This is a genomic window from Collinsella sp. AM10-26 (assembly GCF_003472525.1).
GTDB lineage: Bacteria > Actinomycetota > Coriobacteriia > Coriobacteriales > Coriobacteriaceae > Collinsella.
Genome location: NZ_QRMC01000002.1, coordinates 98,584 through 141,616, shown reverse-complemented (window position 1 = coordinate 141,616; position 43,033 = coordinate 98,584). Strand labels below are relative to the sequence as shown.

Below are 43,033 nucleotides of genomic sequence, written 5' to 3'. Positions count from 1 at the left end.
GACGCCGCTTCGGCGTCCACGCAACATCCCAACACGTACGAAAGGAGCCAACATGGCTTTTCCCGATGGATTTCTGTGGGGCGGTGCCACTGCCGCCAATCAGTGCGAAGGCGGATACAACGAGGACGGCAAGGGCCTCGGCGTTCCCGACATCATGACCGGCGGCACGGTCTCCGAGCCGCGCCACATTACCGACGGCATTCTGCCCCAGTACCACTATCCCAGCCACGAGGCCGTGGACATGTACCATCACTATCTCGACGACATCAAGCTTTTTGGCGAGATGGGCTTTAAGTGCTACCGCATGTCCATCAACTGGAGCCGTATCTTCCCCAACGGCGACGAGGCCGAGCCCAACCAGGCCGGCATCGAGTTCTACCGCCGTGTGTTCCAGGCCTGTCAGGAGCAGGGCATCGAGCCCATGGTCACCCTTAGCCACTATGAGCTGCCTTATGGTCTGTCCAAAAACTACGGAGGCTGGAAGAACCCCAAGCTCATCGATTTCTACCTCAACTACGCCCGCACCGTCATGACCGAGTACAAGGGCCTGGTGCGCTACTGGCTCACCTTTAACGAAATCAATTGCCTGCTCATGGGCGGCTTTGGCGGCGTGATGGGCGGCGGCATGGTGCCCGAGGCAACCGACACGCCCATGGCTTTTGGCGACTGCGACTGGGACGACCCGCAGGCGCGCTTCGATGCCCTGCACCATCAGTTCCTGGCGAGCGCCAAGTGCGTCACCATGGGCCATCAGATCGATCCCCAGAACAAGATCGGCTGCATGATCGCCGGCAACGCCTGCTACCCGCACACGTGCAATCCGGCAGACGTTCTGGCCGCACAAAAGCAGCAGCGCGAGATGAACTTCTACTGCGGCGACGTGCAGGTGCGCGGTGCGTATCCCTCGTGGGCGCCCAGCGTGTGGCGCCGCGAAGGCGTGCACGTGGAGGTTTCGCCCGAGGACGCCGCCACGCTGGCCGCCGGCAAGGTCGACTTCTACAGCTTTAGCTACTACATGAGCGCCACGGCCACGGCTGACCCGGTGCTGCTGGAGCAGGGCAACATCTTTGGTGGCGCCGGCAACGAGTACCTCAAGAAGAGCGATTGGGGTTGGGCGATCGACCCCGAGGGCCTGCGTTACTACCTGGAGGAGGTCTACGACCGCTACCAGGTGCCGCTGATGATCGTCGAGAACGGCCTGGGCGCGGTGGACGAGGTCGAGGCGGACGGTGCGATTCACGACGGCTACCGCATCGATTACCTGCGCGAGCATATCAAGCAGATGGAGATTGCCATCGAGGACGGCGTGGACCTGATGGGCTACACCATGTGGGGCTGCATCGATTTGGTGAGCGCCTCGACCGGCGAGATGAAGAAGCGCTACGGCTTCATCTACGTCGACAAGGACAACGACGGCAACGGCACGCTCGCCCGCAGCCGCAAGGACAGCTTCTTCTGGTACAAGAAGGTCATCGCCACCAACGGCGCCGACCTGGCCTAGCCAAGTCTCAACCAGCGTAAACGTCGCAACCACCACAAAGGGGCCAGGCACCTTTGTGGTGGTTTTTGCTTTGGTAGATGTGTGGGACATGCCTTACAATCTACCAAGTAGTTCATGACGGGCGAAAAACGGAGAGAAGGGTCCTGATGCGTCCTTAATGTTTCATGCGGATAGATTGATTTGACAGACGGTGGCGAATGCCCACCGCCCGTATTCGTATGAAACAAGGAGTCTCCATGCTCGCATCTCTTTTCTCAAAGCCTCAATCATCGCTGTCCGTGCAGGCCAAGCGGCTGGTGGCGATGCGCTTTCTCATCTACACCGGGTTTCAGACCAGTTATTTTATCGGCGTCATCGGAACGCTCACCTATGCAGACGATGCCTCAGTCGTGGCGACATCGCTGGCCGTTCTGTTTATGAACGTTTTCGTGATCCTGGGATCCTTTGCGGGTGGCGCTGCGCTCGACGCCTGGGGTCCGCGCCGCCATTTCTTGCTGAGCATCATCGGCGCTCTTGCAACTGGCACGGCAATCATCGCCTTTGGTAGCGCGACCGGCGTCGTCCTGCTCGGCGCGGTGTTTCTGGGCTTTGTGATGGGATTCGCCCAGCCCATCGCCACGTCCTATCCGGCCTACCTCACCGACGATCCTGTCGAGCTCAAAGACATCAACTCCGCCATCGCCATGTTTTCAAACGTGAGTATCATCGTTGGCCCCACGCTGGGTGGCTTTGTCGCGGCTGCTGCGTCGTCGCGCGCGGTGTTTGTTCTCATGATGCTCTTTACCGTGCTGGCGCTCATCGCCGGTTGGGGCTTTAGGCCGCAGACCAGCCATGTCGCCGGGGATGCGGATGCCGATTCGGCGGAGGAAGGGGAGCGTGCGGGACAAAGCTCCAACCCCAGCACATCCACCCGCGCCACCTTCGCAGCCAGCATCAAGACAGTCTTCACCAACAGTGTCCTCGCGCTACTTTTCTGCATCATTTTTCTTTCGAACTTTGGCTACGGAGCCTTCGATCCGCTCGAGTCGTTTTTCTATCGCGATGTCCTACGCGTCGGCGTTGAGTGGATGGGCTGGCTCTCGTCGGCCTCGGGCGTGGGCGCGGTACTGGGTGCCGTGCTCGCGCTCCGCTTGCCGCCGCACTTGGTCAACCTAAAAACGCTGCTCGTGGCACTTATGTCCGTGGGCCTGGGAAGCCTGCTCTATGTGGGGACGCCGTACGTGGGCGTGGCCCTCGTCGGCCAGATCGCCCTGGGCATAGCTTGGGGTGTCGTCAACCCGCTCCACAACACCATCGTGCAAACGACGGCACCGCTCGAGCAGCTCGGTCGCGTGAACTCGGTCATGGGCTTTGGCAATATGTTTGCCGGCGTGGCCCCGCTGGCGATTGCCCCGTGGCTGGCGGCGACATTTGGCGTGCAGCAGACACTCGTAGGGGCGGGCCTGGTCGTGACGGCTGTCCCTGCGGCGTTGCTGCTGTTTGGGCGCCGGCATTTTGATCGTGCCGCAAGGCAGTAAAGACCATCACAACATTCGATGAAAATCGCGATTTTGCCGAAAAACATCGAATGTTGTGATGGTTTGCGCCCCGGGCCAGGCCACCCTGCGGATCCTGCCACCACAAAGGGGCCAGACGCCTTTGTGGTGGTTTTTGCTTTGACGGGCCGCGCCTGCGCCTTGGTATACCATGTACGCCACTTACGAATACATCAAGCACCGCCGCGTTACCCAGAAAGGTCCCCATGGACGCCACCTTCAGCAACATCAAAGCCGTACTCTGCGATCTTGACGGCACGCTGCTTACGAGCGAGCACACGGTGTCCCCGCGCACCGTGGCGGCCATCCGCGCCCTGCGCGAGTGCGGCGTGCTGTTTGGCCTGTGCACCGGGCGCGACGCCCAGGCGACCGAGGCCATGTTTGAGCTCTGGGGCATCGACGGCCTAGTAGACGTGCTGGTGGGCTGTGGCGGCGCCGAGGTCATCGACCGTGCGCACGGCATCAACGAGCTGAGCTACCCGCTGCCGGGCGAGACCATCGCGCGCATCTGCGAGCACATGGCAGACCTGCCGGCAACGCCCGTTTGTCCTCGGAACGGCGTGCTCTATGTGCCCGAGAGCAATGCGTGCGTCGAGCACCTGTCGCGTGTCGACGGCGTGCCCTACAAGGTGGTCGACTTTGCCGAGTTCCTGCGCGATCCGCAGGCCAAGGTGATGTTCACCATGGCGCCCGAGGCGATGCCGCAGGTGATCGAGCGGGCGTCGACACTCGCCGACGACACCGTTAAGGCGGCTGCTCTGCAAACCACGCAGCGACTCTACGAGTTTATGGATCCCCGCGTGTCCAAGACGCGCGGCCTTGTGCGCGTGGCGGAGCTCAACGGCATGGAGCTGCAGAATATCTGCGTGTTTGGCGATGCCGATAACGATACCTGCATGGTGGCCGACGCCGGCGTGGGCGTGGCTATGGCAAACGGCAGCGACGCCACCCGTGCCGCCGCGGACTTTGTAACCGCGAGCAACGACGAGGACGGCATCGCAATTTTTGTCCAGGAACATCTGCTGTAGCACCGGGGAAGAGCCACCACAAAGGGGACAGGCGCCTTTGTGGTGGCGGGCTCCAACCGTCCCAACATCCGATGGAAATCGCGATTTTGCCGAAAAGCGTCGAATGTTGGGACGGTTTTTTGCAGCGGGCGCGACGGTTCCTGCCGTGGCCGATGCACTTTTGCTGCAGAGGCGCCGCCCTCGTTACGTTTTCGCTGCATTTGGGTAAAGCGCCTGCTCCAAGTCGGCGTTGCCCTGTATACTAGAGCGGTTTAACTGTTATGCGGAAGGGAGCGCCTATGGCACTCAGCGAGAAAGACGTGCGCGGCATTGCCGAGTACGCAAAGATCGCACTGGCCGATGACGAGCTCACCCAGATGACGTCCTACCTGAACGATGCCGTCCAGATGCTCGAGCCCGTCTTGCAATATGACTTGCCCGACGTGGAGCCCACGTTCCATCCCATCGGAAGCCTGTCCAACGTGATGGGCGACGACCTGCGCGAGCCCGAGCGCGACCTGCCGCTCGACGTCGCGCTCGAAAACGCCGGCAGCGTGCGCGACCGCTACTTCCGCGTGCCGTCCATTTTGGGAGAGGGGGAGAGCGAGTAATGAAGCTCAATCTCGATCGATTCACGGCCGCGCAGCTAGCCGAGCACGTTGCCGCCGGCGATTTCTCTGCCACCGAGATCGCGCAGGCCTCGCTCGAGGCCATCGAGGCGCGCGAGGGTGGGGTCCAGGCATTTCTGCAGGTGGCGCCCGAGCTCGCGCTCGAGGCTGCCGCCAAAATTGACGCCCGCCGCGCCGCCGGTGAGGCTCTGCCCCCGCTTGCGGGCGTGCCGCTGGCCATCAAGGACAACATGAATCTCGTGGGTACGCGCACCACCTGCGCTTCCCGTATGCTCGAGGACTACCAGAGCGTCTACACCGCCACCTGCGTTCAGCGCATGCTCGACGCCGGCTGCCTGCCCATGGGCAAGGTCAACATGGACGAGTTTGCTTTTGGCAGCTCTACCGAGAGCTCGGCGTTCCACCGCACCAACAACCCCTGGGATACCGAGCGCGTGCCCGGCGGCTCCTCGGGCGGCTCCGCTGCCGCCGTTGCTGCCGGCGAGGTTGCGCTCTCGCTGGGCTCGGACACTGGCGGCTCGATTCGCCAGCCGGCGAGCCTGTGCGGCGTGGTGGGCTTTAAGCCCACGTATGGCGCCGTGAGCCGATACGGCGTGGTTGCCTTTGGCTCGTCGCTCGACCAGGTGGGACCCTTTGGCCGCACGGTCGAGGATGTCGCGCTGGCCATGAATGCGCTTACCGGTGCGGGTCACGATCCGTACGACTGCACCAGCCAGGATTGTGCCGTCGACTTTACCGAGCATCTCAACGACAGCATCGAGGGCAAGCGCGTGGGTATCATCCCCGCGTTTATGGAGGCCGAGGGCCTGACGCCCGAGGTCAAGGCCGCTGTTGAGCGTGCCGCCCAGGAGCTGCAGAACCAGGGCGCCGAGCTCGTGGAGGTCGACCTGCCGCACCTGGACGCTGCCATCGCCGCCTACTACGTCATCGGCCCGGCCGAGGCGTTCTCAAACCTTGCCCGTTTTGACGGCATTCGCTATGGCTACCAGGAGGAAGGCTGCGCCAACCTGTCCGACCAGAGCTCGCTCAGCCGCGCCCACGGCTTTGGCGCCGAGGCCAAGCGCCGCCAGATGCTCGGCGCCTACCTGCTGAGCTCGGGCGTGTACGACAAGTACTATTACGCCGCGCAGAAGGCCCGCACGCTCATCACGCAGGACTACGACGCCGCGTATGCCAAGGTGGACACCATCCTTATGCCCGCCTCGCCGCGTACGGCCTTTAAGTTTGGCGAGATCAGCGACCCCACGCAGATGTACCTCTCCGACCTGTACACCATCTCGCTCAACATTTGCGGCAACGGCGGTATCTCGGTACCGCTGGGCCTGGGCGAGGATACTCAGCTGCCCGTTTCTGCCCAGCTGGTGGGTCCGGCGTTTAAGGACCGTCAGCTGCTCACGTTTGCCCGCGCCTTGGAGCGCGGCTTTGCCGATGCCGCCACGGGTGCGCCCGCGCTTTCCGTCGCGCCCGATTTTGCCGGGAAGGGAGGCGAGCTGTAATGAAGGAGCTTTCCGAGGTCCTGCAGGATTGGGAGGCCGTGATCGGCCTGGAGATCCATACCGAGCTCACCGCACTCGATACCAAGATGTTCTGCAACTGCAAGCTCAGCCACGATGACGAGCCCAACGCCAACGTGTGCCCGGTGTGCCTGGGCCTGCCCGGCGCCCTGCCGGTACCCAACAAGCGCGCCATCGAGAGCATCGTCAAGGCCGGTCTCGCGACCAACTGCGAGATCCAGCGCCACTCGATGTTCTACCGCAAGCACTATTTCTATCCCGATATGGCCAAGAACTTCCAGACCACGCAGGGTCCGGTCGCCTTTGCCATGTACGGTCATCTGGATCTGGACGTGACCGGTCGCGGTGCCGCCGAGCGCCCCGACTGCGCGTTTGGCGAGGCCGAGGCCCAGAGCCTGGCGAGCGCTTCGGCCAATGCCGAGGGCCTGTCCACGTCCATGTCCTCCACGATGCGCGAGGGCAATCAGCGCGCCGGCCACCTAGCCAGCTACGATGCCTCCAACATGCAGATGCCCGAGCGTCGCGAGGACGGTTCTTACACCGTGCCCATCCGCATCCTGCGCATCCACATGGAGGAGGACGCCGCCAAGATGGTGCACGTGGGCGGTGCCGAGGGCCGCATTACCGCCGCGGCCGAGTCGCTCGTCGACTACAACCGCTGCGGCACGCCTTTGATTGAGCTCGTGACCGAGCCCGATCTGCGCACGCCCGAGGAGGCGCGTCTGTTTATGGAAAAGCTCCGTCGCATCTTTGTGACGCTGGGTATTTCCGACTGCTCCATGGAGAAGGGCTCCATGCGCTGCGACGGCAACGTGAGCCTGCGTCGCCGCGGCGAGACCAAGCTGGGCACCAAGACCGAGCTCAAGAACCTCAACTCGTTTAAGAGCCTGCACGACGGCCTTGCCTACGAGATCTGCCGTCAGGCCGAGGTGCTCGAGGAGGGCGGCATCATCTACCAGGAGACCCGCCACTGGGAGCCCAGCCGCAAGCGCACCGTGGTCATGCGCGTCAAGGAGACGGCCGACGACTATCGTCTGTTCCCCGACCCCGACTTGGCGCCGTTCGATCTGGATGACGAGTTCATCGACCGCTGCCGCGGCGAGATTCCCGAGCTGCCCGATGCCAAGCGCGCCCGCTTTGAGGCCGATTTTGGCATTAAGGCCGCCGACGCCGAGCAGATCGCCGGCGACCCGGAGTTTGCCGAGTTCTTTGAGGCCGCTGCTGCCGGCATGGCTGGCAAGGAGGCCCAGACGGTCGCGAACCTGCTGGTCAACGAGATGATCGCCTACCTTAAGGACGCGGGTACCTCGCTGGCTGAGTCTGGCATCGCGCCGGCTCAGGTGGCGGCTCTTGCCAAGCTGCTGGCGACCGATGCCATCAGCTCCAACCAGGCGCACGAGGTCTTTGAGGCCATGGCCCAGACCGGCGACGACCCCAACAAGATCGTCGACGAGCGCGGTATGCGTCAGGTGAGCGATGCCGGCACGCTGCAGCCGATTGTGGACGAGGTGCTGGCAAACTGTGCCGAGCAGGCGCAGCAGTACCGCGACGGCAACCAGAAGGTCATTGGCTTTTTGGTGGGCCAGTGCATGAAAGCGAGCCGCGGCAAGGGCAACCCGAAGCTCTTCAACGAGTTGCTGAGAAAGGCGCTCTCGTAAGCGGGAACCGAGGGGCCGGGCGCCGCAGGGCCTTGCCTCTCAATTTCGGACAGTCCTGACTCACGACGGAGGCGCCACTGGCGCCTCCTGTTCGTGCGGAACTCATTGAGAGGCAAGGCCCTGCGCCCGGCCCCTCGGTTCCGTGACGACTCGGCCGTTCGGGTCAGGTGGGCTGAATGGAATTTGGACCCCAAGATTTCCAAAAGTTAACCTTTGTTTACCTTAATAGTTGGATAAACTAAACTATTTTCTAAAAGTGTGCTCAAGCAAACTTGTTTACTCGGGTGCTGAGGCACCGTGCCGCGTCCAATGCGGCAAAAGGGAGAAGCAACATGAAGAGGTCGACGTTCAATACCCTGCTTGTCGGTGGCGGTTTTCTGCTTGGCACGGCCGGCATCAAGCTGCTCACCAGCGCCCCGGTCAAGAACGCCTGCGTGCAGGGTATCGCGTGCGGCATGCGCATCAAGAACGCCTACCAGGACATGGTCGAGCAGGCCAAGGCTAATGTCGACGACATGGTTGCCGAGGCGGCCTAAATCACCCAGAGCGAGGCCGCTGCTGACGAGGCAGCCGAGTAACGCTCCCAGGCACAAACTATGAGATTCTCGATTATGAGCGAGATCCCCGGCAGGACCCGTCTTCAATTGGCGGGTCCTGTGCCAGAGAGTGATCTCGATGCACTTCTTAAGCTTAGCGGCGATATCGACGGCGTGCACAAGGTGCGCGTTTATGGCCGTATTGGCCAGATGGCGCTCGAATATGACGAGCGGTGTCGTGCGGGCGTGCTCGACGCCTTGGGTGCGCTCGATGCCCAGGCCATTGCCGACGCAAAGACGGGTTACGTGATGCAGCTTGAGCCACGCAAGCACAAGCTCGTCATGGATCTTGCCACACTTATCGGGGCCCACTACGCGCGCCGCTGGTTCTTGCCGACGCCTCTGCGTGCGGTGTTTGTCGTGGCCGGTTACATGACCTTTTTGCGCGCCGCCCTCCGTGAGCTCGCGCAGCCGCGCCTGGCTTGCGTGCTGACGACCGACGGCTGGAGCGAGGATGAGGTCCTGCGCCTTTCTGCCTGCCTGGAGGAGCATTTCCCCCACCTGGCAGCGCGCGCAGTCGTCAACGCTGCTCGCGAGCGTGGGCTCGAGCGCCGCGAGCGCCATGCCGCCGTTGAGTACATCGTGGCGCACGGCATCGCTTCGTCCATCGAAGGGCGTCGCGCCATCATCGGTTCCGCGCACTTTGTGTTTGAGGACGAGAGTGCGCAGCTCGATTCCGACATTAAGGGGCAAATCGAGTCCCAGATGCAGGGCCTGTCGCCGCTGTATCTGGCGGTCGACGGCAAGGTTGTCGGCGTGCTCGGCATCGAGGATCCGCTCAAGCCCGGGGCCCGTGAGGCCATCGCCGACCTGCATGCGCTGGGCGTCAAACATGTCGTTATGCTTACGGGCGACTCCGAGCGCACGGCCGAGCGCATTGCGCGCGAGGCGGGTGTCGGCGAGTTTAAGGCCGAGCTGCTGCCCGAGGACAAGTACGCCTATGTGGAGCGGATTAAGCGCGAGGGGCGCCACGTTGCCATGGTGGGCGACGGCGTCAACGACTCACCGGCGCTGGGCCTGGCCGATGTGGGTCTGGCCATGGGCGGTGGAAGCGACATTGCCAAGGAGGTCGCCGACATCATCCTGGCCGACACGGATCTCGCCGCACTCGTGCGCCTGCGCCGCATGAGCCAGGGCCTCATTGATCGTCTGACGAGTTCCTATTCTAAGGTGATGCTCACCAACTCGGCGCTGTTGGCATTGGGTATTATCGGCATGATCACTCCGCAGACGTCGTCACTGCTGCACAACGGCTCAACGATCGCCTACAGCGTGGGCAACGCAAAGGCGTACCTGCGTTAGCGTTTTCGATTGAGTATATGGCCTGCACCCTGGCGGCATCGCAGCCGCCAGGGTGCAGGCCTTCTTTTGTTTGACGAGATGTTAGCTCAAATATATGATCGTGCTAGCACTGCTAGTAAATGCTGAAGGTGAGGTTGAGATGGCTACCGTTGGCAGCATGGCGCAGGTGAATGTTCGCGTAGATCGCTCGGTTAAAGAGCGCGCCGAGGAAGCGCTGCAGCTTTCGGGCAGGTCACTGCCTGAGCTCATCAAAAAGGTGGTGGCCAAGGTCGCGCAGGGTGGCGGGCAGTGCGAGGAAGTGCTTGCGGCCGTCGACGACCGGCGGCAGACCGTCGCGCCCGATACTCCGTTCGCCGCATCATGGGCGGCGGCGGATCAGCTTTACGCGGACCTGGGCATCGCTACGTCGCACGTATCCGACGATCGCGATTGGGACACAATCTATTCGGAAGCCATGGACGAGCACTATCGCCAAAAGGGGATGATCCTGTGAGCGGGGCTTTCCTCAAAATAATGGTGGATGCCAACGTATGGGTTGATTCGTTTTGCGTCGACCATGCCGAGTCGCTTGCCGCGCGTGCGTTTATTGGGCGGGCGACGGAGACGGGGGCGTTGCTGTTCTTTCCGGTGCATATCGCTAAGGACGTGCTGTACGTTGTCCAACACGAGCTGAAGCGCAGGGTTATTGCTAAAAAAGGCTCGGTCGACGAAGCATCGGCACGAGCGATAGGCGATGCTACGTTGGCGTTTGTTCGGAATATGACCGAAAACGCCACGGCCGTGGGTGCAGATGCGTCGGACCTTTGGCTGGCCGACAAATATCTGACGCTCCATCGCGATTACGAGGACAACTTGGTGCTCGCCGCATGCAAGCGCGCGCAGGTCGATTACTTGGTGACAAACGATCGAAAGCTGCTCGAACATGCCGATCTTGCAGCAAAGACCCCGCGCCAAATGATGCCAATTCTGGCTTTGGCCGAACGTGGCGGGCGGTTGTCCCGTTAACGTAAATCTATATGTGCGACCCCTGGAGCTCCGACACCCAAGGGGTGCACGCTTTTTTTCTATGGACCGCCTTATTCTTTAAATGCGCCGTCCCCTCTAGATGCCTTCTCAGTCCTGTCGACTCAATTTTTTGGGTCAGATGGCCGGAATCTGTTTCGGAGATGTGCTTTGCTGGGAGAGCCTCCGATGGATTGATGGGGCCAAGTGCTTCTGACCAAAGCGTTTATCTCGGCAATTTCCAGGGACAGTTTACTTCTATCCTTTCGCCGGCTGGCTCCCAAATAACAAAGTTAAAGTGCTTGCGTACGGGTACATTAAGCGATACCTTAAAAGAAACATTTGGAGGTTCATGATGCTATCAAGATTCGGAACCATATTTGGCAATAAGCGTCTTAGAGATGCTTAGTTGCTGGAGCTGAATTTATTTTAGGAGCGAGCATTATGAACAAGCGCCTATCTTAACCTGTTGCATTACTACTGTTAGTGGCTGCCCTATCGCTGTTTACGCCCTCAATAGGGTTTGCGGATGATTTCCTGACTAATGACAATAGCGAATATCCAGTGAGTGTTTCATTTCAACTGAAAGATCGTGCGAGTCAGGAATATACCGTTATTTTGCCGGATGGAACTGAAGGCAAAATTGGAATTGAATATATTCCGACTATTGAGCCGTGTAACGCGTGGGATTCTTATTATCAAAACGCCTCTGGCACATGGAGGGTTTACTATAACTCGGTGATATTTCAGGAGTTCTACATTAAAATCGGCAATCATAAGATAACGAGTGCATGGGGTTCGAATTATTCTGTTCCCCTGGGAACGGCATCTGATTCCTTTACCTGGAATAGTACACGAGCGCTACAGCGCGTGAATGTGTCTATACCAGGCTTGTATTCTGGAAATGTGTTCTTGGGCGCAGAAATGCAGGGAACGACTCTGCACACCTATGCATACATAGGGCGGTGGTTTTGTGCGCGGTCCCGAAATCGTCTTACTTGCGATACTAATTGCGCTTATCGTGCTCGCATTTAGGCTGGTACGTTGGATAGTGCGAAAAGCAAAGCGTTAATTAGCCTGGACAGGTATCATTTTTATTCGAAGAGCAAGCTGGATACTCTCAAATCTCTCGTGTGATTATGTGCTGTGTCTGGCTTGCTCTTCAGTTATGGCTCGAAATGAGAACTAAGTCTTAAAGCCGCGTTTTTATGGCGGCAGCTTCGGCGAGTTTGTCTACTGCTATGGCATCGGATTTATTGAGGGCAGCGAGGCTGCGGTAGAGCCATTCGTTGACCTGGGTGTTCTTGACACCAGCGGTTTTGGTGAGGTTGGCTATAGCGCTGATTTCGGCAAAGAGTTCGGCCTTTACACCTGTGAGCTCACCAAGCTCGATGTCGTGATGTGCGGTGACGCCGCGGTTTTCGCTTACGTGGTCGATGAAGCCGCGGACGGTTTCAACGTGCTCGGCGAGTGTGGCCTCATCGGCGCCGTCGGTGAGCGCGTTGAGGGCGCCCGTGACCACGAGGGCGGGATGTCCGCAGGGGACAAAGCCCTCGATGACATCCATAGCTTCGGTAATGGTTGAGCCCAGGCCCACGAGGGCATTGACGAGTTGCTGCTTGGTATCCATAACGGTCCTTTCGACGGGTCAATTTTGTTTGGCGAAAATATACGTTACGCGATCGGTAGCAAAAGTGCGAAGTGCGGCACACATTGTGGTCTTCACAGCTCGTGCATAGAACAGCTGTCTGCCTTTAGAACGTGGTAAGATAGCATTCCACAAGCGGCGCATGTCCCGCGTGTTCTTTGAAAAGTCGACGGCTGTTGGGTGCTTGTGTGCCCGATGCCACCCAGACTTTCCCGACATTCGGGGGCGACTGGTTTCGACACGATAGCTCTGAGAGAGGAAGCAAGCCGAGGTCTCCTTGCCTCGTTAAACAGGGGTACCGTCAAATTGAATTGACAACAACTCTTCTTTTGAGCCTATGGCTCTCGCTGCCTAATTTATAGCGGCGCGTCAACCCGGTGATTTCCCCGACACCGGCGCGACGTCATTTTAGGGGAATGCTCCTGCGCACGTAATCGGTATGGCGCAGGTTAAGACCGAACCGGTTGGGACGGCGCGAGCGTGTCGCTGCGCGCAAGCCGTCCGAGACTAAACCAGCGACTGAGCTTGGAGATGCCAATCAGGGGGCTTTCGTGGACCGGAGTTCGATTCTCCGCGCCTCCACCACAAGTAATAGGCAGGTAGATATTCGTATCTACCTGCCTTTTTATTTCCAGCCCGTACCGCGGAGAATCGAACTCTATGCAGGGCGCGGGCGTAAAGAAAACGCGTGAGCGTTTTTAGCCCGCGGGCGAGGACGCCGGCAGGCGGCCGAAGCCGGTGCGGATTTGCGAAGCAAATACGCGGATTCTCCGCGCAAACTTCCGACTCAAAATGGATGCGATGTTTATCGAATCTCAGCTGGCCTCGCCCAGCATCAACGGATCCCCCCAAACCGCGGAGAATCGAACTCTATGCAGGGCGCGAGCGTTAAGCAAACGCGAAGCGTTTGTAGCGAGCGGGCGAGGACGCCGGCAGGCGGCCGAAGCCGGTGCGGATTTGCGAAGCAAATACGCGGATTCTCCGCGCAATGCCTCGACTAGATATAGACGCGATGCCGATCGCACTGCAGCCTGCCGTGCCCCGCAGCAACGCAGAGTGAGACGCGCTTTCCCAATGGAAGCCCAGGCGGAAAGCGCGTCCCGGAATCCGCGCTCAGACTGGGACGTAGTTTCCGGGTGGCGCTTCAAGCGGAAACTGCGACCCGGAATCGAGCCGTAGAGTGGGACACACTTTCCCAATGGCAGCTCAAGCGGAAAATACATCCCGGAATCCTCATTCGGAATGGGATGCAGTTTCCAAATGAATGGCTAGCGGAAAGTCCATCCCGGAATCGCCCCTCAGAACGGGACGTGCTTTCCGCCAGCCGCCCCGCCCTCCTCAACTCCAAAACCTACACGCCCTCCATCCCAAAACTGGGTAGAAGAAGGCCAAAACGAAACAGCAGGAGGTCAACATGACTGCAGAAGATAAAGCAAAGAACGCCGGCAGGGTCGCGCTCGTCCTGGAGGGCGGTAGTTTTCGCGGGCAGTTTACCGCGGGCGCGCTCGACGTTCTCATGGAGGCCGGCGTCGAGATTCCGGCGGTATATGGCGTATCGGCCGGCGCCCTCAACGGCGTGAACTACAAGTCGCACCAGATCGGCCGTGCTAACCGCATCAACCTGGCTTTCTGCAACGACAACCGCTTCATGGGCGCCGCATCGTTTGCGTCCACGGGCTCCATCGTCGGCTACGACTTTATCTTCAACGATGTCCAGGACCGCCTGGATCCCTTTGACAGCGAGACGTTCGACGCGAGCCCCATCGAGATGTACGCCGTCGCGACGGACATGCTCTTTGGAACCGCCGCGTACCTGTCGGTCAAAAGCGCCGTGCTCGACCTCGACGCCGTGCGCGCATCGACGTCGCTGCCGCTGGTGACGCCGCCGGTCGAGATTGACGGGCACAAATACGTCGACGGTGGCGTAGCCGATTCGGTCCCCATCGAGCACGTGCTGGAGGAGGCAGGCTTCGATCGCGCGGTCGTCATTGTCACGCAGGACCGCTCGTACGAGAAAAAGCCCTACGAGTTTATGCCCGCCGCACGAGCCCGCTATGCCGACTACCCCTATCTGCTGGAGGCTATCGAGACGCGCCACGACCGCTATAACATCCAGCGCATGCATCTGTGGAAGTATGAGCGTGAGGGCCGTGCGCTGGTCGTTGCTCCGCAAAAGCCGGTCGAGGTCGGCCATGTTGAGCACGATCCGGTAAAGCTCCTCGACCTGTATATTCAGGGCCGCCAGGAGGCAAAGCGCTTGCTGGGAGATATCGAGGCGTTTGTCGAGCGCTAGTGTCGCGACGTCATGACCCATGGACGACATGTGCAGAAACTCTGGTCGGAGCCAAAATACCTGTTGACTCGTACGGCGAGCGGGGTAATATGGACGGGTTACTTGCAGAGCCCCGTGAATCTCTGTAACAACACGTACTGTACATGGAGGAGTCTAAGTGATTTCGAAATCGACTCACTACGCCAAGCAGGGCGAGGTCCAGCGCAACTGGGTTCTCGTCGACGCCGATGGTGCTGTCCTGGGCCGTCTTGCCACCCAGATCGCAATGATCCTGCGCGGTAAGAACAAGCCTCAGTTCACGCCCAACAGCGACTGCGGCGACTTCGTTGTCGTCATCAACGCCGATAAGGTCCAGCTTACCGGTAACAAGGCCGACACGAAGACCTATTATCGCCACAGCGGCTACAACGGCGGCCTTAAGGCTGAGAGCTTCCGCCAGGCTATGGAGAAGCACCCGGAGAAGGTCATCGAGCGCGCTGTTCGCGGCATGCTGCCCAAGACCACCCTCGGCCGTGCCCAGATGACCAAGCTTAAGGTCTACGCTGGTGCCGAGCATCCGCACGCTGCCCAGAACCCCACGAAGATTGAGCTGGAGGCTTAAAGATGGCTGAGAACACCGTCGTCTACCAGGGTACCGGCCGTCGTAAGAACGCCGTCGCCCGCGTCCGTCTCGTCCCCGGCACCGGCAAGGTGACCATCAACAAGCGTGACGCCGAGCAGTATTTCGGCCGTCATCAGCTCGTTGAGAACGCTCTTGCTCCCTTCAAGGTGACCGACACTGCCGGTCAGTTCGACGTTATCGCTCTGTGCGATGGCGGCGGCATCTCCGGTCAGTCTGGCGCTCTGCGCCTGGGCATTGCTCGCGCTCTTCTGAACGCTGGCGACTACCGTGCTGATCTCAAGAAGGCCGGTTTCCTTACGCGCGATGCTCGCGTGGTCGAGCGCAAGAAGTACGGCCTCAAGAAGGCCCGCCGCGCTCCCCAGTTCTCCAAGCGCTAAGGTTTTATCTCCTTTCGAGATACAATGTACAAGCGGGGCCTGCCGATTCCTCGGCGGGTCCCGCTTTTCTTTTTCGACTAGGGTGGGCGGTTGCATATCGCCTGCTAGGGAAGGAGCGATCCTATGCCCCAGAACATCTTCGGTACCGACGGCGTCCGTGGCGTCGCCAATGCCGGCCTCTCGTGCGACCTCGCGTTTCGCCTGGGCCGCGCGGCGACCAAGTTCCTTGGTCCGGATATCTGTGTCGGCCGCGACACGCGTCTTTCGGGCACCATGCTCGAGAGCGCTCTGACCGCCGGCATCATGGCCGAGGGCGGCCGTCCGCACTGCTGCGGCGTCATCCCCACGCCGGCCGTGGCCCTGCTCACCGTTCAGAACGAGCTCGACGGCGGCATCGTCATCTCTGCTTCGCATAATCCGCCGGAGTTCAACGGCATCAAGTTTTTTAGCCGCAAGGGCATGAAGCTTCCCGATGCTGTCGAGGAAGAGATCAGCGCCTGGGTCATGTCCGAAGAAGCCATGGCTGCCGACACGCTGCCGACCGGTGCCGGCGTGGGCCACATCATTAAGATGAAGGATGCCCGCAAGGCATACGTCGACCACGCCATCGATACGCTTGATGGCCTGAGGCTCGACGGCCTGGTCGTTGCCGTCGACTGCGGTCACGGTGCTTCCTGCCAGACTACGCCCGCCGCTCTGCAGCGCTTGGGTGCCACGGTCCATGCCATCAACACCGATTACTGCGGCACTGACATTAACGTTGAGTGCGGCTCCACTCACCTCGAGCCCCTGCGCGAGCTCGTACTGCGCACCCATGCTGACATCGGTCTGGCCCACGACGGCGACGCCGACCGCGTACTGTTCGTGGACAGCGAGGGCAATGAGATCGACGGTGACTACATCCTGGCTATCTGCGGTTCTGACCTCGCCGCTCGCGGCAAGCTCGCCAACTCCGAGATCGTCTCGACCGTCATGTGCAACCTTGGCTTCTCCATCGCTATGAAGGAGCAAGGCTTCGAGATGGTTCAGACTGCCGTGGGCGACCGCTACGTTCTGGAGCGCATGCTCGCGGACGGCGCCGTCATCGGCGGCGAACAGTCCGGCCACATCATCTTCCTGGAGCACAACACCACCGGTGACGGCCTGGTGACGGCTCTGCAGCTGCTGGCCGTGCTCAAGCGCACCGGTCGTACCCTCACCGATCTTGCCGGCATCATGAAGAAGTACCCGCAGGTACTCGTTAACGTGCATTCCGACAACAAGGCTGGTCTGGACGATTGCCAGCCCATCTGGGATGCCGTCGCTGCTGCCGAGAAGGAGCTTGACGGCCGCGGCCGCATTCTGGTGCGTCCGAGTGGTACCGAGCCACTGGTCCGCGTGATGGCCGAGGCCGAGACGCACGAGCTGACCCAGCGCGTTGTCGACGACATCGTCGAGGTTGTCAAGCGCGAACTTCCCTAATGGTCAAAAACGGGTGCCAAGTGGTAAACTGTTAAGGTTATTTGATTGATTGGTATGTCCGAGGGGGAGCATGTTCACTAAAGTCATAAGGTCTTTTGGTATGCGTGGTCGAGTCCTTACGCTGGATGCTCCCATCTCGGGCGACGTCATTCCGCTCTCCGAGGTAAACGACCAGACGTTTGCCACCGGCCTTTTGGGCCAGGGCGTGGCGATTCAGCCCACCGGAACGCGTGTGATTGCACCGGCTGATGCCAAGGTCGAGGCCATTTTTCCCACGGGGCACGCCGTTGCGCTTAACACGGTCGATGGCCTGGACGTGCTCATCCACGTTGGTTTGGACACTGTTCAGCTCGAGGGCAAGCACTTTACCGTACATGCGCAAGTGGGTGACATCGTCCATAAGGGCGATGTGCTCATTGAGTTTGATCGCGAGGCAATTGCTGCCGAGGGCTACGATGTGACGGTTCCCATCTTGGTGTGCAACTCCGTTGAGTTCTCGAGCATCAAGGGCTCCGTTGGCGTGCATGTCGAAGAGATGGACCAGCTCATCGTTGCTCGCGAGCGCTAGCAAGTGCACGTGGCCATTAGCCTACAATTCAAACACGTTTACGGAGGGCGCCCTTGAAAGAGGGCGCCCTCCGTGGCAAGATGGGATTTGTCCGAAGCTAAAAGGCTTCGGGTCACCGTGGACGGGCAGGGGCCTCGACGCGGCTAGACACGAGACACATACATTACGCGACCTCGCCCTGGTGGCCGCACACGTTGGTTGCGGCCGACGCAGGCCGCGGGCAAGTGCTTGTAAGGGGAGCCTTGCCTCTCTTGTACGAGAAAGGATGCGTAATGAAGATCATTAAAGCTAAAGACTACGAGGATATGAGCCGCAAGGCCGCCAATATTATCTCGGCGCAGGTTATCCTCAAGCCCGACTGTGTGCTGGGCCTTGCCACCGGCTCTACCCCGATCGGTGCCTACAAGCAGCTCGCTGCTTGGTACAAGAAGGGCGACGTCGACTTTGCCGAGGTCAGCACCTACAACCTGGACGAGTATCGCGGCCTTTCGCACGACGATCCCCAGAGCTATCACTACTTTATGCGTAAGAACTTCTTCGATCACATCAACATCGACCTGAACAACACGCATGTGCCCGACGGTTCCAACCCCGATGCCGCCGCTGCCTGCTCTGAGTACGACAAGGTCGTCGCTGCCGCCGGTTATCCCGATCTGCAGCTGCTCGGCATTGGCAACAACGGTCATATCGGCTTCAACGAGCCCGATGACCACTTCTCCAAGGGCGCGCACTGCGTCGATCTCACCGAGAGCACCATTCAGGCCAACAGCCGTCTGTTCGACAGCATCGACGATGTCCCTCGTCAGGCCTACACCATGGGTACCCAGACCATCATGTATGCCCGCATGATCCTGGTCGTCGCCAACGGCGAGGCCAAGGCTCAGGCCGTGCATGACATGTGCTATGGCCCGGTTACGCCCGAGTGCCCGGCTTCGATCCTACAGCTGCACACCAACTGCGTTGTCGTTGCCGACGAGGCCGCCCTTTCGCTCTGCGAGTAGCGCGAATCCTGCACCTCGACATAGCCTTGCCTAAGGCCTCCGCATTGCGGGGGCCTTTTTGCTATCCCTTTCCGCCCACTTGACCAAGATTTTGCCGCAAGCTTGACGAATGCTGGATGCCCAACAGCTTGATTCATCCCATACCATATTCTATGCAAAAATGCCACTAAAAGGTCGTAGACGGTAGCGGGTGCTAGGCGAGTTGAATGACATGGCTGAACCTTGTTCATTTACGTTACACTGCCGCTTAGATGGGACAAGCTGACAAGCTCATTTACCTGCTTAAAGACCGATTAGTCGGGGGATTAATAACAATCTGCCCTTGCTGTACAAAAACTTGCCGCTTGCGTACCAAAAGACAACCTAAAGCACAAGGTCGCTCTATTCATAGCGCGGCCTGTATGGTCTTGCGGTTACAGTGTCCATACGGTCGAGTTGAGGAGTGGGCATGGTAAACGATTTGAGCAGTATAGACGACCTCGAGCTGATGCCGCTGGGCGGAGGCTATATGGTGCGCCGCGAACGCTTGATGAATGAGCTTATAGCCAAGGGCCGAAAGGCCGGAATCGTGGTTCTTTATGCGCCCGACGGGTTTGGGAAGACCTCGGTGCTGCTGCAGTACACCCATGAGGTTAAATGCGACCCGACGCGAGGCCCCGTGCGGATTATCGAGGCCGATCGCGCCATTGGGCGCGAGGTGTTTATGCAGCTCGAGGTGGTTACCGAAGAACTCAAAGACAAACCGCACTCCCTTATCGCAATCGATAATGTGCCAAACCTCGATCAGCACGATACCGAAGACCTCATCGACAGGATTCGCGGCCTGCGCGCTATGGGGGTAGGGGTCTTTATCTCCTGCCGTCCTTCAAATCGTCAGCTGATTCACGGGCTGGGCGATTCGGTTAAGATCAATGCGCAGATGCTCAAGGTGCATGCCTATGAGTATTCGGCGTGGGCATCGGCGTTTTCGATCAGCACGTCGCTCGACTTTTATCAGCTCACGCAGGGCGTGCCCGAGCTTGTTTCGGCATTGCAGACGGGTCTGTATGGCCAAGGCGACGTAGCCGGTCTGCTCGAAAACGAGATTGTCAACGTATATGGCGCGGCACTTGCCGATCTGGCTTCGCTCGACAATAATGCGCTGTTTTGCGTGGCATGTCTCATGATTTTGATGGGCGAGGGCAATATCGCAGAACTCGAGGCTTGTGGGGTGAGGCTGTCGATGGTCGACCAGTCCTACTTTGTACGCGACTACCCGATCTTTGGCTTGGACCCCGCCGAGCGGAGTTTTACGTGTCTGGGTACGGAGGATAACGGACGCTTGCGTTTGCGTAAGTTGGTGGCCGAGGTTCGCCCCGAACTTGTTCCGAGGGCGGCCCGGATTTTGCTTAAGGCGGGCCGATGCGATGCGGCGATGGGCCTAGCGGACGCCTTTTTGGACCGTGATGCGGTCCTTGAACTTGCTGGTCAGTATGGGGTCGATCTTGCTCTGACGGGGCACGGGGCCGATATCTGCCGAGCGGCGCTGGGCACGATCGATGTCGACGATCCGGCTCCAGAGCCAACGCCTGCCGAGGCGCTTGGCGTATATCTGGCAGCGGTCAGCGTGTCCAATACAAAGCTCGCTCGCTATATGGCATCGGTTATCGAGCGCGGGGGCGAACGGGCGGCCTGCGAAATAGACCCTGTTTCATGGAGGGTGGCCCAGACACTGACGGCTGTTTGCTATGGGGACAACGGGCTTGGGCTTCCTGCGAACCTGGCCGTGCCAGAAATCGAGACATCCCATACTGCACTCGATATGTTGTCCGCGCATATCGAGGTCAAGCGCTGTCTGACCGAGCGAGGAGATGACGGCGGCGTTCTACAGCGGCTCAAAACGAGCAAGGCCTACGACTGTGAGCTCGACATTGCGGGGATTGTTACACGGGCCGATAGCATGCTGGTGGAGCTCTTTGATGGGTCGTTCGCGGGAACCGACGAGCGCGACGACGAGATGACGGTGGTGCGGGAGGCGCTCGACGTGCGTGGGCTTAAGGCGATGGCTATCTGGGTGCGTATGGTGTTGGCGGCACGGCGGCTCCTTTCCGGCTTGCCGGTAACCGACGGCGCGGCGTTCAACGAGCTCGATCGTTTTGCCGTGCGCATGCGCGACAACCAGATTCAGCTGTTTGGCCTGTTGCTAGAAGGCTGGCAGTCGCTGGCAGAGGGACGGCCGGTTAATGCAAAGTTCCGTGCGGTCCAAGTGCTCAAACTTGCCGAGGAGTCGATTGCGTACATGCGCGATAACGCATTGCTGCTGGAGCGCGCGGCGTATCTGCGTAACACCTCGATGGTTTCGGTGCGCGAGGAAGCGGAGTTACTCGATATAAGCCAGACGCAGGTTGGTGGAGCGGAGGCCTGGATGGTGGCGCTGCATTTGGCCTGTGCGGGTCGAGACAGCGACCTTGCGGCCTGGATGTCCATGAATCGTGCGGGGATTCTAGAGCCATCGTATCGGCTCTTTGCGCGCCTTGCCATGCATTGTCTGGGCGAGCCGGCGGCCAGGATACGCAAGAAGCTTCCCGTGCGCGAGCTGTCGCGGTACTCGCTGCGCGACGATTTGGAAGGGGAGGGCGAGCGCCTGTTCCAGGCCAGCGAGGTTGAAGCCGTTGATACCATCGACCATATCGAGATTCGCATGTTTGGTGCGTTTCGCGCCGAGCGCGACGGGTTTCCCATCACGGACAAAATGTGGCGCCGCAAGAAGGCGGCGACGCTTGCCGAGCGGCTTGCACTGGGCATGGATGCGCTCGTCGACCGCGAGACGCTGGCAATGGAGCTGTGGCCCCATGCCGAGTTTAATAGCGCCCGTAACAACCTGTACTCGACGATATCGCGCTTGCGGTCGGCTTTGGGACCGACGCCGGATGGCAAGTCGTGTGTACTCATCCAAAATGAATGCATCGGACTCAACGGCGACTACGTCAAGACCGATGTGCGGCTGTTTGACCAGATAAGCCGTGAGGTTTTGGGAAATCGTACGGGTGCGCGCGGGCCCCATTTAGTTGAGCTGTGCCTTAAGATTGAGCAGCTTTATGCCGGACCGCTGTATGTTCCCAATGGCTGTAATCCAACCTACTTTTTGCGTATGCGACGCATTATGCAGTCAAAGTACATCGATTGCATGATTAAGGGAGCAAATGCATCTCTAGAAGAAAACGATCTGCAGTCGGCGATTTGGCTGGCGGAGTCGGGGCTTCGGCAGGAAACGGCGCGTGAGGATATGGTGCGCTGTGCCATGCGTGTCTACAGCGCGGCGGGGCGGAGGCGCGATATCGTCGAGCTGTACAGCGGGCATATGCACCATCTGAGGGAGCAGGTCAATGGCGTACCCGAGCCCGAGACGCGGCGTCTATATGAGCGCTTGGTGGAGGGTCGGCTCAACCGCGTGCTGGTCGAGCGATAAAAAAACGGGTGCCCGAAGTACTTGGGCGCCCGTAAGCTTGCTATGTGTTGGCTCGCCGGATCATTGGCTCTTAGACGAGCTTGATCTTCTCGATATCCTTGCGCGAGGACTCTCGATACAGCGAGAACTTGCGGCCGATGACCTGGACGACCTCGGCGTGGCAGCGCTCAGCGAGCTCTTCGGCGGCCTCGCGGGCGGAAAGACTGGAGCCGTCCAGCACGGAGCACTTAACGAGCTCGTGCTTCTCCAGGTAGGCGACCGTCTGCTCGACGGTGCCCTCGTTGACATCGGACTTGCCGATGATGATGGCGGGGCTGAGGTGATGGGCCATGCTGCGAAGCTGCTTGACTTGGGCTCCTGTCAGTGCCATGGGTTCTCGCTTTCTATGTATGGGGCGCCCCGCGACGGGGCCTTAATCTACGTGAGCTGTCCCACGATAGCGCAGGAACGGCGCGGTGTGGAGTGCGTTTGCCCAGTTCGCAAAGAATGCGGATGCCGAGTGAGTGGGCGGTGCGGGCTGCGAACAGGCTATGAGCTGGGCGCAGAGACCGGCTCCCATGCAATAAACGCCCAACGAACCTTGCGGACATGATCGAGCATACGGGAAAAATCCGCCACACCTGCTTCAAGGCTGTCGAAGGTATCGCGACGATGCGATTCAAAGTACGTGACCTGCGGCAGCGCACCCATCTGAATAAGGATATTAAAGGCATACACAAAGCCATTGCTGCAGGTAACGGAGGCGCCGATGGCGTTCATCAGGTGCAGATCATAGCGCGGGCTGGAGTTGGCGACCATCGTGACGGCACAACGCCGACGAGCCGTACGATCAAGCTTGGCAAGCGCACCTTTTAGATTAGTCGTCGTAACCGACCGACTGGCAAAGGCAGCATCCACCGCCTTTGCGACCGGTCCAACCAAATCCCAATCATCATCCCAAGCAAGCTCAAGCGGCGTAATGCGATTCTCGAGCCCATAGTACTCAATGCCAGCATCAAGCGTGCCCAACATAGCAGGGGAGAAATCAGCCGCAATCACAGGATGCCCAGCCTGAGCAAGCGGAATAGCAATCGACCCAGCCCCACATCCCATATCCAGCACCGACTCGCGGGGCTCAAGCGCCAATAGCTTTATAAAATTCCGAGCATACGGGGCAGTCTCCAGCGGACGAAAATGCCGAGCCCGCTTATCCCACTCAAAAGAATCATCAGCCCGCCGCCGATCAACTTGCAGGCGCATCCATTCGCCATTCCAATCCGCAGAAAGCAGCTCAGAACGATTCTCCCCATCAACCACGGGCCAACCTCCTAGCAGCAAAAAAGCGACTCCTCCCAAAAGAAGAGCCGCAACCAGCATATATCAGAAAAAGAACCGTTCCACTGCCAAGCCGCCGTACCAGCCTAGTGGTGCAGGAGCGAAGCAACTGCAACCGGGATAGAACCCAACTGAGGTCCCGTTGTGCGGGAGCCCCGGGGAGGGCAAATATATAAGGTCGATCGCGAGTTCCGCACGAGCCGGAGAGCACTTAATGTGCTCTCCGTGCGAGTCAGGACTGTTCGAGCAGGCGACCTTATATATTTGCCCTCCCCGGGGCTCCTCGCCCGAACCCCTCAGCTAGTTCTTCAGCGAGTTCAGCGGTGCCGGGAAGCGTCCACCGCGATGGGCAAGCACGGTGCCGGCGTTGGGGTTCACCGGCATGATGGGTGCACGGCCGAACAGGCCGCCGTACTCGACGCAGTCGCCCACGCCCTTGCCAATGGCGGGAATCACGCGGACGGCCGTGGTCTTGTTGTTGATGACGCCGATGGCCATCTCGTCGGCGATGATGCCGGCGATGGTCTCGACCGGGGTGTCGCCGGGGATAGCGATCATGTCCAGGCCGACGGAGCACACGCAGGTCATGGCCTCGAGCTTCTCGAGCGAAAGCGCACCGGCCTCGACGGCGGCGATCATACCGGCATCCTCGGACACGGGGATGAAAGCGCCGGAGAGACCACCCACGCTGGAGCTGGCCATGACGCCGCCCTTCTTGACGGCATCATTGAGCATGGCGAGCGCGCAGGTCGTGCCCGGGCCACCGCAGGTGCCCACGCCGATGATCTCGAGGATGCGCGCGACGGAGTCGCCGATGGCAGGCGTGGGAGCCAGCGACAGGTCGACAATGCCTTTCTCGACACCCAGACGATGGGCGGCCTCGCGGCTCATGAGCTCGCCGGCGCGGGTGATCTTAAAGGCGGTCTGCTTAATCTTCTCGGCGACCTCCATCATCGATGCGGAATCGGGCAGCGTCTCCAAGGCTGCGGCCATAACGCCGGGGCCCGAGACGCCTACGTTGATGACGGCGTCGGCCTCGCCACCGCCGTGGACGGCGCCCGCCATAAACGGGGAGTCCTCGACCATGTTGGCAAAACAGACAAACTTGGAGGCGCCAACGGAATCCTGGTCGGCCGTGAGCTTGGCGGCGTCGATGATGGTCTGGGCGGCCATGAGCACGGCATCCATGTTGATACCGGCGCGCAGGCTAGCGACGTTGACGCTGGAGCAGACGCGGCTGGTGGTAGCGAGCGCCTGGGGGATTGACTGGATGGCGCGGCGGTCGGCGTCGCCGATGCCCTTCTGGACGAGTGCGGAGAAGCCGCCCAGGTAATCGATGCCGAGCGTCTCTGCCGCGCGGTCGAGGGCATGCGCGATGGGGGTGAGGTCCTCATCCTTGCAGCACGCGGCGATCTGCGCCACCGGGGTGACGGAAACGCGCTTGTTGACGATGGGGATACCGTACTCGCGCTCGAGGTTCTCGGCGGTCTCGACCAGATGTTCAGCCGTGTGCGTCACGTGGTCGTAGATTTTCGTGCACATGCGGTCGAGGTTCTCGTCACCGCAACCCATGAGCGAAACACCCATGGTGATGGTCCTGATGTCGAGGTTCTGCTCCTCAACCATGCCGCGGGTTTCCGCGATTTCTGCGGGCGTGATCGCCATCCTTGCGCTCCTATCTGCCAAAACGAGCATAATCTTTTCTATTCTAACGTGCCGCACGTGCCAAGTGGCGCGTGCGGCACGTTTTGGTGCGGGGTTGTTTCCGTTGTGTTACCGCCCAAAGACCTCTTCGGCGATACGGGCGCTTTCGGCGGCGTCCTTGGCGTAGTAGTCCGCGCCGATCTGCTTGGCGTATTCGGGGGTGAGTACGGCGCCGCCTACGATGATCTTGACGTCCGGCACCTCGGCATGAAGCAGCTTGATGGTCTCTTCCATGGCCACGACCGTGGTGGTCATAAGCGCCGAGAGGCCGACGAGCTTGATGTCGCGCTCCCGCACGGTCTTGAGCACCTCTTGCGGGTCGACGTCGCGGCCTAGGTCGAAGACGGTATAGCCGTAGTTATCGAGCAGCATCTTGACGATGTTCTTACCGATGTCGTGGATGTCGCCCTTGACGGTGGCCACGCAGATTTTGCCCTTGTCGGCAATCTCGCCGGCGGGCATCAGGCGCTTGATGGTGTCAAAACCCACGCGCGCGGCCTCGGCCGAGGCCATAAGCTGCGGCAAGAAGAACTTGCCCTGGTCAAAGAGGACGCCGACCTCGTCGAGGGCGGGGATAAAGTGGTTGTTGATGAGGTCCATGGCGTCGTGATCTGCCAGCAGACGCTCGGTCTCGGCCGCGATCTCGCCTTTGCGGCCCGAGACGACCATGCGACGAATCGGGTCGTCGTTGCCGTCGGTGCCGGCGGTGCCAGCGGCGGGCGCGGCGTCGGTCGATACCGCCTGGGCCGCCGCCGGGTTCGCGGCGATCTTGTACGGATCGGTCCAGCCGGCGTAGCGCTCGATGTATCCGGTCGAGCCCTCATCCTCAACGCTCAACACGCGATAGCTGTAGACGGTGTCCATAAAGCGCTTGGAACCCGGGTTCATGATGGGGGCGTCCAGGCCCGCGCCAAAGGCGGCGGCCAAAAAGACCGAACCCAGGAGCGGCCGCGCGGGCAGGCCAAAGCTGATGTTCGACACGCCGAGCGCGCATTTGACGCCCAGGCGCTCCTTGCACAGGGACATGGCGCGCAGGATCTGTTCGGCCTGGCGTTGATTGGTCGAGGCGGTCATGACCAGGCAGTCGATGAGGATGCGGTCCGGGCCGATGCCGTAGCGCGCGGCCTCGGCCACGATGCGCTCGGCGATGGCGAAGCGAGCCTCGGCGGTATCGGGGATGCCGCCCTCGTCGAGCGTGAGGCCGACGACATTGGTGCCGTAGTGGGCGACCAGCGGAAAGATCTCATCCATAATCTGTTGCTTGCCGTTGACCGAGTTGATGATGGGTTTGCCGGCGTAGCGGCGCACGGCGGCCTCGACGGCGGCGGGGTCGGTGGAGTCGATCTGCAGGGGCAGCAGCGTGGAGCCTTGGAGCTGCTCGGTCGCTTGCTGGATGACCTTGACCTCGTCGATCTCGGGCAGGCCCACGTTGACGTCCAGGATATCGGCACCCTGCTCTTGCTGGCTGATGCCCTGGCTTACGACGTAGTCCAGGTCGCCGTCGCGCAGCGCTTGCTGCAGGCGCTTTTTGCCGGTGGGGTTGATGCGCTCGCCGATGACGGCGATCTTGTGGCCGTCGCAGGGGAGGTCCACGACCGTCTGGGCGCTCGTGACCGACATACTGGGCTTGCGATGGCGTGGGCTGGGCGTGTGGTTGTCGATGAGGGTGCGAAGTGCCGCCATGTGCGTGGGCGTGGTACCGCAGCATCCGCCGACGACGCTCACGCCGTCCTCGATCATGCCGGCGACGGCCTCAGCGTACTCGGGTGTCTGGACATCAAAGACGGTGTTGCCGTTGTCGTCCACGCGGGGGAGTCCCGCATTGGCCTGCACCATAACGGGCTTGTCGGTAACGGTGAGCATGCGCTCGGCGAGCCCGCGGAGCTCGGCCGGTCCCTGACTGCAGTTGATGCCCAAAACGTCGGCGCCGATGGCGTCGAGCGTGATGGCGGCGACCTCGGGGCTCGTGCCCAGGAAGGTGCGTCCGTCTTCCTCAAAGGTCATGGTGGCAAAGACGGGCAGGTCGGAGTTCTCGCGGCAAGCGAGGACCGCCGCCTTGATCTCGGCCAGGTCGGTCATAGTCTCGATAATAAAGAGGTCGACGCCCGCAGCGACGCCGGCGTGCACTTCCTCGGCAAAGAGGTCGTAGGCCTCGTCAAAGCTGAGGGTGCCCAGGGGGCGCAGCAGGGCGCCGATGGGGCCGATGTCGCCGGCGACGTAGCGGGCGCCGGCCTCGCGGGCGCAGGTGACGGCCGCGGCAAAGACGTCTGCCACGGTGGCAGCACCGTCGAGCTTGTGGGCGTTGGCGCCAAAGGTGTTGGCGGTGATCACGTCACAGCCAGCCTCGACATATTGACGTTGGATATCGGTGATAACCTGGGGCTCCTCAAAGTTGAGCAGCTCGGGCAGAGCGCCCGCCTTCATGCCGGCGGCCTGCAACATGGTGCCCATGCCGCCGTCAAACAGCAGGTGCCCCGTGCCCTCGATGGCCGCACGCAGGCGTTCATCCTTAATGTGCAGGTCGTCGATCGTGCGCGTCTTGTACGCGGCGCCGTTGCGACGGGCAGCATCAACAGGCGCCGCCAGTGCAGCGCCGTCAGAATCATGGGTGATAAGTATGTTTGAGCTATTCGCCATGTGCGTCCATTTCGTCTAGAGCCCACTGAGGGATTTCTATTTGTAGGGATTTGTCGGGCTCGATGTCTTCGATTCGTTTGTTGTAGTAGACAAGAAGTCGTGCAACATTTAATCGAATTAGGCTTCGCTTGTAGAACGATAATTCTTCAATATTGATGCCAATAAACGATTCGAGCGCGATAACCTGTACGCAATCGCCGAGCCCCTCACTTTCGAACAGTCCGTAAGCGAAGGAAACTTTATTGCGGGGGACAACAACGATGGGCCGAATGCCATTTCGAATGTTATCTCGGCATCGATCGGTCAATTTGGCCATCGGCGATACAGTTACATGAAATGCAGCATCATTGATTTGGAAATCGCCAGAACGGTCAGTCTGCTGGTCAGCAGCGTTTGAGTTGTCCTTTCCGATTTCTATGGTTGGAAATAACATTTCAAGTTTTGCACCTACCAGGTGCTGTGCGACCGTGCCTGTTGGTTTATCGGATCGCAGGCTTGCTTCGGCCAGGATATCTTCGACAATGGCAGAAATTGGTTTTTGAAGATCGATTTCGACTTTGATTCTCTGCCGGTTGAAGAAGTCGACCTGGATACGCTCGACGAAGAAGTTGGCGATTGCATTCGCAGCTTCAAGACGAGCGTCTTCACAAGTGTCGCTGGGCAGGGTAGAGTTGATGATCGCGGCAAGCTCAAGCGCCATTGGAAGCGTGCCGCGTGAGGTCCTGCCGCCTTCTGATGCGAAGGCGCGCGTTTCCCCATGTCTGGCTAAAACTGTTTTGATGCATGCCCCACTTAGGCCTCGTACTTGGCTCCCCTTGTCCGATTGCACGTAATCGTTGGTGAGCGGGAAACGGTTTTGCAACAGCTCGCTTATGCCTATGCCAACCGCCATGACGTTGCGGTTGACATTGCCTCGCTTGTTTCGCTTGGATTCGTACCAGAGCTCAATGGCATTCAAGACGTTTTTATTGGGCTCGCTCAAGGAGTAATTTGCCATTTCCATCATCGCTCACTCCATTCCTTGAAGACATTAACGCGGGCTTGACTGCATTTTTTATAAGCCAGGTGACAACTGGCACGGCAACTGCATCGCCGAATGCATAACGAATCTGAGCATCCGAGAAGCCGCTAAATTGATATGAGCCGGCACCTTGGAGACGAGCATATTCAGTTCCAGTCATCCAGCGAACTTTTAACTTTCCGTTTTCGCATATAACGACTGCCTGTCTTGATGAGCCGCCGCGAGCCGTTCTTAGGCATCCGGCAATTTCCTCTTCGCGGATTTCCCAGCGTACAACGCCCGACCGCGTGCGACGATAAGCAGTGCGAACAATTTTTGCACTGGCATTTAAGAAGCGCTGAAGGCGATCTTCTTGATGTGGCGCAAGTGAATCGGTAAATGCTTGCACTTGGTTCTTGTCCCACCAACGCTTGTCGTCCTCGGGAATATTTTCAACTACCGTTGCGAGGCCTGTCATGCGAAGTGGACTCGGCTCGTTTAGGTGAGAGATGTGTGTAATGAGCGAAGGGTCGGAGTGAATCCAGGAGACCTTTTCAGGTCGAAGCGAGGAATCGAGTCGGCTGTTGGGAAGGGGATTTTTTAATCCGACGACAAACATGCGGGGGCGAGACTGGGGAAGCCAGTGCCGTGCGTCGATAAAATAGGCATCGCATGAATAGCCCAATCGATTAAATTCCTGGCAAACGAGTCTAAAGTCATCACTGTTATTAGACGTCGCAAGGCCGATGACGTTTTCGAGAACAATTGCCCGCGGGGCGCGATCGCCCATTCCTTCGATGGCCTTAATAAAGCCAAAGAACGCACTAGACTCTTTGCCAGAGATAAGCCCCTCCCGGTTCCCCGCGAGAGATAGGTTTGTGCAAGGGCTTGATGCCCATGCGATGTCGGCTTGGGGTATCAGGTCGGGATCGAGTGCGTGGACATCCTGCTCGACTAGATGTTCATCGCCCCAACGCTGGCTGTACATGGCGCATTTAGTATGGTCTATGTCGTTTGCCCAGATTGTTTTGATTCCGGCTTTTGCCATGCCGGCACGAGCCAGGCCAATGCCTGAAAAAAACTCAAGCGCGGTAAGTTGTGGCGAGAACTGCAGAATGTTGTGCATGTACTGGCTTTCAGATAGTTGTTATTTGGCCTCTTATGGTACTTGTTTGCGAGGACATCTGCTTACAAACGGATGCGATTCCCTCGATACCGAGCCATCAATTGACATTTTATTCAGAATACGAATAGCAGGTGGTGTGGGCGGCGCGGAAGCGGCAGTGTTCGCGCATACGGCAGATATTGCAGGTGGGGCGGGTTTGGGCGTCGTGGACTTCACCGTCGAACAGGCCAATCACCGCGGTCACGCTCTTGGTGGGCATGAGCAGGCTGGTGGGTGTGACGGTGAGTCCAATGAGGCGCGTGGCGTTGAGCGCATCCACGATCGAGCGCTGAGCCGAGAGCGGGCAGTCGCCGTAGCCGGGGCTAAAGCGCCAGTTGCCGGCGAGTCCGTGTGCGGCAGCCGCAGCCTTGACCTGCTGGTCCATCTGCTCAACGGCTGCCTCAACATATGCCGAGCATGCGGCGTCGAGCACGGCACCTTCCAGAGGCTGCTGGGCTCCGGTGGTGCGCAGACGGCGCTCGGCGGCCATGCCGAGGGTGCAGGCCATCAGCGCGGCCATGCGGGCGTCCTTAAGGTGGCGGTAGATATCGCGACCCCGCAGCTCGACATTGGAGCCAACCAGGCGGATACAAGGTTCGCCCTGCTCGTCGACGCCCGTGGCATCGACGGCAAAGACGCGACGTACACCGCGTGGCTCGATATCCAACTCCAGGCGCTCGACCACAAGCTCAATGCGTTGCGACAGTTCGGGCTCGATCTGCTGGCCGCCGTAGCCCAGATAGCGAAGCATCTCGGCGCGATCGACGCGGGGATGATGGGCAGTGTCGACACGGTAAAGCGCCGGCGACGCAAGGTCAGCCGGTACTTCGACAGTGGTTGTATCGATATGCGGTTTTTCCATTACCCTAGGCGCTCCATAATGGTCGCGGCGATCGCAGGACGATTCATAGTGTACAGGTGCAGACCGTCGGCACCGTGCTCTTTGAGGTCGCAAAGCTGGCGGGTGGCATACTCTACACCGGCTGCCTGCAGGCTCTCGGGGTCGTTCTCGTACTTGGCGAGAATCTTGATGACGGGGGAGGGCAGCGACGCTCCGCACATAAAGACCATGCGGCTGATCTGGGACTTGCTCATAAACGGCATGATGCCCGCGGTGATGGGCACCGTGATGCCCGCTTTATCGGCAAGCTCGCGGAAGCGGTAGAAGCACTCATTATCAAAGAAAAGTTGCGTCACAAAGAAGCTTGCGCCGGCATCCTGCTTTTGCTTGAGGTATTCGACCGAGAGGCTGAGGTCCTCGCAGGCAATGTGGCCCTCGGGGTAGGCCGCAGCGCCCACGCAAAAGCCGGCGTCGACGAGCTCGGGGATGAGGTCGCGGGCGTAGGCGTATTCGGAGGCGGGCTTGTCGTCCTCGGTCGCGCCGGCAGGGAGATCGCCACGCAGTGCCAGGATGTTATTCACGCCGGCGGTGCGGTACTCATCGATCTTGGCGGCGATATCGGCATGCGTGCGGCCGATGCAGGTGAGGTGTGCCACCGAGGGCGTATCGAATTCGCTCGTAATCATATGCGCGATGGGGGCGGTGGTGGCGCCGTTGCCCGAGCCGCCGGCAGAGCAGGTGACCGAGACAAAGCTCGGCGAAAGCTTGCACAGACTGCCTGCCACCTTGCGAGCCGTATCGAGGGTGAGCTCGCCCTTGGGCGGGAACATCTCAAACGAAACGGGCACGGTGCCCAGGGATGCCGCCTGCTTAAAAACCTCGTCGACGCGCATATCGTGCTCCTTTAGATACTTTAGTGCGATGTGTTGTAAGGATTCTACAGCACCGCTGCGCCACGCTGGAGTTTTACTTGCCATTTGGGAATACCAATCGAAGATGCTTCGCTATCGTCATTCCCTATAACAACGTAGCTCATTTGGGACGTGCCTCTATGCCCATCAACCAGCTGCCCAGGGTAGTCTTTTTGGGACGGGGCTTTTTTAGCTACCCTATGTCAAATATTGCCTTGAGCTTCGAAGATACCGGATGGGTAGCTAAAAAAGCCCCGTCCCAAAAAGACTACCCTTAAACCATACGGGGAGGTCTGCAATTTATGCAGTTCGTTGGCTGTTGAGGGTGGTAATAATCCTGTGTTGCTGTAACCTCATTGATTGGTTTCGTGACAGCAACATAACGGTAATGTCGCGGAAACACGGCGAGTCTAAGCTAAGGCTCGTTCGTTAGTAATCAACACCGCTTCTCACGCGGTGCCGATACGAAGGGAGTTCCGTATGGCCGAACTTACTGACCGCTTCGGGACCATGGTGTTCTCTGAGGAAGTCATGAAGGACTGCCTCCCCAAGGACATTTGGAAGCGCCTTGCTGCAACCCTCGAGGGCGGTGAGCCGCTCGACCTGGATGTGGCCAACGCCGTTGCCCATGCCATGAAGGTCTGGGCCATCTCCAAGGGTGCTACGCACTACGCGCACTGGTTCCAGCCGCTTTCGGGCATCACTTCCGAGAAGCACGACAGCTTCCTCGAGCCTAACCACGACGGCACCGCCATTACCAAGTTTACGGGCAAGAACCTCATCCAGGGCGAGCCCGATGCCTCCAGCTTCCCCAACGGCGGCCTGCGCGCCACCTTCGAGGCCCGTGGCTACACCGCTTGGGATCCCACCAGCCCCGCCTTTATCAAGGACGATGTCCTGTGCATCCCCACGGCTTTCTGCTCCTACACGGGCGAGGCCCTGGACAAGAAGACCCCGCTGCTGCGCTCCATGACCGCGCTCTCGCGTGAGTCCAAGCGCGTTTTGGCGCTGTTCGGCAAGACGCCAAAGAAAGTCGTTCCTTCCGTGGGTGACGAGCAAGAGTACTTCCTGATCAAGAAGGACGCCTACCGCAAGCGCAAGGACCTGGTCATCACCGGCCGCACCCTCTTTGGTGCTGCCCCCTGCAAGGGCCAGGAACTCGAGGAGCACTATTTTGGCGCTATCCGCCCCACCGTCTCGGCCTATATGAAGGATCTGGACGACGAGCTGTGGGCGCTCGGCATTCCCGCCAAGACCAAGCACAACGAGGTCGCTCCCTGCCAGCATGAGCTCGCCCCCGTCTACGGTGAGGTCAACGAGGCCATCGACCAGAACTTGGTCATGATGGAGAAGATGAAGCTCATCGCCTCCCGCCACGACCTGGTCTGCCTGCTGCACGAGAAGCCGTTCGAGGGCATCAACGGTTCGGGCAAGCACAACAACTGGTCGCTCGGCACCGAGTCCGAGAATCTGCTCGATCCGGGTGACACCCCGCTCGACAACCTGCAGTTCATCGTCTTCCTCACCGCGGTGATCGAGGCCGTCGATAACTATCAGGAGCTCCTGCGTGCCTCTGTTGCCTCGGCCGGCAATGACCATCGTCTGGGCGCCAACGAGGCTCCTCCGGCGATTATGTCCATCTTCCTGGGTGACCAGCTTACCGAGGTTGTCGAGAAGATCATCGATGGCAAGGCTTCCGTCCATGCCACGCGCGGCGTGCTCGACCTGGGCGCCGATACCCTGCCCAAGCTGATGCAGGACAACACCGATCGCAACCGCACCTCCCCGTTTGCCTTCACCGGCAACAAGTTCGAGTTCCGTGCCTGCGGCTCCGAGCAGAACGTCTCCGACTCCAACCTGGTGCTCGATGCCGCCGTGGCCAAGTCGCTCAAGTCCTTCGCCGACGCGCTTGAGGGCACGCCCGAGGATAAGTTCCAGGACGCCGCGCTCGAGTACTGCAAGAAGGTCCTGACCGATCACCAGCGCATCCTGTTCTCTGGCGACGGCTACTCCGATGAGTGGCCCGTTGAGGCCGAGAAGCGCGGCCTTGCCAACAACAAGACCACGGCCGATGCCCTGCCCGCCTTTGTTTCCGATAAGGCCATTGCGCTCTTTGAGGAGACGGGTGTCCTGACCAAGGCCGAGGCTCAGTGCCGCTACGACTGCAAGCTCGAGAAGTACAACAAGCTCATGAACATCGAGGCCACCACGATGGTTCGCGAGGCACGCCGTACCTATCGCCCGGTCATTACCGCCTATGCCACCAAGGTCGCTAAGGGCCTTGAGGCTATCCGTGCCGCCGGCGCCGAGGCCGCCATGCAGTGTGAGCAGAACACGCTCAACAAGCTCTGCAACGGCATCACTACCATCAACGACTCCATCAAGGCGCTCGACGCCGTGCATCAGAAGGCCGAGGCCCTCGATGGCCAGGAGCAGGCCAACGTGTACGCTCACGAGGTTGTTCCCGCTATGGATACGCTGCGTGCCGCCGTGGACGCCATGGAAGAGATCGTGGCTGCCGACTACTGGCCGGTTCCGACCTACGATGACATTCTGTTCTACGTGTAACAGACACGTTTGATTTTGCGCGCGAAGGGGGTCTCGCCTGTGCGAGGCCCCTTTTTTGCTGCTCAGATCTATTATGGACGTGCTGCCGGGCAAGCGTTTCGTGTGAGGCATCTCAAAAGATGTAACCTGTTTTGGCGCACATTTGGCGCACATGTGCCGAAACGAAAACAGGCCAAGATGAAAAACGAACCCGCACGACTTAACATCGCGCGGGTTCGAACAAAATGCAAATGGTGCCCCCAGCGGGATTCGAACCCGCGATATCCACCTTGAAAGGGTGGCGTCCTTGGCCGCTAGACGATGGGGACAGCGGGAAAGAGTATAGCAGACTTTTTTGCCGGCGCGTATATCGTTGGCAAACTGGAAAACCACCACATAGGAGCTGGCTCTCTATCCCGATTTTCAAACATCTCAATCTGTAACATCTGGGCTGATAAATCGGCTCTATGTGTTACAGATCGAGACAAAAGGCAGGCGTCGGGACGAACATCTCATTCTGTAACAGTAAGACGACTTTTAACGGTCTAGATGTTACAGATTGAGACAAACCGCTGGGACGGGTCAAAACCACCACAAAGGTGCCTGTCCCCTTTGTGGTGGTGGGGTGCTAGGGGAGGAGCTTCATCGCGGCGTCGTGGGCGGCGTGCTCGTAGGTGTCGTCGAGGGGTTTGAGCGGCAGCAGGGCGGCGGCCTGTGCGTCGCCACGGCGCTCGAGGGCGTGGGCGATGAGCCAGTCGGCGAGCTCGGGGTTCTTGGGCAGTGCCGGTCCGTGTAGGTACGTGCCGATGACACCCTTGTAGATGAGACCCTCAAAGCCATCGTCGCCGTTGTTGCCGGTGCCCGTGACGACGGACGTTCCAAGCGGCGTGGCATCGGCGTCCAAAAGCGTGCGGCCGCCGTGGTTCTCGAAGCCAACAAAGGGCTCGGGCGCCAGGTCGGTCTTGACGGCGACGTTGCCGATCAGGCGGTCGGAGCCACGCACAGTCTCGGCGGCAATGACGCCCAGGCCCTCGATGCGATTTTCGCCCATATAGTACGAACGGCCGAGCAGCTGATAGCTGCCGCAGATGGCGAGCAGCGAACCGCCGTCCTCAACATAGGCTGCGACCTTGTCTTTTTGGGCGAGCAGCTCGTGTGCCACGGCTAGCTGGTCGCGATCGGATCCGCCGCCCATCATGACGATATCGGCATGATGCAGATCGAGCACCTCGCCCATGCGGACCTCATCCACGCGGACGGGGATGCCGCGCCAGGCGCAGCGGCGCTCGAGGGCGATGACGTTGCCGCCGTCGCCATAGAGGTTGAGGGCATCGGGATACAGGTAGACGATGCGCAGCGGGCGCGAGAGCTCGACTGGCGCGACGCCAACGGGGACGGCACTGCCATTGGTGCACTTTGCAGCGTGGGCGGCAACCGTAGCCGCATCGGTGTCTTTAAGTCCGTCGAGCTCCTTGACCAGCGGTGGAAAGGCCGTGTAGTTGGCGACGGCGTAGAAGGTGTCATCGGCGGCCTCGTCTGCCACGGCGCCAATTGCCTGCGCGACGTCCGAGATAATCGCGGCATCGATGCCGGCGTACTTGAGGCGCACCTGCATGTCGTGCGCGCGTGTGCCTCCGGCAAAGGCGACAAGCCCCGTTGTGTCGGCGATGCGCTCAAAGTCGACGTCGTAGATCCACGATACATCGTGGCCGTCGGCATCGTTGTCGTTGAGGAAGAAAGCGCAGAGTCTGCCGCCGGCCGTCTTGATGGACTGGATCTGGCGATCGAAGCCTACGGGATTCTTAGCCAGGTTGGCCTCGACGGTGCGGCCGGCGATATCCCAGCGCCCCATACGACCACCGGCGGGCACATAGGCATCGAGCGTAGGCTGCAGAAGCGCCGCGTCCACGCCCAATTCGTGCGCGGTAAAGAAGGCGGCGGCAACGTTATAGACCATGTACAGGCCGTTGTAGCGCGTGGCGATGTGTACGGCAGCAGCGTCGGGCGCAGATCCAAAGACCAGGTCAAAGCCGTAGCCGTCGCAGCCGAGCTCCACGCCCGTCACGCGACGGACAAGCCCAGGGCGGGCCCAGCCGCACGAGGGGCAATGATAGGCGCCAAGTTGCCCGTACTGCACATAGTCGTACTCCAACGGTGCGTTGCACTGTGAGCAAAAACGTGAGTCGCTAATGCGGTCGGACTCGGTGTTGGTGGCGCCGTCGATGCCAAAGGCGATGCTTGCATTGGGAACGCGCGCGGCAATCGCGGCACACAGCGGGTCGTCGGCGTTGTAGATGAGCGTTGTTGCCGGAGAGAGCTCCAACGCATGGGCGATGACGTCTTGGGTATGGTCGATCTCGCCGTAGCGGTCTAGCTGGTCGCGGAACAGGTTGAGCAGCACAAAGTACGTCGGCTTGAGCTTGGGCAGAACGCGTACGGTGTAAAGCTCATCGCACTCAAAAACGCCCACGCGCTTGCCGCTGGCAGTGTGCTTAAGGTCGCCGCGGGCCTCGAGCAGCGCGCCCACCACGCCCGGCTCCATGTTGTTGCCGGCGCGGTTGCATACCACGGTAGCACCGCTGGCAGCAACGACGTCGGCGATGAGGTTGGAGGTGGTGGTCTTGCCGTTGGTGCCGGTGATCACTACGCTGCGGTCGACAAGGCCCGCGAGGTCGCTCAGCAACTCGGGGTCGATCTTCATGGCGATGCGGCCGGGGAGTACGCCGCCCTGGCGCTTAAGGACGGAGCGCAGTCCCCAGCGAGCGATATCGCTCGAGGTGCAGGCAAGAGATGAGCGGAGGTTCATGAAACCGTTCCTAACGTAAACGACATGGTCGGGTCGAGTGCGTCACTAAAATCCGTAGCGGCGCGCAAATTCCTGGGCAAGCTGCGACACGTCTTCGCAGGCATTGGCCCAGGGGGCAAAGTCGGGGGTGTCCGAGATAATGCCGTCCGCTTCCCAAACGGCCTGGTGCGAAAGATCCCAGGGATCGCGTGGCTCGGGTCGGCAGGGAAGGTACGGTGTCTGGTACATGGGATTCAGCAAGAAGAACGCGCCGCCCTCGCAGCGGTTAGCGAACTCACGCAGCGCACGCGCCGCCGGACGCATCTTGTTCGTTTTGAACAAGAGGATCGTGCGGGCGAGCAGGTACCAGGGGGAGTTCTCGAGTGCATCGGCCCCCACCTGTTCCTCGAGCTGGTGAGCCAGGGCAAAAAAGCCGTCCTGGTCTTCCAGGCGAGCGAGGGCGAGCAACACGGTGCCGGCAGCTCGGGTGGGATAGCCTTCTGCCTTAAGGACGCGGCGGGCGTAGTTGGCGGCAGCGCGGTAGCGGGCGCTCGCCATGCACAGCTGCGAGATGGCCTCGAGCGTGTGGAGCCACCCGATAAGTGCCGGCTCGCTCACGGTGAGATCTGACGCCGTCACACCGTCCGTCAAAACCTTGTTGGCCCAGTAGTGTGGGGCCTCCATATCGAACCCGGGCACGCTTTGTTGGAGGTAATCGGCCGTGGTCGCCTCGAGCTTCATCAGGTCGCCCAGGCAGGCGTCAACGGGCGTGTCGGCCAGGATGATGGCGAGCAACTGGGCATCGACGGCAAGCGCATCGATACGGACGATCTTGAGCAGCTCATCGCGCATATCGTCGAACAGGCGGTTGCGCGTCTGCTCAAACTCCTCGTCGCTGCCCATGTCCTCGATGCGATGGAGCTCGTCGAGCAGGTGGCAGTGAACACCGGCATAGGACAGCAGTGCCTGGGCATGCTCGGACTGCGCATACTTTTGGGGATTCGCGCTAATGTCGTTATGGACAAGCTCGCGTGCTGCATCGGTGAGCTCGGGGTGCGACGCCAGATAGGTGCGCTCCAAGTAGGCGGGGATGTAGACGCTTGGATCCATTAGAGGTTCCCTCCCTTAAATGGAAGCCCCTGCTCGGCTGCGCGCAGGATGCGCTCGTCGATCTGGGAACGCACGATGTCGCTGGTGGCGACCCAGGCGGCAAAGCTGGCGTTGTCGGGAGCGCCCAGGCCCTCCTGCAGCACCGGCGTCGCCTCGGACAGTGCAAGGACGAGCTCATCGGTGGAGCCCACGCCCACGTTGACGCGGGCATAGACGCCATCGGGAAATTCGGTTTGGAAGTAGAGCGCCTCGGCGGCGTGCGGGCATGAGCGTGCAAGAATGCGCAGGTAGTGCTCGGCACCCTCGTAGCCTAGCTCGCGCCAGGCAGCGCTCATCAGCGCGATGAGCGTCCACGGGTCTAAGTCGCGCTCCGCGTCCTTGGGACGACGGCGCAGCGGCGTGTTGGCGAGATAGGGGACGGAGTGGGCGGAGCGAAAGCGCTTGAGCTCCTCGGCGGGGTATTCGAGCTTTGCCATGGCGAGCATCGCGGTGTGGCGGACACCTGCGGGGTCGTTGGGCGCAAAGTCCAAGCTGCGATTCGCTGCCTCCAGTGACATGCGGTAACGGCCGCTAATGAGCGCGCGCGATGCTAAGGCGGCAAGCCAGCGCAGGTAGGGACGGCGGGTCAGGTCGCCTGCAGCCTCACGCTCGTAGGGGTCTTGCGCCGAGGCGATCTTGAGTGCCAGATCGTGCTCCACCTCGTCGCACTTGGACACCAGATACTGCACGTAGTCCTCGTTGGAGTCGGCGGTGAGTGCCGTCAGCATGCGCTGGGCATCCCAGTTGGCCGGATCGAGTGCGGCCGCCTCGCGAAGCATGTTCTCGGCAGCTGCCTCTTCCTGCTCTGCCTGGGCATCGTCAGGAATAAAGGGAATGCGGTAGTCGACGGCCTCGACCACCTTGGCAATCAGATGCCCGGCGCGGTCGCGGTCGTGCACGATGAGCGGCGCGGGGTTGCGGGTGAATTGCTCCATCAGACGCTCGACGGCGGGGCCGTCGGTGAGCGGGATATTGTCGCGGCGCAAGGCCTCAAGAACGAGGCGATGGCAATTCTCTTGAATGGGATCGAATGCCATGGGGCCTCCTTTGCTGCGGTTAGGGTTCAAATATCTCTATATAAGGTTCTAGTTTACCCGCATGTGGCACACCGGGGGTGCCGCACTTGGACTTGCACCTTTGCACCACGAAGACGGATGTCACACAAATGTCGGCACCTTGGACGACCGAGTGGTATCACGGTGCCGCAAACGGTCGATTTTTGGCGGCGAACGGTGCATATTTTGGAGGGGCACAGTCCTGCCCGGGATATGTAGTCAACCTTGATAAAACGTTTGCCCAGCTTGGGAGTATGGATGCCGCACAAGGGTCTTCAGGGATAGAAAAAACGTTTCATCATTGGCGGCTTTAGGTGAATAACTGACCAACCAGAACGGTAAAATAGTGTTTGTCTGAGCGTTGAGACGTTTAGACATTGCGCATTGTCATCGCCGGCAACGCGCAAAATGGTCCTAACGGAGCCAATCGGGTGCTCCGTTATATACGCAAGTCTAAGAGGGGCTTGTTTAGGAGGCACAGTATGGGACGTTTTACCAATCCTCGCGATCTGTACTTTGGTGAGGGCGCTCGTCACGAGGTCAAGAACCTCAAGGGCAGCAAGGCCATCATCGTGAGCGGCGGCGGCTCCATGCGCCGCGGCGGTTTTCTGCAGGACGTCGAGGCCGACCTTAAGGAGGCCGGTTTCGAGGTCAAGCTGTTCGAGGGCGTCGAGTCCGACCCGTCCGTCGAGACGGTCATGAAGGGCGCCGAGGCCATGCGCGAGTTCGAGCCCGACTGGATTGTCGCCATTGGCGGCGGCTCGCCCATCGATGCCGCTAAGGCTATGTGGCTGTTCTACGAGTATCCCGAGGAGACCTTCGAGGAGGCCGTCGTCCCGTTCTCCTTCCCCGAGCTCCGTCAGAAGGCTCACTTCTGCGCCATCTCCTCTACCTCCGGTACCGCTACCGAGGTCACCGCGTTCTCCGTCATCACTGACTACGCCAAGGGCATCAAGTACCCGCTGGCCGACTTCAACATCACCCCTGATGTCGCCATCGTCGACCCCGAGCTCACCTACACCATGCCTGCCAAGCTGTGCGCTCACACCGGTATGGACGCTTTGACCCATGCCATCGAGGCCTATGTCTCCACTGCCGGCTCCATGTACACCGACGCCAACGCCCTGCACGCCATCCGCGAAATCGTCGAGTGGCTGCCCAAGTCCTATGCTGGCGATCATGAGGCTCGTCAGCACATGCATGACGCTCAGTGCATCGCCGGCATCGCCTTCTCCTCGGGTCTGCTGGGCATCGTCCACTCCATGGCTCACAAGACCGGTGCCGCCTTCTCCGGCGATCATATCATCCACGGTTGCGCCAACGCCATGTACCTGGGCAAGGTTATCCAGTTCAACGCCAAGGATGCTCGCGCCAAGAGCCGCTACGCTTTCATCGCCAAGGAGATCCTGCATCTCGCCGGCGAGACCGAGGACGAGCTGGTCGAGGCTCTGGTTCAGGAGATCCGCGACCTTAACGACAAGCTCGATATCCCGCAGGGCATCAAGAACTACGGTGCCAAGGGCGTGAAGGCCGACGAGTCCATCATCGATTACGATGAGTTCGAGGCCAAGAAGCACGACGTTGCCGCCAACGCCATCCTCGACGCCTGCACGGGCTCCAACCCGCGCCAGCCGTCCCAGGAGGAGATGGAGCAGCTGCTCGAGTGCGTCTACACCGACACCCCGGTTACGTTCTAATCAGTTCGCCTTGTTCTGATGAGGGGCTCCGCACACAGCTGTACGGAGCCCTTTTTCTTTAGAGATTGGGATTAACATGGCTGCAATTTTCAATAGCCCCAGCAAGTATATCCAGGGTCCCGATGAGCTTGCAAAGCTCGGCTCCTACGTTGAGCCGCTCGGCGGCAAGGCCCTCGTCATCGTGACGCCTTCGGGCAAGAAACGTGTCGGCGCCAAGATTGAGGGCGGTTTTACCGAGGCTAAGGCCGAGCTGCTGTTTGAGGACTTTAACGGCGAGTGCTCCAAGGGCGAGGTCGATCGCCTGGTTGCGCTCGCTCGCGACAACGGCTGTGACATCATCGTCGGCGTCGGTGGCGGCAAGATCCTCGACACCGCGAAGGCCGTCGCCTATTACCTGGAGTCCCCGGTTATCATTTGCCCCACCATCGCCTCGACCGATGCACCGTGCTCGGCACTTTCGGTGCTCTACACCGACGACGGCCAGTTCGATAAATATCTCTTCCTTAAGGCAAACCCCAACATTGTCCTTATGGATACCACGGTCATCGCCGCAAGCCCGGTGCGCCTGACGGTGGCGGGCATGGGTGATGCGCTCGCAACCTACTTTGAGGCTCAGGCGACGCATGATGCCGACGGCGGCACCTGCGCCGGCGGCAAGGGCGGTATGGCCGGCTTGGCGCTCGCCAAGCTCTGCTACGAGACGCTCATGGCCGATGGCGTCAAGGCCAAGGTCGCGCTGGAGAAGGGCGCGCTGACACCTGCCGTCGAGCATATCATCGAGGCCAATACGCTGCTTTCGGGCATTGGCTTTGAGAGCTCCGGCCTTGCTGCCGCGCACGCCATTCATAACGGCCTGACGCTGCTGCCCGAGTGCCACGGCATGTACCACGGCGAGAAGGTTGCCTTTGGCACCATCGTCCAGTTGGTGCTCGAGGACGCCCCGACCGAGAAGCTCGAGGAAGTCTTGGGCTTCTGCATCGAGCTGGGTCTCCCCGTTACGATGAAGGAGCTCGGCGTTGCCGAGTTTACGCGCGAGCAGGCCATGACCGTTGCCGAGGCCGCTTGCGCGCCCGAGGACACCATGTGCAACATGCCGTTTGAGGTGACGCCCGAGATGGTCGCAAACGCCATTCTGGGTGCCGACGCGCTGGGCCACTACTACCTCATGGACGAGTAGTTCAGGTGAATAGTCCAATCGACGAACAAGGGGCAAGGCCGGCAGCGGCTTTGCCCCTTGTTGTATTGGTGCAAACAAACCTGACCCCCATGCACCAAGTGGTGCAAAGGGGTCAGGTTTGTTTGCACCAGTTTGTTTGTCCGCTAGTGATGGATATGCCGTCTTGTTTTAGACCCCTTGCCTATTGAGGGCAATTTGAGGAGCGATTTCTATCCGCTGAGGATATACCAGCTCGCATGCCTCCGGTCCACAATAAGGGTGGCATTCTACCGACAAAGGAGGACACGATGGCTTTAATGGACATCTTGATGAAGCGCCGCAGCGTTCGTTCGTATACGGGTGAGCCGGTGAGCCGCAAGGAGCTCGAGAAGATTCTGGCGGCCGGTCTCATTGGTCCCACGGGCAAGGGCAAGAAGCCGTGGCGTTTTGTGGTCGTGACCGACCCCGAGAAGCTCGAGGCTCTCTCTGATATGCGCAAGCCCGCCCCGGCTGCGTTTAAGACCGCCGGTGCCGCTATCGCGGTTTTCGGCGATCCGGGCGTGTCCGATACCTGGGTGGAGGATTGCTCCATCGCCATGGAGAACATGCATGTTATGGCCGATGATCTGGGTCTGGGTAGCGTGTGGATCCAGAGCCGTCTACGCGAGGCCAACAATGGCGGCGCTTCGAGTGATTACGCACGCCAGGTGCTCGGTGTCGAGAACGGCTATGAGCTTGAGGCTGTGCTGCTCGTGGGCCGCATCCACAGCCACCCCACCTATCATACCAAGGCCGATGTTGACTGGTCGTTTGTGACCTGGGACGAGTAAGCCAGTCGACAGCCCAGCCGGGCAACTTGCAAGGACATAAAAGAGGCGGGCTCGCCGGGAAACCAACCCGACGAGCCCGC

At 60.1% G+C, this 43,033-nt stretch carries 34 protein-coding genes, 1 tRNA gene and 1 other RNA gene; 23 read left to right on the top strand and 13 right to left on the bottom strand.

Annotated features, from left to right (window positions below; all coding sequences use genetic code 11):
• Window positions 1–52 precede the first annotated feature (52 nt).
• The 11 genes from DW123_RS02225 (at window position 53) to DW123_RS09840 (ending at window position 11,779) form a co-directional block, all read left to right on the top strand.
• Window positions 53–1,501 carry a glycoside hydrolase family 1 protein gene (locus DW123_RS02225; protein WP_117563637.1) on the top strand — a complete coding sequence of 483 codons (1,449 nt, stop codon included), beginning with the start codon at window positions 53–55 and terminating at the stop codon, window positions 1,499–1,501.
• 236 nt (window positions 1,502–1,737) lie between these two features.
• Complete coding sequence (locus DW123_RS02220) at window positions 1,738–3,018, top strand: MFS transporter (RefSeq protein WP_158570710.1); 1,281 nt, start codon at window positions 1,738–1,740, stop codon at window positions 3,016–3,018.
• Between the two features lie 224 nt (window positions 3,019–3,242).
• On the top strand, window positions 3,243–4,064 hold the full coding sequence (locus DW123_RS02215; protein WP_118273067.1) for a Cof-type HAD-IIB family hydrolase: 822 nt from the start codon (window positions 3,243–3,245) through the stop codon (window positions 4,062–4,064).
• Between the two features lie 278 nt (window positions 4,065–4,342).
• The gene (gatC, locus tag DW123_RS02210) at window positions 4,343–4,654 is read left to right on the top strand and encodes an Asp-tRNA(Asn)/Glu-tRNA(Gln) amidotransferase subunit GatC (protein WP_118099250.1); all 312 of its coding nucleotides are present in this window, start codon (window positions 4,343–4,345) and stop codon (window positions 4,652–4,654) included.
• Window positions 4,654–6,168, top strand: a complete 1,515-nt coding sequence (gatA, locus tag DW123_RS02205; RefSeq protein WP_118273066.1) for an Asp-tRNA(Asn)/Glu-tRNA(Gln) amidotransferase subunit GatA — start codon at window positions 4,654–4,656, stop codon at window positions 6,166–6,168. Before gatC ends, gatA begins: the two co-directional genes overlap by 1 nt.
• The gene (gene gatB / locus DW123_RS02200; RefSeq protein ID WP_118273065.1) at window positions 6,168–7,844 is read left to right on the top strand and encodes an Asp-tRNA(Asn)/Glu-tRNA(Gln) amidotransferase subunit GatB; all 1,677 of its coding nucleotides are present in this window, start codon (window positions 6,168–6,170) and stop codon (window positions 7,842–7,844) included. The genes gatA and gatB overlap by 1 nt, the downstream gene beginning before the upstream one ends.
• Window positions 7,845–8,176: 332 nt before the next feature.
• Window positions 8,177–8,380, top strand: a complete 204-nt coding sequence (locus tag DW123_RS02195; RefSeq protein WP_118273064.1) for a DUF6110 family protein — start codon at window positions 8,177–8,179, stop codon at window positions 8,378–8,380.
• 120 nt (window positions 8,381–8,500) lie between these two features.
• A complete protein-coding gene (locus tag DW123_RS02190; protein WP_233540115.1) occupies window positions 8,501–9,742 on the top strand; it encodes an HAD-IC family P-type ATPase in 1,242 nt (413 codons plus the stop codon).
• 139 nt (window positions 9,743–9,881) lie between these two features.
• Window positions 9,882–10,235, top strand: coding sequence for a hypothetical protein (locus tag DW123_RS09550; protein ID WP_158570709.1), 354 nt, complete (start codon window positions 9,882–9,884; stop codon window positions 10,233–10,235).
• Between the two features lie 20 nt (window positions 10,236–10,255).
• Window positions 10,256–10,747: a PIN domain-containing protein gene (locus DW123_RS02185; protein ID WP_158570708.1), complete on the top strand. Its 492-nt coding sequence runs from the start codon at window positions 10,256–10,258 to the stop codon at window positions 10,745–10,747.
• A 483-nt stretch (window positions 10,748–11,230) separates the two neighbouring features.
• Window positions 11,231–11,779 carry a DUF5626 family protein gene (locus DW123_RS09840; RefSeq protein WP_369833114.1) on the top strand — a complete coding sequence of 183 codons (549 nt, stop codon included), beginning with the start codon at window positions 11,231–11,233 and terminating at the stop codon, window positions 11,777–11,779.
• 157 nt (window positions 11,780–11,936) lie between these two features.
• Here the strand turns inward: DW123_RS09840 and DW123_RS02180 are convergent, their stop codons facing one another.
• Window positions 11,937–12,374, bottom strand: coding sequence for a hypothetical protein (locus tag DW123_RS02180; protein WP_118273061.1), 438 nt, complete (start codon window positions 12,372–12,374; stop codon window positions 11,937–11,939).
• A 239-nt stretch (window positions 12,375–12,613) separates the two neighbouring features.
• Between DW123_RS02180 and ssrA the strand changes: the two genes are divergently transcribed.
• The 8 genes from ssrA to DW123_RS02140 all read left to right on the top strand — a co-directional run bounded on the left by ssrA (window position 12,614) and on the right by DW123_RS02140 (window position 22,162).
• Window positions 12,614–12,977: a transfer-messenger RNA gene (ssrA, locus tag DW123_RS02175) on the top strand.
• A gap of 829 nt (window positions 12,978–13,806) precedes the next feature.
• Window positions 13,807–14,685, top strand: a complete 879-nt coding sequence (locus DW123_RS02170; RefSeq protein ID WP_118273060.1) for a patatin family protein — start codon at window positions 13,807–13,809, stop codon at window positions 14,683–14,685.
• Window positions 14,686–14,842: 157 nt separating this feature from the next.
• Window positions 14,843–15,286, top strand: coding sequence for a 50S ribosomal protein L13 (rplM, locus tag DW123_RS02165; protein ID WP_022094635.1), 444 nt, complete (start codon window positions 14,843–14,845; stop codon window positions 15,284–15,286).
• 2 nt (window positions 15,287–15,288) lie between these two features.
• The gene (gene rpsI / locus DW123_RS02160) at window positions 15,289–15,684 is read left to right on the top strand and encodes a 30S ribosomal protein S9 (protein WP_022094634.1); all 396 of its coding nucleotides are present in this window, start codon (window positions 15,289–15,291) and stop codon (window positions 15,682–15,684) included.
• A 123-nt stretch (window positions 15,685–15,807) separates the two neighbouring features.
• Entirely contained in the window at window positions 15,808–17,145 is a 1,338-nt protein-coding gene (glmM, locus tag DW123_RS02155) for a phosphoglucosamine mutase (RefSeq protein ID WP_117734641.1), read from the top strand.
• Window positions 17,146–17,215: 70 nt separating this feature from the next.
• A complete protein-coding gene (locus DW123_RS02150) occupies window positions 17,216–17,713 on the top strand; it encodes a PTS glucose transporter subunit IIA (RefSeq protein WP_117763622.1) in 498 nt (165 codons plus the stop codon).
• A gap of 272 nt (window positions 17,714–17,985) precedes the next feature.
• On the top strand, window positions 17,986–18,714 hold the full coding sequence (gene nagB / locus DW123_RS02145; protein WP_118273059.1) for a glucosamine-6-phosphate deaminase: 729 nt from the start codon (window positions 17,986–17,988) through the stop codon (window positions 18,712–18,714).
• 448 nt (window positions 18,715–19,162) lie between these two features.
• Entirely contained in the window at window positions 19,163–22,162 is a 3,000-nt protein-coding gene (locus tag DW123_RS02140) for a BTAD domain-containing putative transcriptional regulator (RefSeq protein ID WP_118273058.1), read from the top strand.
• A gap of 70 nt (window positions 22,163–22,232) precedes the next feature.
• On the opposite strand, the gene DW123_RS02135 is transcribed toward DW123_RS02140, so the two are convergent.
• The 8 genes from DW123_RS02135 to DW123_RS02100 all read right to left on the bottom strand — a co-directional run bounded on the left by DW123_RS02135 (window position 22,233) and on the right by DW123_RS02100 (window position 31,716).
• Window positions 22,233–22,532 (bottom strand): YhbY family RNA-binding protein, encoded by a 300-nt coding sequence (locus DW123_RS02135; RefSeq protein ID WP_118291480.1) that lies wholly within the window; start codon window positions 22,530–22,532, stop codon window positions 22,233–22,235.
• Between the two features lie 158 nt (window positions 22,533–22,690).
• Window positions 22,691–23,458: a methyltransferase domain-containing protein gene (locus DW123_RS02130; protein WP_233540116.1), complete on the bottom strand. Its 768-nt coding sequence runs from the start codon at window positions 23,456–23,458 to the stop codon at window positions 22,691–22,693.
• 318 nt (window positions 23,459–23,776) lie between these two features.
• Window positions 23,777–25,141 carry a PFL family protein gene (locus DW123_RS02125; RefSeq protein WP_118273057.1) on the bottom strand — a complete coding sequence of 455 codons (1,365 nt, stop codon included), beginning with the start codon at window positions 25,139–25,141 and terminating at the stop codon, window positions 23,777–23,779.
• Window positions 25,142–25,249: 108 nt separating this feature from the next.
• Window positions 25,250–27,817, bottom strand: a complete 2,568-nt coding sequence (locus DW123_RS02120; protein ID WP_233540117.1) for a homocysteine S-methyltransferase family protein — start codon at window positions 27,815–27,817, stop codon at window positions 25,250–25,252.
• Window positions 27,807–28,823 (bottom strand): DUF4928 family protein, encoded by a 1,017-nt coding sequence (locus DW123_RS02115; protein ID WP_117734637.1) that lies wholly within the window; start codon window positions 28,821–28,823, stop codon window positions 27,807–27,809. The genes DW123_RS02120 and DW123_RS02115 overlap by 11 nt, the downstream gene beginning before the upstream one ends.
• Entirely contained in the window at window positions 28,783–29,943 is a 1,161-nt protein-coding gene (locus DW123_RS02110) for a DNA cytosine methyltransferase (protein ID WP_117734636.1), read from the bottom strand. The genes DW123_RS02115 and DW123_RS02110 overlap by 41 nt, the downstream gene beginning before the upstream one ends.
• Before the next feature lie 109 nt (window positions 29,944–30,052).
• The gene (locus DW123_RS02105) at window positions 30,053–30,844 is read right to left on the bottom strand and encodes a hypothetical protein (protein ID WP_118099244.1); all 792 of its coding nucleotides are present in this window, start codon (window positions 30,842–30,844) and stop codon (window positions 30,053–30,055) included.
• Complete coding sequence (locus DW123_RS02100) at window positions 30,844–31,716, bottom strand: methylenetetrahydrofolate reductase (protein ID WP_118273056.1); 873 nt, start codon at window positions 31,714–31,716, stop codon at window positions 30,844–30,846. The genes DW123_RS02105 and DW123_RS02100 overlap by 1 nt, the downstream gene beginning before the upstream one ends.
• Before the next feature lie 498 nt (window positions 31,717–32,214).
• Between DW123_RS02100 and DW123_RS02095 the strand changes: the two genes are divergently transcribed.
• Window positions 32,215–34,302 carry a glutamine synthetase III gene (locus tag DW123_RS02095; RefSeq protein WP_117734633.1) on the top strand — a complete coding sequence of 696 codons (2,088 nt, stop codon included), beginning with the start codon at window positions 32,215–32,217 and terminating at the stop codon, window positions 34,300–34,302.
• A 231-nt stretch (window positions 34,303–34,533) separates the two neighbouring features.
• Here DW123_RS02095 and DW123_RS02090 read toward each other — a convergent pair.
• The 4 genes from DW123_RS02090 to DW123_RS02070 all read right to left on the bottom strand — a co-directional run bounded on the left by DW123_RS02090 (window position 34,534) and on the right by DW123_RS02070 (window position 39,252).
• Window positions 34,534–34,610, bottom strand: a tRNA-Glu gene (locus DW123_RS02090).
• 299 nt (window positions 34,611–34,909) lie between these two features.
• A complete protein-coding gene (locus DW123_RS09700; protein WP_233540118.1) occupies window positions 34,910–37,087 on the bottom strand; it encodes a MurT ligase domain-containing protein in 2,178 nt (725 codons plus the stop codon).
• Window positions 37,088–37,132: 45 nt separating this feature from the next.
• Window positions 37,133–38,176: a hypothetical protein gene (locus DW123_RS02075; RefSeq protein WP_117734632.1), complete on the bottom strand. Its 1,044-nt coding sequence runs from the start codon at window positions 38,174–38,176 to the stop codon at window positions 37,133–37,135.
• A complete protein-coding gene (locus DW123_RS02070) occupies window positions 38,176–39,252 on the bottom strand; it encodes a hypothetical protein (protein ID WP_118273055.1) in 1,077 nt (358 codons plus the stop codon). The genes DW123_RS02075 and DW123_RS02070 overlap by 1 nt, the downstream gene beginning before the upstream one ends.
• 500 nt (window positions 39,253–39,752) lie before the next feature.
• Between DW123_RS02070 and DW123_RS02065 the strand changes: the two genes are divergently transcribed.
• The 3 genes from DW123_RS02065 to DW123_RS02055 all read left to right on the top strand — a co-directional run bounded on the left by DW123_RS02065 (window position 39,753) and on the right by DW123_RS02055 (window position 42,953).
• Window positions 39,753–40,967, top strand: a complete 1,215-nt coding sequence (locus DW123_RS02065) for an iron-containing alcohol dehydrogenase (RefSeq protein WP_117734630.1) — start codon at window positions 39,753–39,755, stop codon at window positions 40,965–40,967.
• A 76-nt stretch (window positions 40,968–41,043) separates the two neighbouring features.
• Complete coding sequence (locus tag DW123_RS02060; RefSeq protein ID WP_117743787.1) at window positions 41,044–42,144, top strand: glycerol dehydrogenase; 1,101 nt, start codon at window positions 41,044–41,046, stop codon at window positions 42,142–42,144.
• Window positions 42,145–42,431: 287 nt separating this feature from the next.
• Window positions 42,432–42,953: a nitroreductase family protein gene (locus DW123_RS02055; RefSeq protein WP_117743788.1), complete on the top strand. Its 522-nt coding sequence runs from the start codon at window positions 42,432–42,434 to the stop codon at window positions 42,951–42,953.
• Window positions 42,954–43,033: the final 80 nt, after the last annotated feature.

What these genes read in the sequence shown, in the direction of transcription:
- DW123_RS02065 (WP_117734630.1), top strand. Translation starts at nt 39,753, where the DNA reads ATGGGACGTTTTACCAATCCTCGCGATCTGTACTTTGGTGAGGGCGCT.
- DW123_RS02125 (WP_118273057.1), bottom strand. Translation starts at nt 25,141, where the DNA reads ATGGCGATCACGCCCGCAGAAATCGCGGAAACCCGCGGCATGGTTGAG.
- DW123_RS02115 (WP_117734637.1), bottom strand. Translation starts at nt 28,823, where the DNA reads ATGATGGAAATGGCAAATTACTCCTTGAGCGAGCCCAATAAAAACGTC.
- DW123_RS09550 (WP_158570709.1), top strand. Translation starts at nt 9,882, where the DNA reads ATGGCTACCGTTGGCAGCATGGCGCAGGTGAATGTTCGCGTAGATCGC.
- gatA (WP_118273066.1), top strand. Translation starts at nt 4,654, where the DNA reads ATGAAGCTCAATCTCGATCGATTCACGGCCGCGCAGCTAGCCGAGCAC.
- DW123_RS02100 (WP_118273056.1), bottom strand. Translation starts at nt 31,716, where the DNA reads ATGCGCGTCGACGAGGTTTTTAAGCAGGCGGCATCCCTGGGCACCGTG.
- DW123_RS02185 (WP_158570708.1), top strand. Translation starts at nt 10,256, where the DNA reads ATGGTGGATGCCAACGTATGGGTTGATTCGTTTTGCGTCGACCATGCC.
- DW123_RS02060 (WP_117743787.1), top strand. Translation starts at nt 41,044, where the DNA reads ATGGCTGCAATTTTCAATAGCCCCAGCAAGTATATCCAGGGTCCCGAT.
- glmM (WP_117734641.1), top strand. Translation starts at nt 15,808, where the DNA reads ATGCCCCAGAACATCTTCGGTACCGACGGCGTCCGTGGCGTCGCCAAT.
- DW123_RS02225 (WP_117563637.1), top strand. Translation starts at nt 53, where the DNA reads ATGGCTTTTCCCGATGGATTTCTGTGGGGCGGTGCCACTGCCGCCAAT.
- gatC (WP_118099250.1), top strand. Translation starts at nt 4,343, where the DNA reads ATGGCACTCAGCGAGAAAGACGTGCGCGGCATTGCCGAGTACGCAAAG.
- DW123_RS02150 (WP_117763622.1), top strand. Translation starts at nt 17,216, where the DNA reads ATGTTCACTAAAGTCATAAGGTCTTTTGGTATGCGTGGTCGAGTCCTT.
- DW123_RS02120 (WP_233540117.1), bottom strand. Translation starts at nt 27,817, where the DNA reads ATGGCGAATAGCTCAAACATACTTATCACCCATGATTCTGACGGCGCT.
- DW123_RS02140 (WP_118273058.1), top strand. Translation starts at nt 19,163, where the DNA reads ATGGTAAACGATTTGAGCAGTATAGACGACCTCGAGCTGATGCCGCTG.
- DW123_RS02220 (WP_158570710.1), top strand. Translation starts at nt 1,738, where the DNA reads ATGCTCGCATCTCTTTTCTCAAAGCCTCAATCATCGCTGTCCGTGCAG.
- DW123_RS02070 (WP_118273055.1), bottom strand. Translation starts at nt 39,252, where the DNA reads ATGGCATTCGATCCCATTCAAGAGAATTGCCATCGCCTCGTTCTTGAG.
- DW123_RS02055 (WP_117743788.1), top strand. Translation starts at nt 42,432, where the DNA reads ATGGCTTTAATGGACATCTTGATGAAGCGCCGCAGCGTTCGTTCGTAT.
- rpsI (WP_022094634.1), top strand. Translation starts at nt 15,289, where the DNA reads ATGGCTGAGAACACCGTCGTCTACCAGGGTACCGGCCGTCGTAAGAAC.
- gatB (WP_118273065.1), top strand. Translation starts at nt 6,168, where the DNA reads ATGAAGGAGCTTTCCGAGGTCCTGCAGGATTGGGAGGCCGTGATCGGC.
- DW123_RS02105 (WP_118099244.1), bottom strand. Translation starts at nt 30,844, where the DNA reads ATGGAAAAACCGCATATCGATACAACCACTGTCGAAGTACCGGCTGAC.
- DW123_RS02215 (WP_118273067.1), top strand. Translation starts at nt 3,243, where the DNA reads ATGGACGCCACCTTCAGCAACATCAAAGCCGTACTCTGCGATCTTGAC.
- nagB (WP_118273059.1), top strand. Translation starts at nt 17,986, where the DNA reads ATGAAGATCATTAAAGCTAAAGACTACGAGGATATGAGCCGCAAGGCC.
- DW123_RS02075 (WP_117734632.1), bottom strand. Translation starts at nt 38,176, where the DNA reads ATGGATCCAAGCGTCTACATCCCCGCCTACTTGGAGCGCACCTATCTG.
- DW123_RS02095 (WP_117734633.1), top strand. Translation starts at nt 32,215, where the DNA reads ATGGCCGAACTTACTGACCGCTTCGGGACCATGGTGTTCTCTGAGGAA.
- DW123_RS09700 (WP_233540118.1), bottom strand. Translation starts at nt 37,087, where the DNA reads ATGAACCTCCGCTCATCTCTTGCCTGCACCTCGAGCGATATCGCTCGC.
- DW123_RS02110 (WP_117734636.1), bottom strand. Translation starts at nt 29,943, where the DNA reads ATGCACAACATTCTGCAGTTCTCGCCACAACTTACCGCGCTTGAGTTT.
- DW123_RS02135 (WP_118291480.1), bottom strand. Translation starts at nt 22,532, where the DNA reads ATGGCACTGACAGGAGCCCAAGTCAAGCAGCTTCGCAGCATGGCCCAT.
- DW123_RS02170 (WP_118273060.1), top strand. Translation starts at nt 13,807, where the DNA reads ATGACTGCAGAAGATAAAGCAAAGAACGCCGGCAGGGTCGCGCTCGTC.
- DW123_RS02195 (WP_118273064.1), top strand. Translation starts at nt 8,177, where the DNA reads ATGAAGAGGTCGACGTTCAATACCCTGCTTGTCGGTGGCGGTTTTCTG.
- DW123_RS02180 (WP_118273061.1), bottom strand. Translation starts at nt 12,374, where the DNA reads ATGGATACCAAGCAGCAACTCGTCAATGCCCTCGTGGGCCTGGGCTCA.